Here is a 56,936-nt window from a genome sequence, read left to right on the forward strand (position 1 = left end):
CGCGCATCTTGTCCAGGATGAATTCCATGGACTGGACTTCGTCCATGTCGTGGATGAACTTGCGCAGCACCCAGACCTTCTGCAGCAGGTCCGGAGCGATCAGCAGCTCTTCGCGGCGGGTGCCGGACTTGTTCAGGTTGATCGACGGGTAGACGCGCTTTTCGGCCAGGCGGCGTTCGAGGTGGACTTCGGAGTTGCCGGTGCCCTTGAATTCTTCATAGATGACTTCATCCATGCGGCTGCCGGTTTCGATCAGCGCCGTACCCAGGATGGTCAGCGAACCGCCTTCTTCCAGGTTGCGGGCCGCGCCGAAGAAGCGCTTGGGGCGTTGCAGGGCGTTGGCGTCCACGCCGCCGGTCAGCACCTTGCCGGAGGCCGGCACCACGGTGTTGTAGGCGCGGGCCAGACGGGTGATCGAGTCCAGCAGGATCACGACGTCCTTCTTCATTTCGACCAGGCGCTTGGCCTTTTCGATGACCATTTCCGCGACCTGCACGTGGCGGGTGGCGGGCTCGTCGAAGGTCGAGGCCACCACTTCGCCGCGCACCGTACGCTGCATTTCGGTCACTTCCTCGGGGCGTTCGTCCACCAGCAGGACGATCATGACCGCGTCGGGATAGTTGGTGGTGATGGCGTGCGCGATGTGCTGCATCATCACCGTCTTGCCGGACTTGGGGCTGGCGACGATCAGGCCGCGCTGGCCCATGCCGATGGGGGCGAAGACGTCGAGAATGCGGCCGGTGAGGTTTTCCTCGCTCTTGATGTCGCGTTCCAGGCGGATGTTGCGGTTCGGGTGCAGCGGCGTCAGGTTTTCGAACATGATGCGATGCTTGATCGCTTCCGGCGCCACGCCGTTGACCTTGTCCACCTTCACCAGGGCGAAATAGCGCTCGCCGTCCTTGGGCGTACGCACTTCGCCTTCGATCGAGTCGCCGGTGTGCAGGTTGAAGCGGCGGATCTGCGAGGGCGAGATGTAGATGTCGTCCGTGCTGGCCAGATACGAGGTCTCGGGCGAGCGCAGGAAGCCGAAGCCGTCGGGCAGGACTTCCAGGACGCCGTCGCCGAAGATCTGCTCGCCTTGCTTGGCGCGCCGTTTCATGATGGCGAACATCAGTTCCTGCTTGCGCAGGCGGTTGGCGTTCTCGATTTCCAGGCCGGCGGCCATTTCCAGCAGCTGCGAGACGTGCAGCGCCTTCAGTTCGTTGAGGTGCATCGCGGTGGATTTTTGGGGGAAAGTGAAGGAGAGTTCTGGCGGCGCGCCACGGACGGGCACACGCGGTATTGAATGAGCGCCGCCCCGAGGGCGGCGCCTTCGTTCACGGCACGCGGCTTACAGCGCGCCGTCCAGGAATGCGGTCAGTTGCGACTTCGACAGCGCGCCAACTTTGGTGGCGGCGGCTTGGCCGTCTTTAAAGAGCATAAGGGTGGGAATGCCGCGGATGCCGTACTTGGTGGCGGTGCCCTGGTTTTCGTCGACGTTCAGCTTGGCGATCGTCAGGCGGCCAGCGTACTCCGTGGCGACTTCTTCCAGGATCGGGGCAATCATCTTGCAAGGGCCGCACCAGGCAGCCCAGTAGTCCACCAGCACCGGCTGGCCGGATTTCAACACATCGGCATCGAAGCTGGCGTCACTGACGTTCTTGATTTGGTCGCTCATGATGGTGATTCTCGGTTCGGCAGCAAAAGGCGCGTAAAAAGGGACGCGCCCCGCCGTTGTTCTTGTTTGTGGATGGACTCAAGCATACCACTGTCAATATCAACAGGCATACCACTGTTAATAACAACAGGAGTTGCTGGATTTGTGTAGGATGTTGCGGCGCAGTTATCGCGATCCGGGCCGTATCGACCCGATGCGCTGGCTGTGACTGTCATCATCCTACCGAATTCGGAGCTGCTCAGGTCGTGCTCATCCCACTGGGAGCCGCGCAGAATCTAGACTTATCCGTAAAATGTCGGTTTTTTTCCACAGATGTTGGGGATAACTTGGCCACTCCACGTTACACCGAGGCGTCCATTCGCGTCCTGAAGGGACTGGAGCCCGTGCGGCAGCGCCCGGGCATGTACACCCGAACCGAAAACCCCCTGCACGTCGTGCAGGAGGTCATTGATAACGCCGCAGACGAGGCCTTGGCCGGCTACGGCAAGCAGATCCAGGTCACGCTGCACGTCGACGGCAGCGTTTCCGTCGAGGACGACGGGCGCGGCATTCCCGTCGGCCTGCACCCTGAAGAGAACGCTCCCGTGGTGGAGCTGGTGTTCACGCGCCTGCACGCGGGCGGCAAGTTCGACAAGGCGGGCGGCGGCGCCTACGCCTTTTCCGGCGGCCTGCACGGCGTGGGCGTGTCCGTCACCAATGCCCTGGCCACGCGCCTGGAAGTGGTGGTGTGGCGCGACGGCGCCGTCAACCGCCTGGTTTTCAAGCGCGGCGACGTGGCCGAGCCCCTGGCGCCCTACGACCAGGGCGGCCGCAAGAAGTCCGGCACCCGCGTGCGCGTGTGGCCGGATGCCAAGTATTTCGACAGCCCCAACATTCCGCTGGGCGAGCTGACGCACCTCTTGCGCAGCAAGGCCGTGCTGCTGCCGGGCGTCAAGGTATCCCTGGTCAACGAGAAGACCGGCGACACCAAGACCTGGCAGTACCAGGACGGCCTGCGCGGCTATCTGTCCGAGGCGCTGGCCGGGGCGGAGCTGATGGTGCCGTTCTTCGAGGGCGAACAGTACGCCGGGGCCGACCATGAGAACTTCGCCGAAGGCGAGGGCGCCCAGTGGGTAGTGGCCTGGACCGAGGACGGCAACGCAGTGCGCGAGTCGTACGTGAACCTGATTCCGACGCCGGCCGGCGGCACCCATGAATCGGGCTTGCGCGAAGGCCTGTTCGGCGCGGTCAAGGGTTTCGCCGAACTGCACAGCCTGCTGCCCAAGGGCGTCAAGCTGCTGCCGGAAGACGTGTTCGCCCGCGCCAGCTTCGTGCTGTCGGCCAAGGTGCTGGACCCGCAGTTCCAGGGGCAGATCAAGGAACGCCTGAACAGCCGCGACGCGGTGCGCCTGGTTGGCGGCTTTTCCAAGAGCGCGCTGGACCTGTGGCTGCACAGCAACGTCGAGTACGGCAAGAAGCTGGCCGAACTCGCCATCCGCCAGGCCCAGGCGCGCCAGCGCTCGGCGCAGAAGGTCGAAAAGCGCAAGAGCTCGGGCGTGGCCGTGCTGCCGGGCAAGCTGACCGATTGCGAGTCCAGCGACGCGACCCGCACCGAAGTCTTCCTGGTCGAGGGCGACTCCGCCGGCGGTTCGGCCAAGATGGGCCGCGACAAGGAATTCCAGGCGATCTTGCCGCTGCGCGGCAAGGTGCTCAATTCCTGGGAAGTGGACCGCGACCGGCTCTTTGCCAACAACGAAATCCATGACATTTCCGTCGCCATCGGCGTGGACCCGCACGGCCCCGGCGACACGCCGGACCTGTCGGGCCTGCGCTACGGCCGCATCTGCATCCTGTCCGATGCGGACGTCGACGGCTCGCACATCCAGGTGCTGCTGCTGACGCTGTTCTACAAGCACTTCCCCAAGCTGGTCGAGGCCGGCAACGTGTTCGTGGCCAAGCCGCCGCTGTTCCGCCTGGACGTGCCGGCGCAGGGCAAGCGTCCGGCGCGCAAGATCTACTGCCTGGACGAAGGCGAACTCGAAGCCGCGCAGGACAAGCTGCGCAAGGAAGGCGTGCGTGAAGGCGCCTGGGCCGTCAGCCGCTTCAAGGGCCTGGGCGAAATGAACCCCGAGCAGCTGTGGGAAACCACCATGAATCCGGACACGCGCCGCCTGCTGCCCGTGGGCTACGGCGACCAGACTCCCGAGGACACCACCCGCATGTTCGACATGCTGATGGGCAAGGGCGAGTCCTCGCAGCGCCGCGCCTGGATCGAAGAGAAGGGCAACCTGGCGGAGCTGGACATCTGATGGCCGGGTCCGCGCCCGGCTCGGCCCGCATGGACGTCCAGATGACGGCCGACGACTACGCCGACTTCGCCGCTTACGTGTACAAGCGGCCGGAGCTGCGCCGCCGCCGCTACCGCTCCCATCTGCGTTTCGCGGTCCTGATGATCGTGGCCCTGCTGGCCTACCTGATCTGGCAGACCTGGGACGGCAATACGCCGAACTGGGGGCGGATCCTGCCCGTGTATTTCCAGGGCTTGGCGGTGGGCCTGGGCATACTTGCGCTCCTGGCGCTGGCCTACGAGTACGTCCTGCCCTCGCTGGTCAGGATGAACACGCGCCGCATGCTGAAGCGACAGCCCGACGAGTTGTTCCTGGGCCGCCATCAGCTGGATTTCGGCCCCGACGGCATCACGGATACCACTGCCACCGCCTCCGGACGCATGGACTGGTCCGATGTGCGGCGGGTCGAGGAAACTCCGCAACATCTCTATGTCATTCTCGGCACCTTGCAAGGCGTGATCATCCCCAAACGCGGGCAGGATGCCGCCACGTTGGATGCGGTGCGGACCCAGTTGCGCGCGCATGTCGCCGATACGCAGCTGATGTCGTCCGCGCAGGCGCTTTGACGCCGTTTCGATGAAATTGTCTACCTGAATACATCATGACCGACAGCAATCAACCCGGCTTGTTCGATTCCAACCCGCCCGGCGGCGATGGCGGCGGCGATGGCGATGCCGCCATCACCCTGGCGCGCTACGCCGAGCAAGCCTATCTGGACTACGCGGTGTCCGTGGTGCGGGGCCGCGCCCTGCCGGACGTGGGCGACGGGCAGAAACCCGTGCAGCGGCGCATCCTGTTCGCCATGCAGGCGATGGGGCTGGCGGCTGGCGCCAAGCCCGTCAAATCCGCGCGCGTCGTGGGCGACGTGCTGGGCAAGTATCACCCGCATGGCGACCAGGCCGCCTATGACGCCATGGTGCGCATGGCGCAGGATTTCTCGCTGCGCTATCCGTTGATCGACGGCCAGGGCAACTTCGGTTCGCGCGACGGCGACAACGCCGCCGCCATGCGCTACACGGAAGCCCGCCTTACCCCCATCGCCAAGCTGCTGCTGGACGAGCTGGACGAAGGCACCGTGGACTTCGTGCCCAACTATGACGGCAGCCAGCAAGAGCCGCAGATGCTGCCGGCGCGCCTGCCCGTGATGCTGCTCAACGGCGCCTCGGGTATCGCGGTCGGCATGGCGACCGAGATCCCGCCGCACAACCTGCGCGAAGTGGCGCAGGCTTGCGTGGCGCTGCTGAAGCATCCGCAGATGCCGGACGCCGAGCTGCACGCCCTGATCCCGGGGCCGGACTTCGCGGGCGGCGGGCAGATCATCACGCCGGCCGAGGACATCGCCCAGATCTACGCGGGCGGCCGCGGTTCGCTCAAGGTGCGTGCGCGCTGGCAGTTCGAGGAAATGGCGCGCGGCCAATGGCAACTGGTGGTCACCGAGCTGCCGCCGGGCACCTCGGGCCAGAAGGTGCTGGAAGAGATCGAGGAAATCACCAACCCCAAGGTCAAGACCGGCAAGAAGAGCCTGACGCCCGAGCAAACGCAGGCCAAGGCCGTGATGCTGAACCTGCTGGACGCCGTGCGCGACGAGTCGGGCAAGGATGCCGCCGTGCGCCTGGTCTTCGAACCCAAGACCTCGCGCGTGGACCGCGACGAATTCGTCAACACGCTGCTGGCGCAGACCAGCATGGAAAGCAGCTCGTCCATCAACTTGGTGTGCATCGGCACCGACGGCCGGCCGCGCCAGAAGGGGCTGCGCGACATCCTGGTCGAATGGCTGGCGTTCCGCACCAATACCGTGGTGCGCCGCACGCGCTTCCGCCTGGACAAGGTCATCGACCGCATCCACGTGCTGGAAGGCCGCATGGTCGTCTACCTGAACGTGGACGAAGTCATCCAGACCATCCGCGAATCCGATGAGCCGCGCGCCGCGCTGATGGAACGCTTCAAGCTGTCCGAACGCCAGGCCGAGGACATCCTGGAAATGCGCCTGCGCCAGCTGGCGCGCCTGGAAGGCTTCAAGATCGAACAGGAACTGGCCGACAAGCGCGACGAGCAGGTGCGCCTGCAGGAACTGCTGGACAACCCTGCCTCGCTCAAGCGCCTGCTGATCAAGGAAATCGAAGCCGACGCCAAGCAATACGGCGACGACCGCCGTACGCTGATCGAGACCGCCGAACGCGCCGTGCTCGAAACCAAGGTGCTGGACGAACCCGTCACCGTGATCGTGTCGCAAAAGGGCTGGCTGCGCGCCCGCCAGGGCCACGGCCATGATGCGTCGCAATTCGGCTTCAAGCAGGGCGACGATCTGTACGGCGCCTTCGAGTGCCGGACCACCGACACGCTGATCGCCGTGGGCGACAACGGCCGCGTCTATTCGGTGCCGGTCGCCGGGCTGCCTTCGGCGCGCGGCGACGGCCAGCCGGTCACCACCATGATCGACCTGGGCAGCGGCACGCGCATCGTCCACACCATCGCTGCCGCGCCCGACAGCCGCTGGCTGCTGGCCACGCGCGGCGGCTACGGCTTTGCCGCCAAGCTGTCCGACATGGTCAGCCGCCAGCGCGCCGGCAAGCAGTTCATCACCCTGGAAGAGGGCGACGAACTGCTGCGTCCGGTGCCGCTGTTCGACGGCGCCAAGCAATTGGCGCTGCTGTCGCACAAGGGCAAGTTCCTGGTGTTCGGCCTGGACGAGGTCAAGACGCTGTCCGGCGGCGGCCGCGGCACCATCCTGATGGGGCTGGACGGCAGCGACAAGCTGGACCAGACCGTGCCCATCGGCGCGGGCGGCCTGCGTGCCGCCGGCATCTACCGCAACAAGCACACCGAGGACATCCTGGTGGGCGACGCGCTGGCGCCTTACATCGGCAAGCGCGCCCGCAAGGGCCGGGCGCTGGATGTGCGGCCCAAGCAGCCGGTGCTGTCGCCGGTGCTGGGCTAGGCGTCGGGCAGGCAAGAGAATGGCGGGCTGCGGCCCGCCATTTTTTTCGTCTGTTGACTGGCTGCACGATTCCGGCATTTAATAGATAGATCATTCAGTCTATTAATAAGATGCGCAAGATCGACCCCATCAAACAGCAGGAACGGCGCAACCAGATACTGGCCGCCGCGGCGGATTGCTTTGCCGAGCACGGCTTCCACTCGACCTCGACGGCGCAGATCTGCGCCCGCGCCGGCATGAGTCCCGGCAACCTGTTCCACTACTACGGCAGCAAGGCCGAAATCATCGAAGCGATGATCGCGTCGGATACCGAGTCCGCGCGCGACCGCATGCGGCAAGCGTGCGCCGCGCCCGACGCGAGGCGGGCGCTGGCGGACTGGGTCGCGGCGCAGTTGGCGCAGCATCAAGATCCGGCCTACGTCAGGCTGGGCATGGAGATCCTGGCCGAGGCCGTGCGCAATCCGCGCGTGCACGCCCTGGTGATGGAGAACGAGGCGGCGCGCAAGGCCGGCCTGGTGGCCTTGCTGGAAACGGTTTGGGCGCAACGCATGCCGCCGCAACCCGTAGCCGAGATGGCCGATACGCTATTGCTGCTGCTGGACGGCGTCTATAGCCGGTCGGTGGTGGACCCCGCCTTTGGCGCGGCGGCGGGCAGCCGTCTCCTGGAGCAGGCCCTGTCGCGGTGCCTGCCTGATGGCGCGCAACAAGGCTCAGCCGCAGGGAGGCGGGCATGAACGCGCCGGCAACCCACGCGCGTCTGGCGCAGGTCGATGCGCTGCGCGGTTTCGCGCTCTTCGGCATCCTGGTGGTCAATATCGGCGTGTTCTCTTCGCCGTTCTATGGCGCCGGCGTGGCCGACCCGGCGTACTCGCAGCCCTTGGATATGACCGTGCGCTGGCTGATCGCCTGGCTGTTCGAGACCAAGTTCTATCTGCTGTTCTCTTTCCTGTTCGGCTACAGCTTCACCTTGCAGATGAGCGCCGCCGAACGCGGCCAGGCGGCTTTCGCGCCGCGCTTCCTGCGCCGCTTGGCGGGCCTGGCTTTGCTGGGGCTGGCGCACGCGGTGCTGTTCTATCAGGGCGACATACTCCTGACCTACGCGCTGCTGGGCCTGGCGTTGCTGCTGTGCCGGCGGATGGAGCCGCGGCGGGCGCTGCGCATTTCGCTGTGGCTCATCGTGCTGACGGCATCGTTGTGGGCCATTCTGGGCGCGTTGAGCTACCTGGACCCGGTGGCGCCCGGGTACGAGGCGCAGTATCAAGCGGACGCCCTGGCGGCGATCGATGCATATCGGGGCACCATCGGCACGACCATTGCGCAGCATTGGAATGAGCTGACCGGGGGCGTGTGGTTCACGGTGCTGTTCGTGCAGGGGCCGTTCGCGTTCGCCATGTTCCTGGCGGGCTATGCGCTGGGCCGCCGCCACGCGCTGGCCGATCCCTGGCGTCAGCCGCGGGCGCTGTGGCTGCTGTGCGCGCTGGGACTGGCGCCAGGCCTGGCCGGTTCCGCGGCCTATGCCTTCAGCACGCTGCCGTCGGCGGGGGCAGCCTGGGAATTGCCGGGCCTGGCGGTGGACCTGCTGACCGCGCCGCTGCTCAGCATGTCGTACGCGGCGGCCTTGCTGCTGGCCATGCGCACGCAGCCGGGGGCGCGGCTGGCGGGCTGGCTGGCGCCCGCCGGGCGGATGGCATTGAGCAATTACCTGATGCAATCCGTGGTCTGCGCTTTTCTCTTCACCGCCTGGGGCCTGCGCCTGTTCGGCTCGGTGTCGCCGCTGGCGACGTTCTGCATTGCCGTGGCGATATTCGCGGCGCAGTTGCCGCTGTCCGCCTGGTGGCTGCGGCGCCACGCCTACGGCCCGGTCGAGTGGTTCCTGCGCGCGCTCACCATCGGCGCCTGGCCGGCCTGGCGGCGCGCGCGGACAGACTGATCAGACCGGCTTGGCGCGCAGCCGGCCGACGGGGGCGCCGCCGTCGCGCCGGCCCTGGCGTGCCCACATTCCCGCCAGCAGCAGCAATGCGGGCACATAGACCCAGAAGTCGGACCAGCGCTGCGGGTTGGGCGCTTTGACTTCCAGCACGTCCCAGCCTTGTTCCCAGCCGGCGCGCTGGGCGCGGCTGCCGAAGCGCACGCCGCCGATCTGCGTCTGGTCGCCCAGGCTCATCAGCGTTAGTCCGGCTTCGGCCAGGCGCTTGCGGCCCGCGTCCTGCCCGGCAGCGTCGCCGGTCAATTCGGGCAGGGCAACGGCCACGGTCTTGGTCAGTTCATCGCCTTCCAGGTTGATGCCGCGCAGCACCACCGTCAGCCGTCCGTTGTCGGGCAGCGCGCCCGCGATGGCTTGCATCTCGGACGCCGGACGGCTTTCATGGCGCGGCGCGAAATGGTCCATGAACCAGTCCGGACGGAACAGCATGAACGTGATCAGCAGCAGTACCCCGACCTCGGCCAGCGTGCAGCGCACGCGGAACCAGCGCATGGTGGCGGCGGCGAAGGTCAGCGAGGCGATCGTCGCGCCCGTCACGACCAGCGCCAGTTCCCAACCGTAGGTGACGTCGATCAGCAGCAGCATGGGGTTGAACACGAACATGAACGGCAGGATGGCCGTGCGCGCCGCGTAGGTCACGCCCTGGATACCGGTCTTGATCGGGTCCTCGCCCGAGATGGCGGCGGCCGCGAAGGTCGCCAGGCCGACGGGCGGCGTGATGTCGGCCATGATGCCGTAATAGAAGACGAACATGTGCACCGCGATCAGCGGAATCACCAGGCCGCTCTGCGCGCCCAGCTCCACCACCACGGGCGCCATCAGCGTCGCCATCAGGATGTAGTTGGCCGTGGTCGGCATGCCCAGGCCCAGAATCAGGCACACCACCGCCGTGAAGATCAGCATCAGCAGCACGTTGCCCATCGACACCAGCTCGACGAAGGCCGTCATGCGCAGGCCCAGGCCGGTCAGTGTGATGGCGCCGACGATCAGTCCGGCGGTGCCGCAGGCGATGGCGATGCCTATCATGTTGCGGGCGCCGTCCTCAAGGCCGCCGATGGCGTCGCGCCAGCCATGGCGCCAGGCCGCGGACACCGGCTGCTTGCGGAACCAGGCGATCAGCGGACGCTGCGTCACCATCTGGAACAGCATCGCCATCGCCGCCCAGAACGCCGACAGTCCGGCCGACAGCTCTTCCACGCTCAGGCACCAGACCAGGATGCCGATGGGAATCAGGAAGTAGAGTCCGGCGCGCACCGTGGGCCAGGGCTGCGGGCGCACGGGGTGGTTGATGTCGATGTCCTGCGGCAGATCGGGGTGGCGCGCCGCCACGCGCAGCAGCCACAGATAGAGCACGGCCAGGATGGCCAGCAGCACCCAGATGGCCGCGGCGCCCGCTACGGCCTGCACGCCCGTGCCTATCCAGTAGACCGCGCCCATCACCAGCAAGGTGCCGCTGATGCCCATGCCCCATCCGGCCAGCTTCTGCAGCGGCGTGCGGGCCGGACCCGAGGCCATCATGGGCTGGATGCCCAGTTTCAGGGCTTCCAGGTGGACGATGTAGAACAGCGCGATGTAGGAGATCGCGGCCGGCAGGATCGCGTGGCGGATGATGTCGGTATAGGGGATGCCTACGTACTCGATCATCAGGAAGGCGGCCGCGCCCATCACGGGCGGCATGATCTGGCCGTTGACGGACGAGGCGGTCTCGATGGCCCCGGCGCGCACGCCGCCGTATCCGGCCTTCTTCATGAGCGGAATCGTGAAGATGCCGCCGGTCACCACATTGGCCACCGACGACGCCGACACCAGGCCGTTGACGGCGGAGGACACCACCGCCACCTTGGCCGGTCCGCCGCGCAGGTGCCCCAGCAGCGCGAACGACACCTGCATCATGTAGTTGCCGGCGCCGCACTTGTCCAGCATCGAGCCCAGCAGCACGAAGATGAAGATGTACGACACCGATACGCCCAGCGCCACGCCATAGACGCCTTCCGTCGTCAGCCACATGTGCGACATCAGGCGCTCCAGTGACGCGCCGCGGTGCGCCAGCACGTCGGGCAGCCAGGGCCCGGCCAAGGCATAGGCCACGAACACCAGGCCCAGCACCGTCATGGGCAGGCCGAGCGCGCGGCGCGTCACCTCCAGCAGCAGGGCCAGGCCGATCGCGGCCGTGGCCACGTCCATGGTCGTGGGTTGGCCGGGGCGGCCCGCCAGCTCGTTGTAGAACAGGTACAGATAGCTGCCGCAGAAGCCCGCCATCAGCGCCAGCGCCCAGTCGTACCAGGGCATGCGGTCGCGCGCCGAGCGCTTGCTGGCCGGGTAGGCCAGATAGCCCAGGAACATGGCAATGCCCAGGTGCAGGGCGCGCGCCTCGGTGTCGTTGAAGATGCCCCAATTCAGGGAGAACGGCAACGGCGACGCGTACCAGAGCTGGAAGAGGGACCAGATCAGCGCGCCCGCCGCCAACGTGGCGCCCGCCAGGCCGCGCACATTGCGGCCTCCGCGGTCGGCGTCGGCGACCAGCTGTTCCAGGTCCGGGGCCGGCGTATGCGGCTCTTTATTCATGAAATTCCCCTACGTGTCATGGCGCGCGCCGGCGGCGCGGCGCGCGTTGAGTCCCCGCGCTTGCTGTGCGTCAGGGACGGCAGCCTGCGTGGCCGGGCTGGACCCGGCTCCGCTGGCGTGCCGTTTCAGCGGCCCTTGGGCCCGGGCCTCAGAGCAGGCCCTTTTCCTTGAAGTACTTCTCGGCGCCCGGATGCAGCGGTGCCGACAGCCCGTTCTTCACCATGTCCGCCGCCTTCAGGTTGGCGAACGCGGGATGCAGCTTCTTGAAATCGTCGAAGTTGTCGAACACCGCCTTGACCACGGTGTAGACGGTGGCTTCGGGCACGTCGGCCGAGGTGACGAAGGTGGCCGTCACGCCGTAGGTCTTGGTTTCCGTCGGGTTGTTCGGATACAGCCCGGCCGGAATCGAGGCGTGGGCGTAGTACGGGTACTTCTCGACCAGCTTGTCCACGGCCGGGCCGGTCAGCGACACGAGCTTGGCGCCGCAGCTGGTGGTGGGGTCCTGGATGTTGGCCGAGGGGTGGCCCACGCCATAGAAGAAGCCGTCGATCTTGCCGTCGCACAGCGCCGAGCCGTGCTCGTCGGGACGCAGTTCGGACGCCAGCGAGAAGTCCTTCAGGGTCCAGCCCATGGTGCTCAGCAACTCCTCCATCGAGGCGCGCGTGCCCGAGCCAGGGTTGCCGACGTTGAAGCGCTTGCCCTTGAGGTCTTCGAAGCTCTTGACGTTCGCTTCCTTGCGCGTCACGACGGTGAAGGGCTCGGGGTGGATGGAGAACACCGAGCGCAGCTTGGTGTACGGCCCGGCCTGCTTGAACTGGCCTTCGCCCTTGTAGGCGTTGAAGCCCACGTCGGATTGCACCACGCCCAGGTCCAGTTCGCCGGCCTTGATGGTGTTGGCGTTGAAGACCGAGCCGCCGGTCGATTCGACCGAGCAGCGGATGCCGTGGCTGGAGCGGTCTTTATTGACCAGGCGGCAGATGGCGCCGCCGGCGGCATAGTAGACGCCGGTGACGCCGCCCGTGCCGATGCTGACGAACTTCTGTTGAGCGGCGGCGGGCGCCGGCGCCGTGGACAGCAAGGCCGTGGCGAGGCCCGCGGCTGCGAGCGTCCAGGCGTTGCGATGGCCCAAGGGGTGTTTGACGGACGTGGTCATGCAAACTCCTTTTGGGGTTTTTCCCCGTGATATTGCCGGTCTTGGCCGGCGGTTGGTGCGCCCCGCGAGCCGCGGAGCACCCTGTGCGTATCATCACGAGCCCGCGCCAGGCGGGCGGCGCGGCGCAATCCCTTGCGCCGCGCTTGCAGCAGGCGGCTAGGCGCGCGCCTGCGCGATAGCGGCGTCGATGGCGCCGCTCAGACGTTCGGTCAACTGGTCCAGCTCATCGTCGGAGATGATGAAGGGCGGGGCGAGCAACACGTGGTCGCCGTGGCGGCCGTCGATGGTGCCGCCCATCGGGTAGACCATCAGGCCGCGCGCCATGGCCTCGCGCTTGATGCGGGCGTGCAGCGACAGCGCGGGGTCGAAGGTCTGCTTGCTGGCGCGGTCCTGCACCAGCTCGATGCCCATGAAGAGGCCGCGGCCGCGGATGTCGCCGACGTGCGGATGCGCGCCCAGCGCGCTGTCCAGCCGCTGGCGCAAGCCCGCGCCCTGCGCTTGCACGCGCGCCAGCAGGCCGTCGCGCCGGATCACTTCCTGCACGGCGAGCGACGCGGCGCAGGCGATCGCATGGCCCAGGTAGGTATGGCCATGCTGGAAGAAGCCGCTGCCTTGCTGCATGGCCTCCACGATGCGCTGCTGCACCATCACCGCGCCGATCGGCTGATAGCCGCCGCCCAGGCCCTTGGCGATGGTGATCAGGTCAGGCGTGACGCCTTCCTGTTCCACCGCGTACAGCGTGCCGGTGCGGCCCATGCCGCACATGACCTCGTCGGCGATCAGCAGCACGCCGTGACGGTCGCAGACTTCGCGGATACGGCTGAAATAGCCCGGCACCGCCGTGACGGCGCCGGCGGTGGCGCCGACCACGGGCTCGGCCACGAAAGCCATCACCGTGCCCGGACCCAGGCGCTCAAAGGTCTGTTCCAGTTCCTGCGCCAGGCGCTCGCCGTATTGCTCGGGGCTTTCGTCCTCGCGCTGGTCGCGGTAGGCGTAGCAGGGCGACACGTGCTCGACCTCGATCAACAGCGGCGCGAACTGCGCGCGGCGCCAGGCATTGCCGCCCACCGCCAGCGCGCCCAGCGTGTTGCCGTGATAGCTCTGGCGCCGCGCGACGATGTGGCGGCGTTCCGGCTGGCCGATTTCCACGAAATACTGCCGCGCCATTTTCAGCGCGGCTTCGACGGCTTCCGAGCCGCCCGAGACGAAGTAGGCGTGGGAAATGCCCGGCGGCGCATCGGCTACCAGGCGCTCGGCCAGTTGTTCCGCGACCTCGGTCGTGAAAAAGCTGGTGTGGGCATAGGCCAGCGCGTCGATCTGCGCGTGCATGGCGGCCTGGATGTCGGGGTGGTTGTGTCCCAGGCAGGAGACCGCCGCGCCGCCCGAACCGTCGAGGTAGGAGCGGCCGGAGCTGTCATAGACCCACACGCCCTGGCCGCGGACTGCGACGGGAGGCGTCTGGCGCAATGAACGATGCATGACATGGGTGTGGCTCATGGGGCGATTCCGCAATGCAGGAGGTTGAAGGCGAATCCGGACGGGATGTCAGGCGGGGCGGCGCGGCGGCGCGCTGCTCCAGTAAACGTTGTCGTTGAGCAGGCGCTGCTCCACTTCGGTCAGGCGGTTCAGCACTTCCTCGCCGCCGCGCGCGGTCAGGCGGGCGATCAGGTGCTCGGCCAGGCCGAGCAGGCCGGCGGTGGTGTGGAAGAACGACCCGGGGCCCTGGCGCGCCGGGCGCGCCCGCACGCCTTCGCGATCCGGGGGCGCGAAGCGCAATGTGTGGCGGGCGTCGACCGCCAGCGGCGACAAGGGGTCATCGGTCAGCGCGATCAGCGCCACGCCGCGCTGCACGGCCTGGCGGGCCAGCTGCACGGTGGCGGTGGGATAGGGCGCCTGCGAGATCACGATGAGCGCATCGCCGGTTCCCAGGTTGTCGGCCTGTTCGGCGGGGGCGCCGCCCAGACCGTCGATGAGCACGCTGTTGCGCCGCACCAGCTGGTACGCATAGCGCATCTGGAATGCGATGCCGAAAGCCGAGCGGGTACCCAGGAAGCCGACCTGCCTGGCTTCCAGCAGGGTCTGCACCGCAGCGTCGAAGGCGGAGGGCGGGTTCAGCGCGCAGACTGAGCTCATGGCCTGGACCTGATAGTCGGTGAGCACGTCGTGCCCGGCCGCCGCGGGTTCGCCCGCCGCCGCCTGCAGCGCGGCGGCGCGGTCACGCAGTCCTGGCGTGGCTTGTCCGGCCAGGGCCTGCTGGAAGGGTTGGCGGAAATCCTCGTAGCTGGAAAAGCCGACGGCCCGCGCCAGCCGCAGCATGGTTGCCGGCGCCACGCCCAGGGTCTGGGCCTGGCGCCGCATGGACCACAGGCCGACCTCGGCGGGGTGTGCCACGACCCAGTGCGCCGCCCGCTGCAGTTCCGGCGGCAGTTGTTCCAGTTTTTCCTGGAGGGTCAGAAGGAGGTCGGACGGCAAGGACATGTACGGCGGCTGGAGTGCGTAAAAAACAGATGATAAATCCGTGTTCGATAAAAAAACATATGTTTTTATAAGGATTTCCACCTAGAACGCTTATCAGCGAAGGCAAGGCTATTCTCAGGTAAGTCCTTGAAATTCGCTGCCAATTCCAGCAAATAGGCGCTTATTTACTTACATCATGCAACGGGATTTTTGTTTGACGGGAATGAATCGTGCGCATATCATTTGTGTAGAAATGAATTTGACCGAACACGCTTTTTCCCATGACTGACGCCGCGAAATCCGATCCCTCACAGCAATACGATTTGCGCATCTTGCGGGCGCTGCGCCGCATCACGCGTTCCATCGCCTTGCATTCGCGCCAGCTATCCGCGGTCAGCCACATTACGGCGCCGCAGCTGATGTGCCTGCGCACCGTGATCGCCAACGGCCCGATGACGGCCACCGCGATCAGCCGCGAAATGCACGTCAGTCCCAGCACCGTGGTCGGGATCCTGGATCGCCTGGAAGACAAGGGCTTGATCCGCCGCGAACGCGGCCGCGAAGACCGCCGCATCGTATTCGTTACGGGCACCGACGCGGGCCGCGAGTTGGCGCAAGGCGCGCCGTCGCCGCTGCAAAAGCATCTGGCCGACGCGCTCAATGCCTTGCCCGAACTGGAACAGGCCACCATCACGCTGTCCCTGGAGCGCATCGTGGCGCTCATGGAACAGGACGGCCAGGCCGCCGCCGACACGCATGGCGACGTGTCGTCGCCCATCCTTGAAGTGCCCACGGGCGGGGCACCCCCTGAATCGGGAATCGTTGCATGAAGAAAACCGAACTGGATACCCCAACCCTCTCAAGTGCCGTGGCGCCGGCGGTCAGCGCGCAGACCCATACCATGCGTCTGCCCGACCGCAAAGACGGCGCCGCCATCCACCGCCTCATTTCCGAGTGCCCGCCGCTCGACCTGAATTCCCTCTACGCGTACCTGCTCCTCGCTGAGCATTTTCGCGACACCTGCGTCCTGGCCGAAAGCGCCGGCGGACGCATCGACGGTTTTATCTCCGCATATGTGATCCCGGACCGGCCCGACACCTTGTTTGTCTGGCAGGTCGCGGTGCACACCCGCGCACGCGGCCATCGACTGGGCCGCGCCATGCTTCGCGAGCTCTTGCGCCGCAAGGGTCTCGAGCATGTCCGCTATCTCGAAACCACGGTGGGGCCTGACAACCAGGCTTCGCGCCGCAGCTTTGCCGGCCTGGCCGGCGAACTTGGCGCCCACGTCTCCGAGCAGCCGTTCTTCGACCGGCAACTGTTCGGCGGCGCGGACCACGACGACGAGATGTTGTTGAGGATAGGTCCGTTCGCCTTGCCGGCCCCCTAGGGGCGGCGCAAGCCCAGCGGTCTTATCGAATACCGGGATGGTTGGCAGATCCGGATGCGCAAGCGCACCCGGAGGGGTTCTGGCCGTCCGTCCACTTATGAGATGAAAAGGGAGGATTAATCATGGACTTGAAGATCTTTGACCGGATGGAGTCGGAGGTACGGGGCTACATCCGGTCGTTCCCCGTGATATTCAGCCAGGCCAGGGGCTCGACCCTGATCGATGAAGACGGCACCGAATACATCGATTTCTTCAGCGGCGCCGGCACGCTGAACTATGGCCACAACAATCCTGTTCTCAAGGAAAAGCTGCTGGAGTACGTCCAGTCGGACGGCGTGGTGCACGGCCTGGACATGGCCACCAGCGCGAAGAAGCGTTTCCTGGAGACGGTGGACCGCGTGCTGCTCAAGCCGCGCAACTGGCAGTACACCTTGCAGTTCACCGGTCCCACCGGCACCAACGCGGTGGAAGCCGCGCTGAAGATCGCGCGCCAGGTCAAGGGGCGTCCCAACGTCATCTCGTTCACTCACGGGTTTCATGGCGTGAGCGGCGGTTCGCTGGCCGTGACGGCCAACATGAAGTTCCGCGACGCGTCCGGCTATGCGCTGGGCAACACCACCTTCATGCCCTATGACGGATACTTCGGTCCGGACGTGGACACCATGGCCTATCTGGAGCGCATGCTGGAGGACCCCAGCAGCGGCATGGACAAGCCGGCGGCCGTAATCGTGGAAACGGTGCAGGGCGAAGGCGGCGTCAACGTGGCAACGCTGCGCTGGCTGAAGGAACTGGAAAAGCTGTGCAAGCGCCACGACATGTTGCTGATCGTGGACGACATCCAGGTCGGCTGCGGCCGCACCGGCACCTTCTTCAGCTTCGAGGCCGCCGGCATCCGCCCCGACATCATCACCCTGTCGAAATCGCTGTCCGGCTTCGGCCTGCCGATGTCGCTGGTGCTGATGAAGCCCGAGCTGGACATCTGGAAACCCGGCGCCCACAGCGGTACCTTCCGCGGCAACAACCTGGCTTTCGTCACGGCGGCCCAGGCCTTGGAAACCTATTGGGCCAACACGGCCTTCACCGCCGAGATCCAGCGCAAGGAGCGCCAGGTGCGCGACTGGCTGGAGAACCTGGTGCATAGCTATCCCAATGCTGGCCTGTCGGTGCGCGGCCGCGGCCTGATCCAGGGGCTGGTCTGCAACGCCACGCCGGCGCTGGCCAACCGCATCGCGCAAAGCGCCTTCAAGAAGGGCGTGGTGATCGAGACGTCCGGCGCGCACGATGAGGTGCTGAAGCTATTGCCCGCCCTGACCATCGAGGAAGAACTGCTGGGCAAGGGCCTGGACGTGATCGAAGCCAGCGTCGCGGAAGCGCTCGCCGAAGAAGGGCAGTCCGCCCGCATCCTGAAATTTGGAGGAAAACGTCAATGATCGTACGCAATGTCAAAGATGTGATCGGCACCGCCGACGAAGTCCGCACGGATACCTGGGTCAGCCGCCGCGTGCTGCTGAAGAAGGACGGCATGGGCTTCTCCTTTCACGAGACCACCATCTTTCCGGGCGGCCGCACCCACATCCACTACAAGAACCATCTTGAAGCGGTGTGGTGCATCGAAGGCGACGGTTCCATCGAGACCATCGCCGACGGCAAGAAGTACGAACTGGGACCCGGCGTGGTCTACGCCCTGAACGAACACGATGAGCACTGGCTGTGCGGCGGCAAGGAGCCGCTGCGCGTCATCTGCGTCTTCAACCCGCCGCTGACCGGCCAGGAAGTGCACGATAAAGAAGGCGTCTACGCCTTGCCTGAAGCCGAAGCCCAAGCGGCCTGAAATACAAGGAGGTTCGCATGATCTCACCTGCACAGGATCCGTACGCCTCCCGTACGGATCGAAGTTCCGCCATCATCGCCCGCCAGGATCCGGTGGTCTATGAAAACGGCCAGTACGCCAGCGCGTTGAACGCCGGCCAGGTCGAGCAATACGAGCGCGACGGCTTCATCCTGCTGGAGAACCTGTTTTCCGACGATGAAATCCGCGCGCTGTCCACCGAGGTCGAGCGCATGACGCGCGACCCCTCGATCGTGCGCCGCGAAGAGTCCATCACCGAGCCAGGCAGCAATGCGGTGCGCTCGATCTTCATGGTGCACGTGCTCAACCCCATCCTGTCGCGCCTGGTGCGCGATCCGCGCCTGGTCAACGTGGCGCGGCAGATCCTGGGGTCAGAGGTGTACATCCACCAGTCGCGCGCCAACATGAAGCCCGGTTTCAAGGGCAAGGAGTTCTACTGGCACTCCGACTTCGAAACCTGGCACGTCGAAGACGGCATGCCGGCGATGCGTGCGCTGAGCTGCTCGGTGCTGCTGACCGACAACAACGAATGCAACGGCCCCCTGATGCTGGTGCCCGGATCGCATCGTCAGTTCATATCGTGCGTGGGCGAAACGCCCAACGAACACTACAAGCAGTCGCTGAAGAAACAGGAGTACGGCGTGCCGGACCCCGTCAGCCTGCAACTGCTGGTGGAGCAGGGCGGCATCCGCTCCATGACGGCCAAGGCCGGTTCGGTGGTGTTCTTCGACTGCAACACGATGCACGGCTCCAACAGCAACATCTCGCCGTGGCCGCGCGCCAACGTCTTCATGGTCTACAACAGCATGGAGAACACCTTGAATCCGCCCAAGTATGGGCTCACGCCGCGTCCCGAGCACATCGCGACGCGCAAGGGATTCAAGGCGGTCACCCCGCTGGATACCTTGAAGCTGGTGGGAGGCTGAGGCCCCTGTGAAAATGCCCAGGCGCTGCCTGGGTATTTTTTCTTCCGGGCGTCTGCTATTCTCTGCGCACTTCGCCTCATCGAGACTCCGCACGCCATGTCCGCCCGCATCCTCAGCCTGCACATCTACCCGGTCAAGTCCTGCGCAGGCATCGCCTTGAACGAATCGCCCATCGACCGCGCGGGCCTGGCCCATGACCGCCGCTGGATGCTGATCGGCGCCGACGGCCAGTTCATGACGCAACGGCAATGGCCCGCGATGGCGCTGATCCGCACGGCACTCACGGCCGATACGCTGCGTTTGTCCGCGCCGGGCATGCCTGATCTGGACGTAGCCCTGGACGGCTCGGGACTGGAACAAGAGGCGCAGTCCGTGGCCGTGTGGAGCGATACCACTTCCGGCCGGCGCGAAAGCGCGGCGGCGGGGCAGTGGTTTTCCGATTTTCTCAAGACGCCGTGCCGCCTGTACAAGGTGGACGCGGCCGCGCAACGCAACGCCAAGCCGGACTGGGTGTCGCGCTGGCTGGATGCTCATCCCGACCTGGCCGAACCGTTCGCGGGCCAGCACTGTTTCGGCTTTGCCGACGGCTTCCCGCTGCTGGTGGCCAACCAGGCCTCGCTGGACGACCTGAACGCCCGCCTGCAGGCCAAGGGCGTGGCGCCGGTGCCGATGGACCGCTTCCGGCCCAACATCGTGGTCCAGGGCGAATGGGAGGCCTTCGAGGAAGACCACACCGCCATGATCGAGGCCGCGGGCGTGAAGATGGCTTTCGTCAAGCCTTGCACCCGTTGCTCGATTCCCGATATCGACCAGAACACCGCCCAACAGTATGAAGAGCCTGGCCGTACTCTGGCCGGCTACCGCAATCTGGAAATCGGCGTGGTGTTCGGCCAGAACGCGATCCTGGACGCGCCCGCAGGCGCGCGCCTGAAAGTCGGCGACGCGGTCGGGATCGAATTGGATTTCTGAATCCGCGGGCCCCGCCGCCGGGGCCTTAGGCCGAGGACAGCTTCAGGCCCACCAGGCCCAGCACGATGAGGGCCACGCTGGCGATGCGCATCCAGCTGGTGGATTCGCCGAACAGCACGATGCCGGCCACGAAGGCGCCGATCGTGCCGATGCCCACCCATACCGCATAGGCCGTGCCCAGGGGCAGGGATTTCATGGCTACCGCCAGCAGCCAGACGCTGATGGCCATGCCTCCCGCGGTGATGGCCGAGGGCCAGAAACGGGTGAATCCGTGGGTGTATTTCAGGCCTACGGCCCAGACGATTTCAAACAGGCCTGCGAGTACCAGGATGATCCAGGTCATTACGACTCCTACCTTGTGCTGCCGGCGTGCCGCCGGCGCGAGGGGCCGTCCCCAGAATCAAACGCACCAGCCTTGTGGCCGCGCGCGGCAGCGGGCCGTCCCGCTGCGGCAAAAATTATAGAATACCGGGTTAATACGGCAAAACCGGGTGCCGGGCATCACTCTTGCAACACTTCGCGGTTCCGGGCCGCGAAACCAGGATATTTATCATGCAACGCATCATGCTGCGGGCAAAGCTGCACCGCGTCACGGTCACCGAAGCCGACCTCCACTACGAGGGGTCTTGCGGCATCGACGAAGACTTGCTGGACGCTGCCGGCATGCGCGAGTTCGAACGTATCGAGCTCTACAACGTCACCAACGGCGAACGTTTCGACACCTACATCATCAAGGCGGCCCGCGGCAGCGGCGCCATCTCCCTGAACGGCGCCGCCGCGCGCCGCGCCCAGGTCGGCGATCTGATGATCATCTGCACCTACGGCCCGATGTCCGAGGCCGATTCGGCCACGCACAAGCCGCTGGTGGTGCTGGTCGACGACGCCAACCGCGTCAAGGAAATCCGCAAGTTCCCGGCCTGAGGCCGGGCCGGGCGGAGCGCTTCGCGAGCGAGGCGCTCCGCTAAAACCCTGAACCGTTTCATCATGAGCTTCCAGGTCATCATCCAACCCAGCCAGCACCAATTCCCGGTCGAACCCGGCCAGACCGTGCTCGATGCCGCGCTGGCCGCCGGCATCGTCCTGCCGTACAGCTGTCGCAACGGCGCCTGCTCCACCTGCAAGGGCCGCGTGGTGTCCGGGGAGTTCGACGCGGGACAGTATCCCGCACAGATTCTTTCACCCGAGGAACTGGCTGGCGGCTACACGCTGTTCTGCCAGGCCCGGCCTGAATCCGACATGGTGGTCGAATCCACCGAAGTCCGCCTGGCCAGCGACATCCAGATCCGCAAGCTGCCTTCGCGCGTGCAGGCGCTGGAACGCGTGGCCCCGGACGTCACCGTGATCAAGCTGCAACTGCCCGCCTCCGAGCAGTTCCGCTACTACGCCGGCCAGTACATCGAAGTCATCCTGAAGGACGGCCGCCGGCGCAGCTATTCGATGGCCGGCGCGCCCCACACCGGCAGCCCCCTCGAACTGCACATCCGGCACATGCCCGGCGGCGTGTTCACCGACCACGTGTTCGGCGCCGGCGACACGCAGATGAAAGAGCGCGAGATCCTGCGCCTGGAAGGGCCGTTCGGCTCGTTCTTCCTGCGTGAAGACAGCGACAAGCCCGTCGTGCTCCTGGCCAGCGGCACGGGCTTCGCCCCGGTCAAGGCCATCGTCGAGCACATGATCCACAACAACATCAAGCGCCCCGTGGCGCTGTATTGGGGCGGACGCCGTCCGCGCGACCTCTACATGGACGCGCTGGCGCAATCGTGGACCGGCATGCTGCCCGATTTCCGCTATGTGCCGGTCGTCTCCAATGCCTTGCAGGAAGACGGTTGGACCGGACGCACCGGCTTCGTCCACGAAGCCGTCATGCAGGACATCGCCGACCTCTCGGGCCATCAGGTCTACGCCTGCGGCACGCCGCTGATGGTGGACGCCGCAAGGCGCGAATTCAGCGCCCAGAATGGCTTGCCGCCCGAGGAGTTCTACGCCGACGCCTTCACGTCCGAAGCGGACCTGGCCCGGGCTGCAACCCAGTCTTGAGTAACAGGGCATGAGCGAATCGGGGTGGAACGAGCGGGCCTGGAAAGGTTTGTGACTTCCGCCCCTTTTTATTCCATAGGCGCGGGCAAAGCGCCGGGGTAAACTGCCGTGGCAGCAGCTTGCCATGGGGCGCGGACATAGGGTCGGCGAACCGAGCTGGCACGCAAGGAGCAATGCGGGCATGAAAGTAGCGGTATTGGGTGGCGGCATCATCGGAATCTCCAGCGCCTGGTGGCTGAACCAGGCCGGCCATGACGTCGTCGTCATAGATCGCTGCACCGGTCCCGCCCAGGAAACCAGTCTGGCCAATGGCGCCCAGATCTCGGTCTCCTACGCCGAACCCTGGGCCAATCCGCAGGCCCCGCTCAAGCTGCTCAAATGGATGTTCCAGGACGACGCCCCGCTGCTGTTCCGTCCGCAGCTGGACTGGCGGCAATGGATGTGGGGGCTGGCGTTCCTGCGCGAGTGCCTGCCCAGCCGCCTCGCTCCCAATATCCGCGCCATGGTCCGCATGGCGGAATACAGCCGCGCGACGCTGCGCAGCATGCGCGCTGAACTGGGCATCCAGTACGACCACCTGGAACGCGGCATCCTCAATTTCTACCGCGATCCGCACGAATTCGAAAACTCGCAGCGCGCGGCGGGCCTGATGCGCGACTTCGGCGTGGAACGCCGCGTGGTCTCGACCGACGAGGTCATCGCCATCGAGCCCGCGCTGGCGCCGCACCGCCAGACCATCGTCGGCGGCGATTACACGCCCGAGGACGAGAGCGGCGACGTGCACCTGTTCACCGTGGCCCTGGCCGAGCGTTGCGCCCGGGCCGGCGTCGAATTCCGCTACAGCACGCGCGCCACGCGCCTGCTGACCAACGGCGGCACGGTGCAAAGCGTCGAGATCATCGAACCCGACGGCCGTTACGGCGTCTTGTCGGCCGATGCCTACGTCGTGGCGATGGGCAGTTTCAGCCCCTACCTGCTGCGGCCGCTGGGCGTGCCCTGCAATGTCTATCCGGCCAAGGGCTATTCCGCGACCTTCCCGGTGATCAAGCCGGACGCCACGCCCACGGTCAGCCTGACGGACAGCAGCCACAAGGTGGTTTTCTCGCGTCTGGGCGACCGCCTGCGCATGGCCGGAACCGCCGAGCTGTCGGGCTATTCCCGCAGCCTGAACACCGGACGCTGCGAAGCCATGACCCGCCTGGCGCGCGAACTTTTTCCCGACGCGCTCGATTTCGAGCGCGTCAGTTATTGGTCGGGCTTGCGCCCGTCCACTCCCTCGAACGTGCCCATCATCGGCCGCAGCCGTATCCCCAACCTGTACGTCAACACAGGACACGGTACGCTCGGTTGGACCATGGGCGTTGGCTCGGGCCGGGCCTTGGCCGATCTGCTTAGCGGAAGGCGGCCGGAACCGGAGTTTCCTTTTCTTGGTCTGTGAACCTATGAAGAATCTGCAATTGGCGGGCGTTGCCCGCGCGATGTTCGCCAGCCGGCGCGCATGGTTGTTCGGCGCCGCCATGGCGATGGCCGGGGCGGCGAATGCCGCCGCGGTCGAGATCCAGGTCTGGCACACGCTGACCGACGCAAACAAGGCCGAGTTCGAAAAGCTCGCCAAGCAATACAACAAGGAGCAGGACCAGGTCCGCGTGACGCTGCGCGGCTTCGCCTCGCCCAGCGCGCTGGAACAGGAAGCCGTCACGGCGGTCAAGGCCAAGAAGGGCCCGAACCTGCTGCAGCTGACCGACAACCATTCGCCTGAAGTCGTCGCCCAGCACAAGGCCGTGCTGCCGCTGTACGAACTGCTGGCCAAGTACCCGATCAAGGACCTGAACTGGTTCGTGCCGGCCACCAGCAGCTTCACGCGCGACAGCAAGGGCCGCCTGCTGGCCTTCCCCTGGATGGCCGAAGTGCCGGTGATGTTCTACAACACCGCCGCCTACAAGAAGGCGGGCCTGGATCCCAACAAACCCGCGCGCACCTGGGCCGGCCTGCAAGGCGAATTGCTGAAGCTGCGCGACGTGGCCGACATCGACTGCCCTTACGCCTCCAGCGACCAGGTCACGGTCCACCTGGAGAACCTGGCGCCGATCAACAACCAGCAGTTCACCAGCAACAACAACGGCCTCGACGCTGTCACCAAGAAGTCGGCGGCGCCGGCCATGCAGTTCGACACGCTGTACATGCGCCACATCTCGCTCATGGTGAGCTGGAAGCGTTCGCTGCTGTTCACGGCGCATTCCGCCGACAACGCCAGCGACAAGCTGTTCGCCAAGGGCGAATGCGCCGTGCTGACCGCCAACACCGGCGCGTTCGGCCAGTTCATCAACACCAAGTCGCTGTCCTTCGGCGTGGCGCCCCTGCCTTACTACGACCAGGTCACCAAGGACGGCGGCAAGCCGTTCGTGAGCGGTTCGGCGCTGTGGGCGCTGGAAGGCCATCCCCAGGCCGAGGAAAAGGCCACCGCGCAGTTCCTGGCCTGGCTGTCCAAGCCCGTCGTCGCCGCGGAATGGCACCAGCGCACCGGCTTCCTGCCGCTGACGGAAGCCGCTTTCCGCGCTTCGGACGTGTCGTTCTATGACCGCATTCCGGGCGCTCAGGCGCTGATCGCGTCCATGCGCACCCCGCCCACGGCCAACAGCCGCGGTTTCCGCATGGCCAACTACACGCGCATCGAACCGGTGCTGAACCAGCAGCTGGATGACGCCTTCGAAGGCAAGGTGCCGCCGGTCGCGGCGCTGAACAACGCCGCCACGCAGGCGCGCAGCATCGCAGCGCAACGCTGATTCAGGCGGGCGGCGCAAACGCCGCCACGCCCTGACGCAAACCCGGTCCCTGGACCGGGTTTTTTTTCGTCCGTCCGCCGCGCGACCAAACCATCCATGCGTACATGCCAGTCTGGCGACGCGGAGGGCGCTCATCCACCATGCCTCTCATGCGTATCGATTCCGGTGCGCCTTTTGCTCGCGGTGAGGCATGGTTCGTTTCTTCTTCCTGGCGGCAGGGCTGTCCTGCCTGGGGGCCTGCGCAGGGTCCGGCAAGAGTCCGGCCGCAACTTCATGGGAAGCCTCGCGGCAGGCTGCTCAAGGCTTCCGCTTCGACTGGCAATTGTCCGGCGATCCCTCGGTCGCGCCCATGCAGGTATTCGACGACGGCAAGGAAACCTGGCTGCAGTTCGCGCCGGGCCAGCCGCTGCCGGCGATTTTCGGCGTAGGCAGCGACGGCGAGCGCGCCTTGCCCTATTTGCGGCGCGACCCCTATGTCGTGCTGGCGGGAGGGTGGAGCGGGCTGCTGTTTCGCGGCGGGCGTCTGAGCGCCCGCGCGCAGCGCCTGCAGGCGGTCGCCGACGCCCGGGCGGGGGGCAGGCCGCAGGATGAACCCGCAGCCCAGGCGCCGGCGGTCCTGGCTGAGCGCATCGGGGCGGCGCGGCCTGCCGAAACGGCGGCGTCCGCCATCGGCGCGTTGCAAGCCGCCGGGCCTTTGGCGGGCGCGGCTTCCGCCGCGGGCGTTGCGCTGGCCCCGGCTGCTGGCGTCGCGTCGGCACCGGTCTCGGCGCCGCAGCCCGTCTACCGCGCGGCGCCGCCGGACGCCACGCTGCGAGCCGTGCTGGCGCGCTGGGCGGACCTGGCGGGCTGGACCTTCCAGCCGCAGCACTGGGCCGTGGACGTGGACATCCCCTTGTCGGCGACGGCCGAATTCTCCGGCGACTTCAAGTCGGCCGTGCGCGAACTGCTGGGCGCCACAGAACTCGCCGAAAGGCCTCTGCAGCCATGCTTCTACGGCAACCGGGTGCTGCGCGTTGTGCCATTGGCGCAGTCCTGCACGCGCATGGCCACGCCAGGAGGGGCCGCGGCATGATGCGCATATTGTTTTTGAGTGTGGCGGCGTGCGGCGTTCTGGGCGGTTGCGCGGTGTCGCAACAGGTCGCGGATCAGCGCCGCGCGGCAAACGCGCGTCAGGCTCAGGTGGCCGCCAGTCATAGGGCTTTCACCGAAGGGTTGTCGGACCGGGCCGCGCGCGTCGCGGCCCAGGATGTCGCCATGCCCTGGCTTGCCGGCAAGCCCCAGCCGTTGGCGCGGGAAGTGGCGCTGCCGCCCGCATTGCGCGAGAACGTGCGGACCACCGTGATACTGGCCGACGACGCCGATCTGCCGACCCTGGCCCAGCGCCTGAGCGCCATCACCGGCATCGCGGTGCGAGTGCGTCCGGACGCCTTGCTGCCGCTGGAACTGTTCCTGCCCCGGCTGGCCGTCAATGGCGCCTTGTCCGTGCCGGCGCCGGCCAGCCTGGAGATCCGCGCGGGCGCGCAGCCGCTGGCCGACTTGCTCGACACGCTGGCGGCGCGCTTCTCGGTGCATTGGCGCTACGAGCACAACGCGCTCGAGTTCTACCGCACCGAGACCCGCGTGTTCGATTTGCGCGCACTGTCGCTGAGCAGCAAGGTGGACGTGCGCCTGGGCCGCGAAGGCAGCCCGGAGGGCGAAGGCTTTGAAAGCACCTCCAACACTTCCCTGTCGGCGGGGCAGCACGACGCGTTGGCCATCCTGCGCGCCAACGTCATGCCGTTCCTGACGCGTTCCGGCGTGGTCGCCGAAGCGGTGGAGGGCTCCACCTCGATCGTCGTCACGGATACGCCCGAGGCGCTGGAGCGTGTCGCCCGTTACCTCGAACGTGAAAACAAGGCCCTGACCCGTCGGGTGCGGCTGGTGTTCGAGGAAATCACGGTCGTTGCCAACGACGCCGTTTCGGGGGGCATCGACTGGAACATCGTCTACGCCGCGGCGGGAGCGGCGGCGCGGCTGGCGCTGCCCGGGGCCGGATCGGGCGGGGGCAGCCTGGATGCTTCCACGGCCAGGGGGCCATTCGAAGGCTCGCAGGCCATCATCTCCGCGCTCAGCACGATGGGCGCTGTCGTGCGGCACAACAAGGTTCCCATCCTGACCTTGAACCGTCGCCCGGTTACCCATGCGGTCAGAACGACGTTCAGCTACATCGACCGGGTGCAGAGCACTGCGGTCCCAGGCACCACGGCAGGAGGCGCCAACGGTTCGCTGCCCGCGGTGTCCATCAGCCAGAAGGAAGAAACGGTAGGTTCCTTCCTGACGCTGTTGCCGGACATCCAGGAGGACGGCCAGATCCTGTTGTCGCTGGCCTATGACAACGCGGTCGCCCAACCCCTGAAGACCATCACGTTCGGCGAGCGCGGCAACCAGGTGCAGGTCCAGCAGGTCACGATCGACGGCAACGGCACGGTGCAGCAGGTCGAGCTGCGCCCCGGCCAGCCCATCATCGTCTCCGGCTTCGATCGCGGCCAGGAACAGCATGACCGCCAACGGCTTGCGCCGGGGCTGCCGCTCATCGCCGGCGGCCTGGATAGTGCCGCCTCGGAACGCACGACGACCCTGGTGCTGGTAACCGCCCAGGTCGAGGAAGGGTACTAGGCATGGAACGCGTCCCTCCCACCTTGTTGTTCGACGTTCCAGGCACCGGCCGTACGCTGGCATTCGGCTTGCGCTGGTTCGCCCTGATCGGTTCCAACATTCCCGCGCTGGCCCGTTCGCGCGGACGCCGCTTGCGGGCCAGCCATTATGTCGTGGGCGGGGCGCCGGCCATGGTGGCCGGCTATGGCCGCATGCGCTCGCCGTGGCGCGGCGGTGCGCGGGCGGGGCGGCGCAGGCAGGGACACATCCAGGCTGCCGCGCAGTTGTACGCGTTGTTGTATCCGGACGGGGGCCATAGCCTGATCAGCCTGCCCAGCGGCGGGCATTGGCTGGTGGCGGCGCAGCGCGGCACCGTGTTGTCGCAGGCGGACCGGGTATACGCCACGCTCGACGAAGCCTTGCGTGAACAGGCGCTGTTGCGCGCCCGGCGCCCCGCCTTGCCGGCGCGGGAAGCCGACGAGGCCTGGGCCTTGCTGATGCAGGCGGCGGACCCGGCCGCGCAGCTGCTCGCCTTGTCCTCGCGTTGGGCCGAGCTGCCGCTCGCGTTCCGCCTGTTCCTGGGCTGCGTGGCGCTTGCCGCCATTGCGCCGCCAATGTGGGACGGTTTGCTCGGATTGCGGCCGGACCGCGCATCGCCCGATCAGCCCGCTGCGCAGGATATCCCGCCGCAACGGGATCCGTATCTGACCCTGCTGCAAAACACCGTGGCTCATGCTCCCGCCGAGGTCACCCGCTTGCTGGACGGCTTCGGCAGGCTCCCCATGCAGGTGCGCGGCTGGGCATTGAGCCGCGCACGCTGTCTGGCCGGGGATCAGTCGTGGAACTGCTCCGCGGTCTATGTCAGGGCGCATCCGCAGGCTGCCAACGATGTGTTGCATGCGCTGCGGCCCGCGGGCTGGCAAGTGACATTCCAGCCGCTGGAGGAAGCCACGCTGTCATGGCGCATGGCGTCCTCGCCGGTGGAGCTGGCGGACCTGGTCCTGCCCACGTCGCTGCAGGTCGATACCGGGTTGATCGCGGCGTTGCAACGCATGCGGGCGGCGTTTACTTCCGTGATCCTTGCGGCCGCATTGCCGCTGCCTTTGCCGGTGCAGTCCCAACCCGCTGGTCAACGCGTCGCCGGCCTACCCGATGCAGGTCAACCCGGCGCAGGTCAACCCGGCGTCGCCATCCCGCTGCAGCCTGCCATCCGCAGCCGCGCCATCACCTTGCGGGGACCTCTGCGTTCCTTCGCGCTGCTCGACGGCGCTGTCGCGGCGGCCCGATGGTCCCGCCTGTCGCTGGACATCCAGGCGCAACCCAGGCCCACCTTGGTTTCCAGCACGCTGGTGGCCGAATTACAGGGAGAACTTTATGAACAGGAATAGGGGCGCCGTCACGCGCTCGAATCCCGTGGCAGGATTCATCGGGCGTCTGCTCTTGTCGGCCGCCTTGGTGCCGGCCGCTCACGGCCAACCGTCACCGCAAGGCGCCGACGAACCGCGGCCATGGCCAGAGACGGAAACCGTGCGCGCCTTGCTGCGCGCGGATGCTGCGGCCGCATTGGCGGACTGCCGGGTCCCCGGCCTGTGCCGTCCTGGACCCGAGTCCGTGGGGCAGGCGCCGCCGCCCGCCAGGGCATCCGACGATATCCGGGTGATGGCGATTTTCGGCCTTGCGCGACGCTTGAGCGCCGACGTCGCGGTCAATGGCGCCGTGCTCCGCTACCAGACCGGCAGGGGCGAACCCGTCGCGGGAGCCGTCGACGGCCGCGCCTACCAGCTGCTGGCGATCGACGACAGCTGCGTGAGACTGCGCCGCGGCGATACGGAACGCACTGCCTGCGTCGATGCGGGCAGGGGGCGGCCATGACTGTGCATGCCTTGCAGCCCGTCGCGGCGCATCCGGCTGTGGTGCTCCCCATGGCGGCGGCTTGGGAGCCGCCCCAGCTGCAAACGGCCGAAGACATCGCCCGCTTGCAGCCCGCATTCGCGCGTGCGCTCGGACGCGATTTCGATCTTGCGGCGCTCGCCGGCAGGCTGTGTCCCGTGTTGCTCGAGAGCGGCGAGGCCGCCGTGTTCGCCGTAAAGGACTACACGGTGGGTGACCAGATCGACGAGGTCGAGCGCATGGTGCAGGCACGCGGTTACCGGTTGGCGCAAGTGTCCCGTTATCAGTTGCCCGCGCCGCTGCTGCTGATGATCGCGCGCGGTCAATTGGCCGCGCCAGCGCTGGCCGGGCGCGGCAGGGAGCGGCGGGAAGAGCGCGCCTCGGCCTTGGCCGCCCTGTTCCAGGACATCGTGCGTTGGGGCGTGGCGCAGGGAGCGAGCGACGTGCACATCAACGTGAACCGGCGACGCGCTGCCTGCGATATCCGCTACACCATCGGCGGGGAATACGTTGGCACGGAACGCTTTGCGGGCCTGTCCAATGCGACGCTGCTGGAGGTTCTGGCGGTGGCCTGGATGGATGTCAGGGGGGGGAATGGCGCGGTGTTCGACCCCGCGCTGGAGCAGCAGGGGCGCATCGGGCTGGACATCGATGGCGTACCTATCGTGCTGCGCTGGGCCTCGCTGGCCGCCGATGCGGGGCCGTCGGTGTGCTTGCGCATATTGCGGCTGGACGCAACCGCCAATGCCGATCTGCTCGCGCTGGGCTATCTGCCCGCGCAGGTCGAAACGCTGGCGCGGGCGCGCGAGCGCGAAGGCGGGGCCATCGTGCTGGCGGGCGTGGTCGGTTCCGGCAAATCCACCACCATCGCGACGCTGATGCGCGGCATCGCGCCCACGCGCAAGGCCATCACGCTGGAAGATCCGGTCGAGTACATCATTGAGAACGCCTTGCAGAACACCCTGGGAGGCGCTCTGGCCGAATCCGCCTGGCCGGCGTTCGATGCCAAGCTCAAGACCATCAAACGCTCGGCGATGAACGATCTGCTGATCGGCGAGATCCGGGACGTCGACACCGGCCGCGCGTTCATGGATCTCGCCGGTTCGGGCGTCAGCCTGTACACCACCACCCACGCCGCTGGCGCCGTGCTGATACCCGAACGCCTGGCGTCGGATTCGATCGGCGTGTCGCGCGATTTTCTGGCGACGCCAGGCATCCTCAAGTTGTTGGTCTACCAGACCTTGCTGCCGCGTTTGTGCAGCCGCTGCTCACTGCCCGTGGACAGTCTGTGGTCCAGATCCGCCGGGGGCGGCAAGCGTCTCGAATGGCAGGCATGGTTGAAGCGGATGCGGCATGAGTTCCTGCTGGAGCCTGACACGCTCAGGGTCAGGAATGCCGCAGGCTGCAGTGCTTGCAGGCGTGCGCAATTGCCTGAGTTGAACGGCATCGCAGGCCGCAGCGTGGCGGCGGAAATGCTTGAGCCCGAGCGCGTCGAAGGCTTTCTTGAAAGGGTGCGCACGCGCGACAACGTGGGGCTCAAGCGTCAGGCCGAGGCTGCCGGGCCCGCCGCCTGGCGCAACGAGGCCGCGCGCGGCGCGTTGGCGCGGGACTGCGCCCTGTACAAGGTCAGCCGCGGAGAAGTCGATCCCCGCGCGCTGCTGCGCCGCTTCGACTTTCCTGCGGTCTTGCCTGCGCAGGGCCCAGGATCTGGCGGGGGCGGCCATGGCTGAACCGCTGTCGCCGCGTTCTTTCCTCAGCCTGTCCTCCGGCCGCACCCTGTCGCTGCGCCTGGACGCGCTGCGCTTTCGTGCCGGGCGAGCGGACTATTACGAATATCTGGCCGACCTGGTCGAAGGAACACAGGGCCGCAAGAACCTGCGCGATGTCTTCGAGGATGACGCACGCCGTCATGGCGAGGATACCGTGCGGGGCCGGCTGTCGAGGCATTGGGCGGGCATGTATCTGGAGGCCGGCGGCGATCTGGGCGCCGCCTGGACGGACACGCTGCCGTCCAGCGAATGCGTGCTGCTCAGCTGCGTGCAGGAAGAGGGCGGAGATCTGTCCGCCGCGTTGCGGGACGTGGCGCGGGCCGTACGGCTGGCGTCGGATGCGTGGCTGGCGCTGGTCTCGGCCGCGGCGGCCGGCTTCGCGGCGGCAGCCGTCGCATTCGCCTTGCTGTGCGCCATTCCCTTCTTCAGCGTGCCGCGCTTGCAGCAGGTGTTCCAGGCCGTGCCGGCGGAGGAGTACGGTCGCCTGACCCGCGCGCTGTTCGCGCTGTCGCAAGGCCTGAGGCAATGGTTGGCCCTGTGGCTGGTGCTGTTGCTGGGCCTGGTCTTGCTGTGCCTGTGGTCGTTGCCGCGTTACACCGGCGCCGCGCGGCCGCGGCTGGATCGCTGGCTGTTGTGGCGGCTCTACCGGGATTTCCACGCCATCCGCTTTCTTGCGTTGCTGGGCGTGCTGGTCAGGCAGCACGGCGCGGCCGACACTCGCCTCAGACGAGCCCTGGCCGTGCAGGCCCGGGATACGGCTCCCTGGATGCATGCGCATCTGCTGGACATGCTGGGGCGGATAGACGGTGGTCAGACGGGGCCGGAGATCTTCGGCACTGGGCTGCTGGACGCGGATACCTGGTGGTACATGGCCGACATGATGGACTGTCTGGGCATGGAGGCTGGGCTTGCGCAAGTACGGCTGCGCGTCGAGTCGCGCCTGCTGGCGCGGGTGCGCCGGCAGGCATCGGTGTTGCGCTGGACGTTGCTGCTCTCGTCCGTGGCCGCCGTGCTGGGTATCACGCTCTGGCATTACGCGGTGATCGACGAACTGCGCCAGGCGCTGACCAATTTCTACGCCAGCCAATAGGGGCTGCATCAGGCATGCGGCGCTTGTCCGCCTGCATGCTTTTTTTCACAAGGAGAGCAAGCATGCATCATGTCCACGCAGTCCTGCTACGCGCCAACCGGCAGCGGGGCTTTTCCCTGATGGAGGTGTCCATCGTCACCGCCATCGTCCTGCTGATCGCGATCGTCGGCATTCCGGCCATTGGCGCCTATGTCGTCGAGAACAAGGTGCCCAAGGTGGGCGAGGAACTGCAGCGCTTCATCGCCAGCATGAAGACCAATGCGCAAGGCGGCGGGGTCACGCCCTATGCCGGTCTCGACACAGGCGCCATGGCCAATGCGCTGCGGGAATCCAGCGTTTTGGCCGTCGACGGGACAGGGGGCGCGGCGCGCATCGCCCATGGCCTGGGCGGCAGCGGCGTTGGCGGCAATGGGGTGGTCGAGGTCGCCGCCGCCTCGTTCGGCAGCGCGGGGCAGGGTTCGGCGTTCTCCATCAAGCTGACCAATGTCAGCCAGGCCGCATGTCCGTCGCTGGCCTCGGTGCTGCAACGGATGTCCGAGACCATCTCGATAGGCGGCGGGGGAGGCGGCCTCAGAGTCGTGAAGGATGCGTTCGCAACGCCCAGCGTGCCCTACCGCGCGGCTTTGGCTCAGGCCCAATGCAGTCCGGGCGATGTCAACACCTTCTTGTTCGTCGCAAAATGAACCGGTGCGCGAGCTTCTTGATGGCCCGATCGCATGCTGCGGCGATGTGGCCGAGGCAGCGTGGATTCTCGCTGGCGGGCCTGGTGCTGGTGTTGGCCTTGAGCGCCATGGCGGCTATCTGGGCGTCCGGCCAGGTGGTGCAGCGGATCGAAGACGCCGCGGCCCGTGCCGCTGGCGTCTGGTTGACGCAGATCCGCCTGGCGGTGACGGAGATGCTGGCACGGCACTCCGCCACCCTTGCCAAGGGAGGCGTGCCGCGCAGCGAACAGGGGAACCCGCTGTTCGCGGATCCGCTGGCGCCCACTCTGGGCGAATTACGCGGACTGGGGCTGTTGCCCGCCGATTTTCCCGACCGTTCCGCCCTGGGCTTCTCCGCGCAGATCAGGATCGCCAGGTCGCAGGCATGCCCGGGCGAACGCTGCCGCATGGACGGACTGGTCTACAGCGCCACGCCTTTGATGAAAACGGGGACGCAAACGCCGGACCTGACCGGCATCGCCGCCGTGATCGATGCCGCCGGCGGCTACGGCGGGGCGGTGTGGCCGGCGGCGCCGGGACTGGTGCGCGGCGCGGCATTCAGTTTCGCCAATCCCCTGGCGCCCGGGGCGTCGGCGTACGCGCCCGGCACGCTCGCCCTGTGGGCGGGAGTCGGAACGGGCGCGCCGGATCTGGAGCGCTATGTCCGGATACGGGACACGCGCGATCCGCAGCTGCAGGGGGAATTGAGCGTCGCGGCCTCGGCGCAGGTCGGCTCGTATCTGAAGGTCGGCGCGCGCGCCAGCGCGGGGCAGCCATGCAGCGTCACGAACGGCACCGTGGCCACCTCGGAACAGGGGGAACTGCTGACATGCCAGTCCCGAGTCTGGGCGCCGGCCAGCGGCGGCTTTGGCGGCGCATTCAGCATTAATAGCCGGTATGGTTGTTACGATACCCGCGGCACATGGAGACCGAATCCCCGCTCCGGCGCTTGCTCCTGCCCTGCTGGCTATACGCCCATGGTCGTTTCCGAGCGGGGCGATTCGTTTGAATCCGGTGGCGTTACCACCGGCTACGTCTGCGTGCGCTAAGACTGCCGCGCCGCCTCTTTTCCTGGGATGCCCGCCAACCCTCTATAATCAAAAATTCGCCTAAATTCTGCTTCGCCCACGATGAAATCCTCCGAGATTCGCCAGCAGTTTCTGCAATTCTTCAAGTCCAAGGGACACACCATTGTTCCCTCGTCGTCGCTCGTCCCCGGCAACGACCCGACCCTGCTCTTCACCAATTCGGGCATGGTCCAGTTCAAGGACGTCTTCACGGGCAAGGAATCGCGGTCCTATACGCGTGCCACCTCGTCGCAGCGCAGCGTGCGCGCCGGCGGCAAGCACAATGACCTGGAGAACGTGGGCTATACCGCCCGTCACCATACGTTCTTCGAAATGCTGGGCAATTTCAGCTTCGGCGACTACTTCAAGCGCGACGCCATCCAGTACGCCTGGGAGCTGCTGACGCAGGTCTACAAGCTGCCCGCCGAGAAGCTCTGGGTCACGGTCTACCAGGAAGACGACGAGGCCTACGACATCTGGGCCAAGGAAGTCGGCGTGCCGGCCGAGCGCATCATCCGCATCGGCGACAACAAGGGCGCGCGCTACGCCTCGGACAACTTCTGGCAGATGGCGGACACCGGTCCTTGCGGCCCGTGCTCGGAAATCTTCTATGACCACGGTCCCGAAATCTGGGGCGGCCCCCCGGGATCGCCCGAGGAAGACGGCGACCGCTACATCGAGATCTGGAACCTGGTGTTCATGCAGTTCGAGCGCGACGCCGCCGGCAACATGCCGCGCCTGCCGCGTCCCTGTGTCGATACCGGCATGGGCCTGGAGCGCATCGCCGCCGTGTTGCAAGGCGTGCATTCCAACTACGAAATCGACCTGTTCCAGCACCTGATCGCCGCCGCCGCGCGCGAGACCGGCATCAAGAACCTGGAAGACAACTCGCTCAAGGTCATCGCCGACCACATCCGCGCCTGCTCGTTCCTGATCGTCGACGGCGTGATCCCCAGCAACGAAGGCCGCGGCTACGTGCTGCGCCGCATCGTCCGCCGCGCGCTGCGCCACGGCTACAAGCTGGGCCAGACCAAGCCGTTCTTCCATCGTCTGGTGCCGGACCTGGTCGCCGAAATGGGCGAGGCCTATCCGGAACTGGCCGCCACGGCCGACCGCGTCGCCCAGGTGCTCAAGCAGGAAGAAGAACGCTTCGGCGAAACGCTGGAACACGGCATGCGCATTCTGGATTCCGCCCTGGCCAACGTGCCCAAGGGCGGCCAACTGGACGGCACGACCCTGTTCACGCTGTACGACACCTACGGCTTCCCGGTGGACCTGACGGCCGACATCTGCCGCGAACGCGAAGTGGACGTGGACATGGCCGGCTTCGAAACCGCCATGGAGCGCCAGCGCGACCAGGCGCGCGCCGCCGGCAAGTTCAAGATGGCCGAAGGCCTGAGCTACGAAGGCGCGGACACGCGCTTCGAAGGCTACGAAAAGCTGGAACTGGATGGCGTCAAGGTCACGGCCCTGTACGTCGACGGCACGCAGGTGCAGCAGGTCAAGGCGGGCCAGAGCGCGGTCGTCGTGCTGGACGCCACGCCGTTCTACGCGGAGTCGGGCGGCCAGGTTGGCGATACCGGCCTGCTGGAAGCCGACGGCGTGCGTTTCGCCGTGGCCGACACCCTGAAGATCCAGGCTGGCGTCTTCGGCCACCACGGCGAGCTGGAGTCCGGCACGCTGTCGGTGGGCGATACGCTGCTTGCGCGCGTGGACGCGGTCCGCCGCGCCCGCACGGTGCGCAACCACTCGGCCACCCACCTGATGCACAAGGCGCTGCGCCAGGTGCTGGGCGCGCACGTGCAGCAGCGCGGCTCGCTGGTGGATCCCGACAAGACCCGCTTCGACTTCGCCCAGGACGCCCCGTTGACGGCCGAGCAGATCGCGCGCGTCGAAGCCATCGTCAACGCCGAGATCCTGGCCAACCAGCCCACCGTGGCGCAGGTCATGGGCTATGACGATGCCGTCAAGGGCGGCGCCATGGCGCTGTTCGGCGAAAAATACGGCGACACCGTCCGCGTGCTCGATATCGGCTTCTCGCGCGAACTCTGCGGCGGCACGCACGTCAGCCGCACGGGCGACATCGGCCTGTTCAAGATCGTGTCCGAAGGCGGCGTGGCCGCGGGCGTGCGCCGCGTCGAAGCCATCACTGGCGACAACGCGCTGGCCTGGGTGCAAAACCAGAATGCCTTGCTGACCCAGGTTGCCGGCATGTTACGCAGCACGCCGGCGGATCTGCCGGCGCGCATCGCGCAGGTGCAGGAGCAGGTCAAGAGCCTCGAAAAGGATCTGGAACAGTCGCGCAACAAGCTTGCTGCTAGCGCCGGCAACGACCTGGCAACCAGCGCCGCGGTCGAGGTCAAGGGCATCAAGGTCCTGGCCGCCAGCATCGGCGACGTGGATCCCAAGGCCTTGCGCGGTATGGTCGACAATCTCAAGGACCGCCTGAAGCCCGCAGTCGTGCTGCTGGCCACCGGTTCGGCCGACGGCAAGATCAGCGTGGTGGGCGGCGTCACCGCCGACCTGACCGGCCGCGTCAAGGCGGGCGATCTGGTTGGCTTCGTTGCGGCCCAGGTGGGCGGCAAGGGCGGCGGCCGTCCCGACATGGCCATGGGCGGCGGCACCGACCTGGCTGCCTTGCCCGCGGCGATCGCCAGCGTGCAGAAATGGGTGGATGAGCGTCTGTGATGAGCGGGGCGGATACCAGTCTTGATGGCGGCGCGCAGGCGCCGTCCTTCGAGCAGGAAGTCGATGCCAGCGGCTTGACCTGCCCGCTGCCCATCCTGCGTGCCAAGAAGGCCTTGGCGCAGATGGCCAGCGGCGAAGTGCTGCGCGTCATCACCACGGATCGCAACGCGGTCCGCGACTTCCAGGCTTTCGCCCGTCAGACTGGCAATGCGCTGGTCGCGCAGCAGGAGATCGACGGCCGCGGGGTGCATTTCCTGCGGCGGCGCTGATCCGCTTGCCGGCTGTATTCGCCAAGTAAGAGGGCCCGCCGCAAGGCGGGCCCTCTTACTTGGGGCGAGCCCGAGGTTACTTGCGGATGGCGGCGGCCACTGCCCGGGTGATCGTGAAGTCAACCAGATCGCCTTCCTTCAATTGCTGCAGGCGCGCCTGCAGGGCGGGATCCTGGACCTGGATGGTGCGCATGCCGCCTTGCGGCCCCTTCAGTGTCACCAGATTGGCGCTCTTGTTGATGTGCCAGATCTCGGCGGTGATGGTGGTCTGGCTTCCGGCCGCGCCGCCAGGCATGGCTCCCTTGGCGCTGCGGGTTGCCGCAGTTTCGGTTTTCACTTCCGGAATGCCGGAGCCGGCCGGGCGTACGTCGACCGCCACTGACTCGTAGTAGTCGAGCGTCAGCGTGTCGCCAGGCTTGATCTGCTGGAAGTTGCGGACATTGGGACCCGCCTGGATGTCCACGCTATTGCCGTTTTCGCCTTGCAGCGTGATGGTCCGGGTGGCCGGATCCACTGCAGTGACCTTGCCGGAGGCGGTCGTCAGGGCAGCGCCCACGACTCGGGCCGAGGCGGCCAGCGGCATGGCCAACGTACCCGCCAGCAAGCCCGCCAAGGCCAGGCGCGCAACAGGGGTGAAGACTGATTTCTGGTTCTTCATGGTGGTGCACCCTCCGGTTAGAGGAAGTTGGGGAAAAAACGCCGAAAAAGTGGGGGCAGGCGGCCGAAGGGCCGCTCTCACGGAGATGGCTTGAAGCGGGTGCGGTGGCGGCGCCGTGGACAGGCGGCAGGGAGGATCGAAGCGCGGGGTCTTGCGTAGGTCGACATAAAACCGATCTCCTCAATCGGGTTATTTCTTCACACGCACTGAGTTCTGACGCACTAAGACAAGCACGAGAGGGGCGGGGCGGCTACACTTCGGATTGCGGCGCGGGCCCCGGCCCGTGTTTGTAGAATACCCGGATGTGGTGTTTTAGGATACAAATCGCGCCGCTACGCACAATTCAGCACTGCCATTTGCCAGCAGGCGTGTTTAAGTGCTAGAATTTCCCGTTTTTCACAACTAATTCAAGGGATTACCTATGGTGGTGATTCGCCTGGCCCGCGGTGGGTCCAAGAAGCGTCCGTTTTACAACCTGGTGGCCACCGATTCGCGTAACCGTCGCGACGGCCGTTTCATCGAGCGCGTGGGTTTCTACAACCCCGTAGCCAGCGAAGGCACGGAAGCCCTGCGCATTGCGCTGGATCGCGTGCAGCACTGGACCAGCAACGGCGCCCAACTGTCGCCCGCTGTCGAGCGTCTGGTCAAAGAGTACTCGGCCAAGGTTTCCGCCGCGGCTTAATTGCCCGCGTCGCAGACCAAGCCCTGAGCTTTACCGCGCTTTAAAAGCTGCCATTCATAGCTGCTTCATAGTTACCAAGAGCACGATACATGCCTGATGCCGCAACCTCCAACGCGGCGCCGACGGATTTGATCGAGCTGGGCCGCATCAGTGCAGCCTACGGTGTGAAAGGCTGGGTCAAGGTGCAGCCACATTCGGCCAATGCCGAAGTGCTGCTCTCAGCATCTCAATGGTGGTTGACTCGCCCTGTGCCTGAATTGGCGCGGGGCGTTGTCGCGTCTGCGCCTGTCGCATACAAGGTCGTGCAAGTCCGTTCGCAAGGGGCCACCGTGGTGGCTCAATTGGCGGGCATTGCGGATCGCGACCAGGCCGAAGCCCTGCGCGGTTGTTCCGTGCAGGCGCCGCGGGGATCTTTCCCTGCGCCCGAGGAAGACGAATACTACTGGGTCGATCTCATCGGTTGCGCGCTGTATACCAGCGCCGACGGTGAGCCTGCGCTTTTGGGCGTGGTCGACGAGGTTCTCGACAACGGCGCTCATGCCGTGCTGAGGGTCTTGCGCCAGAAGGCAGGGGCCGCTGGCCCCGAGCCCGTCCTGAACGCCAAGGGTCGGCCCGCCGAAATGCTTGTTCCGTTCGTGCGCGCGCACATACACGCCGTCGATCTGTCAGCTCGCCGCATAGACAGCGACTGGCCGGCGGATACTTGATGCGTATAGACGTCGTTACGCTCTTTCCCGAAATGTTCGGGGTAGTGCGGGACCTGGGTGTCACCGGCCGGGCGCATGCCCAGGGCCGGTGGTCCCTGCATGCCTGGAATCCCCGTGATTTCACGCATGACGTGCACCGTACCGTGGACGACCGCCCGTACGGCGGCGGCCCCGGAATGGTGATGATGGCGGGGCCTCTGGAAGCCGCCGTCAACGCCGCCCAGGACGCGCGCGCTGCGCTTGGCCTGGGCCGCGCCCCTGTTGCGCTGCTGGCTCCGGTCGGCCGGCGCTACGATCAGGCGGGCGCCGAATCCCTGGCTGCAAGCGAAGGTCTCATCCTCATTTGCGGCCGCTACGAAGGCGTGGACCAGCGTTTCATTGCGCGCTGCGTCACGCAGGAAATCTCGCTGGGCGATTTTGTGCTGTCCGGCGGAGAGATCGCGGCGCTCGCCGTGATCGACGCCGCCGTGCGGTTGTTGCCCGGCGTACTCAACGATGGCGAATCCGCGCTGCAGGATTCATTCAACGACGCCTTGTCCGGCCTGCTGGATAGTCCACACTACACGCGCCCCGAGGTCTACGAAGGCGAGCCGGTGCCCGCGCCCTTGCTTAGCGGGCATCACGCGAACATCGCCCGCTGGCGGCGTGAGCGTTCGCTGGAGCTGACTGCTGCCCGGCGCCCGGAATTGATCGAGGCTGCTCGCGCAAAAGGGGCGTTGACCCCGGTCGACGAACGCTATCTGGCCGAATTGGCGGGCACTCCGCTGCCGGAGCCTGCCAGGCGGCGCCGGACCTCCCGTCCCAAGCCGCCCAAGACTTCCTGAGAGATCTATCAGCCGCTGCCGGCTATGCCTGTGTCGGGCGCATCTTGCCGCGGCGGGCAAATAAAAAACTCCGGAACCAGGTTCCGGGGTTTTTGTTTTCAGCGCGAGGGCTTAGTTGCCCAGCTTGGCGCGCTGTTCGCGCACCTTGTCCAGGGTCTCGCCGAATTGCGCCATGCGCGCCTTTTCCTGCTCGACCACGGCGGCAGGCGCGCGCTCGACGAAGCTGGCGTTCGACAGCTTGCCGTTGGCCTTGGCGATTTCGCCTTCCAGGCGCGCGATTTCCTTGTCCAGGCGCACGCGTTCCGCTGCCACGTCGATTTCGACGTGCAGCATCAGGCGGCTGCCGCCCACGACCTGGACCGGCGCGCCGGCGTCGGGCAGGGCGTCGAGCACCTCGACCTGGCTCAGCTTGGCCAGGGCGGCCAGGTATGGCGCGTTGCGGGTGAGGGTGGGCGCATCGCCCTGGGCGCACAGCGGCACCTTCTGGGCAGGCGACAGGTTCATTTCGCCGCGCAGCGCGCGCACGGCTTCGACCTGTGCCTTCAGTTCGGCGACGTCGGCTTCGGCAGCGGTGTCGACCGCGTCGGGGTTGGCTTGCGGATAGGGCTGGACACTGACGCTGTCAGCGACGCCTTCCTTGCGCTTGCCAGCCACCAGCGACACCTTTTGCCAGAGTTCTTCCGTGATGAACGGAATGATCGGGTGCGCCAGGCGCAGCACGCCTTCCAGCACGCGGATCAGCGTGCGGCGCGTGCCCAGTTGCTGGGCCGGCGTGCCGGTCTGAATCTGGACCTTGGCCAGTTCCAGGTACCAGTCGCAGTACTCGTCCCACACATAGCGGTAGAGCGAGTTGGCGATGTTGTCGAAGCGGTAGTCGGCAAAGCCGCGCGCCACGTCGGCTTCCAGCGCCTGCAGCTGGCTGACGATCCAGCGGTCCACAAAGGATGTTTCGCCGGTTTCCGGGCCGGTCAGGTCGTGGCCTTCGGTGTTCATCAGCACAAAGCGCGTGGCGTTCCACAGCTTGTTGCAGAAGTTGCGGTAGCCCTCGCAGCGCTTCAGGTCGAAGTTGATGTTGCGGCCCAGCGTGGCGTAGGCCGCCATGGTGAAACGCAACGCGTCGGTGCCGAAGGCCGGGATGCCGTCCGGGTACTGGCGGCGCGTGGCTTTCTCGATGGCGCCGGCCTGCTTCGGATTCATCAGGCCGTAGGTGCGCTTGACCACCAGGCCGTCCAGGTCGATGCCGTCGATCAGGTCGACTGGATCCAGCGTGTTGCCCTTGGATTTGCTCATCTTCTGGCCGTCCGCGTCGCGGATCAGGCCGTGCACGTAGACGTGCTTGAACGGGATGTGGCCGGTCAGGTGGGTGGTCAGCATGACCATGCGCGCCACCCAGAAGAAGATGATGTCAAAGCCCGTGACCAGCACGCTGGACGGCAGGTAGCGTTGCAGGTCCGGGGTGTTTTCCGGCCAGCCCAGCGTGGTGAAGGGGACCAGGCCGGAGGAGAACCAGGTGTCCAGCACGTCGGGGTCGCGCTTGAGCTCGCCGGTCACGCCGGCCGCGCGGGCCTGCGCCGTGGCTTCGGCTTCGTCGTGCGCGACGAAGATCTGGCCGTCTTCCGAGTACCAGGCCGGGATCTGGTGGCCCCACCAGAGCTGGCGCGAAATGCACCAGTCCTGGATGTTGTTCAGCCACTGGTTGTAGATGGTGGTCCAGTTGTCCGGATAGAACTGGATGCGGCCGTCGGCCACGACTTCCAGCGCGACTTCGGTGATGCTCTTGCCCGGATTCAGCGTGCCTTCGGGGGCGGGCTTGCTCATCGCCACGAACCATTGGTCGGTCAGCATCGGCTCCAGCACGACGCCGGTGCGGTCGCCCTTGGGCTGCATCATCTTGTGCGCCTCGACCTTGACCAGATAGCCTTCGGCTTCCAGTTGCGCGACCACGGCCTTGCGGGCCTCGTAGCGTTCCATGCCCTGGAACTGCGCGGGACCGTTCTCGTTGATGTGGGCGTCCAGCGTGAAGATCACGATCATGGGCAGATCGTGGCGCAGCGCGCAGGCGTAATCGTTGAAATCGTGGGCGCCGGTGATCTTGACGCAGCCCGTGCCGAATTCAGGATCGACGAAATCGTCGGCGATGATGGGAATGTTGCGGTCGCACAGGGGCAGTTCGACCAGCTTGCCGACCAGGTGCTTGTAGCGCGGATCGTCGGGATGCACGCAGAGCGCGCCGTCGGCCAGCATGGTCTCGGGGCGCGTGGTGGCAATGGTCAGGCCGCGCAGCGTGACGCTCTGGCCGTCTTTATCGGTGATGGTCTGGGGGCCATCGACGAAGGGGTAGAGGATGTGCCACATGTGGCCGTCGGTTTCCTCGGAAACGACTTCCAGGTCGGACACGGCGGTCAGCAGCTTCGGATCCCAGTTGACCAGGCGCTTGCCACGGTAGATCAGTCCCTGTTTATGCAGGCGCACGAAGGTTTCCACCACGCCGCGCGACATGCGGTCGTCCATGGTGAAGTACTCGCGCGGCCAGTCGGCCGAGGCGCCCAGGCGGCGCACCTGACCGGTAATGGCGTTGCCCGACTTTTCCTTCCATTCCCACACTTTTTCGACGAATTTCTCGCGGCCGAGGTCATGGCGGGAAACCTTATCGGCGTCCAGCTGTCTTTCAACCACGATCTGCGTGGCGATGCCGGCGTGGTCGGTGCCGGGGATGAATACGGTGTCATCGCCCAGCATCCGGTGGTAGCGCACCAGGCCGTCCATGATGGTCTGGTTGAAGGCGTGACCCATGTGCAGGGTGCCCGTCACGTTGGGCGGCGGGAACTGGATGACGTAGGGCTGGCTTTCAGTCCCCGTTTTTACATGCTGACCCGCCTGGAAGTACCCGCGCTTGTCCCACTCGGCGTACCAGCGGGATTCCAGCGCGGAGGGTTCGAAGCTCTTGGAGAGTTCCTGGGAGTCGCTCGCGGCGTTCGCGGCGTTCGGGGGAGCAGCTTGAGTCATTGCAGGGTTCCGGCAAACAGGGGCGCCCGGGCTAGGGACGCGGACGGCAAACCGCACATTTTAAGATGTAATGCGGTCTTCTCAGCGTGTTAGAATACCGGGTTACTGTAAACCTTTTAGAAGTCCCTGAATTCATTGAGGATTCCGGGTGAGTCCAACAGGTAGGCAGTGTCGAATCCCTGCCTTGGACCAGTGGTTCGGGCCGGCCCGAAACATGCATTCGTTTCGGACCGCCCGTGCGCCAACAGCGCGATGACGCTTCAAGGGTGACACCGACAAGCGCAGATCCACGCCAGGCAATTCATCAGAAACCAAGTCAGAAATCAGTTTTCGGAGTTCTTATGTCCATTCAACGCACCCTCTCGATCATCAAGCCCGACGCCGTCGCCAAGAACGTCATCGGCCAGATCGTCGGCCGTTTCGAACAAGCCGGCCTGAAGGTCATCGCCGCCCGCCTGGCCCAGCTGTCGCGCGCCGACGCCGAGCGTTTCTACGCCGTGCACAAGGAACGCCCCTTCTTCAAAGACCTGGTCGACTTCATGATCTCCGGCCCGGTGTTCGTGCAAGTGCTGGAAGGTGAAGACGCCATCCTGAAGAACCGCGACCTGATGGGCGCCACGGACCCCAAGAAGGCGGCTCCTGGCACCATCCGCGCCGACTTCGCCGACAGCATCGACGCCAACGCCGTGCACGGCTCCGACGCTCCGGAAACGGCCGCTGTCGAAGTCGCTTTCTTCTTCCCCGAAATCAACATCCACAGCCGTTGATTTTTGCGGAACATCTGTTCTAGCTTTTGAGTTTTACCCAGGTCATGGAATCCGTCGAACGAATCAATCTGCTGGGGCTTGACGGCTCCGCCCTGTCCGAACTCGTCGGAAAGTGGGGCGGCAAGCCGTTTCGGGCTCGCCAGTTGCAGCGCTGGATGCACCAGCGCGGCGCCGATTCGTTCGACGCCATGACCGACCTGGCCCGCGAGTTCCGCGGCCAGCTTGCGCAGCATTGCCGCATCGAGGCTTTGCCCGTCAACATCGAGCAGCGCTCGACCGACGGCACCCGCAAGTGGCTGTTCGACGTGGGGCAGGGCAATGCCATCGAGACCGTCTTCATTCCCGAAGACGACCGCGGCACGCTATGCATTTCCAGCCAGGCCGGATGCGTGGTGAACTGCCGCTTCTGCTCGACCGGGCACCAAGGTTTCAACCGCAACCTGAAGACCAGCGAGATCATCGGCCAGCTGTGGTGGGCCAAGCGCGTGCTGGAGGCCGACATCGGCACCGCCCGCCTGGAAAGCGCCCGCGCCACCGAAGACACTCGCGTCATCAGCAACGTGGTCATGATGGGCATGGGCGAACCCCTGCTCAACTACGACCAGGTCCTGCCCGCCTTGCGCCTGATGCTGGACGACAACGCCTACGGCCTGTCGCGCCGCCGCGTCACGGTGTCCACCTCCGGTGTGGTCCCCATGATGGACCGCCTGTCGCAGGACTGTCCCGTGGCCCTGGCCGTGTCCTTGCATGCGCCGAACGACGCATTGCGCGACGAGCTGGTGCCGCTGAACAAGAAGTACCCGTTGAAGGAATTGCTGGCGGCCTGCGAACGTTATCTGGCGTTTGCCCCGCGCGACTTCATCACTTTTGAATACTGCATGCTGGACGGCATCAACGATACCGACCAGCACGCCAAGGAACTGATCCAAATTGCACGCCAGCTGCGCTGCAAGCTCAATCTGATCCCGTTCAACCCCTTTCCCGAGTCCGGCCTGAAACGTTCGAACTCGGCGCGGGTGAAGGTGTTTGCCCAGCGTCTGATGGACGCCGGCATCATCACCACCGTCCGCAAGACCCGGGGCGACGATATCGATGCGGCCTGTGGCCAACTGGCCGGAGAAGTGCGCGACCGTACCCGTATCACCGAACGGAACGCCGCACAGCGCCAGACCATACCAATTAAACAGGTGCACGCATGACGCAGGATTTCGCTTCTGCAGTTTCAGAAACGCCCGCCGGCGCTGTGGGTGGCATCGGCTCGGCATTGCGCGCGCTGCGCCAGTCCAAGGGCTGGTCGCTCGACGAAGTGTCCAGCCGCATCAAGTTTTCCACGAAGCAGATCGAAGCCCTGGAAAACGAGCAGTGGGCCAACCTGCCCACCGGCGTTTCGCTGCGCGGCCTGGTTCGCAACTATGCGCGCCTGCTGGGCGCGGACTCGCAGGCCATCGTCGATTCGCTCGACCCCAAGGCGCGCGTCACCGGTCCGGTGAAGCTCAGCCCCGGCGCCCTGCATTCGGCGCATTCCATTCCCCAGTCCAGCGCCGACGACGACCGTTCGTCCTCGACCTCGTGGGGCTGGCTCATCGCCATCGTGCTGGTGCTGGCCGCCGGCGTGGCGTATGCCTTCTGGCAAGGCTGGCTGCCGCAGCACTGGCTGCCGTCCGACTGGCTGCCGAAGTCGGCCAAGTAACAACCCGGTTCCACCGATGCAAGAATCTTCTCTGCCTTGCCAGGATGCCCCGCCTCCCTCCGTGGGAGCGGCTGAGCGCCGCGCCACGCGTTCGGTGGCGGTGAAGTGGGGCGATCGTGTCGTGAAAATAGGCGGCGATGCCCCGGTCGTGGTTCAGTCCATGACCAACACCGACACGGCGGACGCGATCGCCACCGCGATCCAGGTCAAGGAGCTGGCCCAGGCCGGCTCCGAGCTCGTCCGGATCACCGTGAATACGCCCGAAGCCGCGCGTGAAGTCATCGCCATCCGCGAACAGCTCGACCGCATGGGCGTGAATGTGCCGCTGGTGGGCGACTTCCACTACAACGGCCATAAGCTGCTGACGCAGTTCCCGGACTGCGCGCAAGCGCTGTCCAAGTACCGCATCAACCCTGGCAATATGGGCGGGGGCAAGCGGCGCGACGACAACTTCGCGCAGATGATCGAGGTTGCCTGCCGCTACGACAAGCCGGTGCGCATCGGCGTGAACTGGGGCAGCCTGGATCACGAGCTGATGGCGCGCAAGATGGACGAGAACAACCAGCGCGCCCAACCCTGGGAAGCGCAGGCCGTGATGCGCGACGCCCTGGTGGTGTCCGCGATCAGCAACGCGCAGCGCGCCGAAGAGCTCGGCCTGCGGCGCGACGCGATCATCCTGTCCTGCAAGGTCAGCCACGTGCAGGACCTGATCGCGGTCTATCGCGACCTGTCCGCGCGTTGCGACTATCCGCTGCATCTGGGCCTGACCGAGGCCGGCATGGGCAGCAAGGGCATCGTGGCGTCCACCGCCGCGCTGGCCGTGCTGCTGCAGCAGGGCATCGGCGACACCATTCGCATTTCGCTTACGCCCGAACCCGGCGGCGACCGCAGCCGCGAGGCCGTCGTGGCGCAGGAAATCCTGCAGACCATGGGCTTGCGCGCGTTCACGCCCATGGTCGTTGCCTGCCCTGGGTGCGGCCGCACCAGCAGCACGTTCTTCCAGGAACTGGCCGACAGCATCCAGACCTTCCTGCGCCGGCAGATGCCTGTGTGGCGCGCCCAGTACCCCGGCGTCGAAAGCATGAACGTCGCGGTCATGGGCTGTGTGGTCAACGGGCCGGGCGAAAGCCGCCATGCCGATATCGGCATCAGCCTGCCCGGCACCGGCGAAGTGCCGGCGGCGCCGGTATTCGTCGACGGCGAACGCACGGTCACGCTCAAGGGCGACCATATTGCCGAAGAGTTCCAGGCCATTGTCGAAGACTACGTCGCGCGCCGCTATGGCGCGCCCGCCTCTCATTAAAGTAAGGGTGTGGCCGCTAGCGCGCTTGCCGGCGCGCGATGCGGCATGATCAAGATGACTCAAGCTTTCCAGAAAGTCGCCGCCATCCGCGGCATGAATGATCTGTTGCCAGGGGCCAGCGCCCGTTGGGAACAATTCGAGGAAATCGTGCGCGGCTGGCTGCGCGGCTACGGCTATCGCAATGTGCGTACGCCCGTGCTTGAGCATACGCGCCTGTTCGCGCGCGGCATCGGCGAAGTGACCGACATCGTCGAAAAAGAGATGTACACCTTCACCGATGCGCTCAACGGCGAATCGCTGACCATGCGTCCGGAAATGACGGCCGGCATCGTGCGCGCGTCCATCGAGCACAACCTGCTCTATGACCGTCCGCAGCGTGTCTATTCCATCGGTCCCGTGTTCCGCCACGAGCGCCCGCAACGCGGCCGCTACCGCCAGTTCCACCAGATCGACGTCGAGGCCCTGGGCTTCGCCGGTCCCGACGTGGACGCCGAACTCATCGTCATGCTGGCGCGCCTGTGGAAGCTGTTGGGCCTGACCGACGTGCGACTGGAGCTGAATTCGCTGGGCCAGCCGGCCGAACGCGCGGCTCACCGCGCCGCCCTGATCGAGCACCTGGAAAAGCACCGCGACATCCTGGACGAAGACGGCCAGCGCCGCATGTACAGCAATCCGCTGCGCGTGCTGGATACCAAGAATCCCGCCATGCAGGAAATGGCCGACAGCGCGCCGCGCCTGTTCGACTTCCTGGGGGAAGAGTCACGTGCACACTTCGACGGCGTGTGCCAGCTCCTGGCCGACGCCGGCATCGAGTACCGCCTGAATCCGCGCCTGGTGCGCGGTCTGGACTACTACAACCTCACGGTGTTCGAGTGGGTTACCGACCGCCTCGGTTCCCAGGGCACCGTGTGCGGCGGCGGCCGCTACGACGGTCTGATCGAACTGCTGGGCGGCAAGCCCGCGCCCGCAGTGGGTTTTGCGATCGGCATGGAGCGCCTGCTGGACCTCTGGGAGCAGAGCGTGCAGGTCGAACAGCCGGCCGAGTGCGACGTCTACGTCGTCCATCAGGGCGAAGAGGCGCAGCGCCTGGCTGCGCGGGTCGGTGAAGACCTGCGCGATGCCGGCCTGTCGGTCATCGTGCATGCGGGTTCCGCAAGCTTCAAGTCGCAATTCAAGCGCGCCGATGCCAGCGGCGCCCGCGTTGCGGTTATTCTTGGCGCCGACGAAGTGGCTGCGCAGACGGCCAGCGTCAAGTTCCTGCGCGCCGAGGCGCAGGGCGAAGCGGCCCAACAGCAAGTCCCGTTGGCGGGATTGGCCGACGTATTGAATAACAAGGGTTAATGCATGGCATACGATCTCGAAGAACAGGAAAAACTCGACGCCATCAAGGCGTGGTGGGCGCGCTACGGCACCCTGGTGGTTACGCTGGTGGCGGCGGTCGCGCTGGCCTGGGGCGGCTGGTGGGGCTGGAAGGCCTACCAATCGCACCGCGCCAACCAGGCCATGGGTTACTTCGAAGCGCTGGAAGACGCGGCCCGCCTGGGCGGCGCCGATTCCTCGGTGCGTATCAAGACGGCCGCGGCCACGCTGCGCGAGCAATATCCGTCTACCGGCTACGCCGCGCGCGGTGCGCTGGTGGCGGCTCAGGCGCTGCAGGCCCAGAAGGATGACGCTGGCGCCCGCGAGCAGCTGGAATGGCTGGCCGGCCAGAGCAAGAACCCGTCCATGCAGTCGGTGGCGCGTCTGCGCCTGGCCGGCATGATGCTGGACCAGAAGCAATACGATGCCGCGTTGGCACAGCTGAACAATCCGCCGGCAGCCTTCGCCGCCTTGTACGCGGATCGCCGCGGCGATATCCTCGCCGCGCAAGGCAAGCGCGAGGAAGCGCGCGCCGCCTGGCAAAGCGCCATCGATGGCCTGGGCACGGCAAATCCCCTGACCCAGGTTGTGCAACTGAAACTGGATGCCCTGAGCGGAGCGTGACTGTAATGCGTAAATTTGCACCTGGTCGTATGTGGCGTGGCGCCGTTTGCCTGGCGGGCTTGCTGGCCCTGGGCGGATGCGGCATGTTCTCCCATGATGACGGCCGCTACGATCCCGCGCCCCTGACCGAATACAAGGCCGGCATGTCCGTGCGCCAAGTCTGGAGCGTCTCGGTCGGCAGCGGCTCGGGACTGGGCTTTGCGCCCACGGTGCTGGGCGACGCCGTCTACGCCGCCACGCCCGATGGTTCGGTGGGCAAGTTCGACCTGCAGAGCGGCCGCGCCATCTGGAAAGCCAAGGTCGACGGCAAGCTGTCAGCCGGCGCCGGCAGCGATGGCACCACTACCGCCGTGGCCGCGCCGAACGGCGACGTCGTCGCCTTTGATGACACCGGCAAGGTGAAGTGGAAAGTCCGTGCCACCAGCGACGTGACCATTCCGCCCGTCGTGGGCTATGGCATCGTCGTGGTCCGCAGCGGCGACTACCGCATCCAGGCCTTCGACGCCAACAGCGGCGAACGCGTCTGGAACGTGCAGCGCCCGGGCCCCTCGCTGGCCCTGCGCAGCGTGTCGCAGATGGTCCTGGCCGAAGGCCTGGTCATTACCGGCCTGCCGGGCGGCAAACTGATGGCCATCGCGTCCAACAGTGGTAACGTGCAATGGGAAGGCACCGTGGCGACGCCGCGTGGCGCCAGCGACCTGGAGCGCTTGACCGACGTGGTCGGCGCGCCTCGCATCGCGGGCAACCTGCTTTGCGGCGTGGCTTATCAGGGACGCATCGTCTGCTTCGACGTCACCGCCGGCGGCCGCCCGTTGTGGGCCAAGGACTTCTCCAGCGTCAGCGGCCTGTCCCTGGACGAACGCTTCGCCTATGCGGCGGACCAGAACAGTGTGGTCAACGCATTTGCGCTGGATAATGGCGGCAACGTTTGGAAGCAGGCGGCATTGAAGAACCGCCAGGTCACCGCGCCCGCCATGCTGGGCGGTGCGCTGGCAGTGGGCGACCTGGAAGGCTATGTGCATTTCCTGTCGCGTAGCGACGGCAGCCTGATGGCGCGCCTGTCGGTAGGCGGCGGTCCCGTGGTGTCGCCGCCGCAGACCACCCCCCAGGGAGTGCTGATCCAGACGGGCAATGGCAACCTCGTCCTGATCGGCGCCAACTAAAACCTATAGAACAAAGCCTTACACCGTGTCTTTCAAGCCTGTCGTCGCCCTGGTCGGCCGCCCCAATGTGGGGAAGTCGACCCTATTCAACCGCCTGACGCGATCGCGCGCCGCGCTGGTGGCCGATTACTCCGGCCTGACCCGCGATCGCCATTACGGCGAGGGCAGGGTAGGCGAGATCCCCTTCATCGTCATCGATACCGGTGGTTTCGAACCCGTCGCCAAGGACGGCATCCTGCTGGAGATGGCGCGCCAGACCCGGCAGGCCATCGCCGAGGCCGATGTCGTGGTGTTCCTGGTTGATGCCCGCGCGGGCATCAACGCCCATGACCACGAAATCGCCCAGCTGCTGCGCAAATCCGGCCAGCAGCGCGTGCTGCTGGCGGTGAACAAGGCGGAAGGCATGGGCGCCAGCGGCGCCATTTCCGAGTTCCATGAACTCGGGCTGGGCCAGCCTTATCCGATTTCCGCAGCGCACGGCGACGGCATCGTCGACCTGATCGAGCTGGCGCTTCGAGATCTGGCCGAGCCGCCCGCCGAAGAAGACGCGTTCGAAGAGGCTGAGCACGATCACCGCATCAAGCTGGCCATCGTCGGCCGCCCCAACGTGGGCAAGTCCACGCTCATCAACACCTTGATGGGCGAAGAGCGCGTGATCGCGTTCGACATGCCGGGCACGACCCGCGACGCCATCGAGATCGACTTCGAGCGCGACGGCCGCCGCTACACGCTGATCGACACCGCCGGCCTGCGCAAGCGCGGCAAGGTGTTCGAGGCGGTCGAGAAGTTCTCCGTCATCAAGACGCTGCAGGCCATCGAGGCCAGCAACGTCGTGCTGCTGATGCTGGATGCGCAGACCGAAATCTCCGAGCAGGATGCGCACATTGCCGGCTTCGTGCTGGAAACGGGGCGCGCCGTGGTCGTGGCCATCAACAAATGGGACGGCCTGGACAGCGAAGCCAAGGAACGCATCGAACGCGAATTCCAGCGCAAGCTGCGCTTCCTGTCGTTCGCGCGCATGCACACCATTTCGGCGCTGCGCGGGCAGGGCGTGAAGCCTTTGCTCAAGTCGATCAACGCGGCGCACGCCGCGGCGTTCGCCAAGCTGTCCACGCCCAAGCTGACGCGCGAGCTGCAGATCGCTGTCGAGCAACAACAGCCGCCCCGCAAGGGCATCTTCCGTCCCAAGATGCGCTACGCGCACCAGGGCGGACAGAACCCGCCGCTGGTCATCATCCACGGCAACGCGCTGGACGCCATTCCGGACTCCTATCGCCGTTACCTGGAAACGCGTTTCCGTAACGCGTTCGATCTGGCCGGTACGCCGCTGCGCATCGAATTCAAGTCTTCGCACAACCCCTACACGCAGGAAAGCTGATCCATGAGCCGCTTCTGGAGTCCCGTGGTCGGGACGCTCAGTCCGTATGTTCCGGGCGAGCAGCCCAAGCTTCAGAACCTGGTCAAGTTGAACACCAACGAGCATCCGTATGGGCCGTCGCCCAAGGTGCTCGACGCGATCCGCTCTGCCTGCGACGACACGCTGAAGCTCTACCCGGACCCCTCGTCCGACCGCCTGCGGCAGACCATTGCCGGCACGGTCGGCGTGCAGCCGGGCCAGGTCTTCGTGGGCAACGGTTCCGACGAAGTGCTGGCGCATGTGTTCCTGGCGCTGCTCAAGCATGAGCGCCCGCTGCGCTTTCCGGACATCACTTACAGCTTCTATCCGGTCTATTGCGGTCTGTACGGCATCCAGTACGAAACGGTGCCGCTGACGGCGGATTTCAGGATCGCCGTCGAAGACTATCTGCCCGGCGGCAAGGGGCAGGCGGGCGCCATCATCTTCCCGAATCCCAATGCGCCCACCGGCCGCGCGCTCAGCGCGGCGGAAGTCGAGCGCATCGTGGCTGGCAATCCCGACGCGGTCGTCGTGGTGGATGAGGCCTACGTGGATTTTGGCGGAGAGTCCGTCATTCCTTTGGTGGACCGCTACGACAACCTGCTGGTCGTGCAGACGCTGTCCAAGTCGCGTTCGCTGGCGGGCTTGCGCGTCGGTTTTGCCGTAGGCAGCGCCGAGCTCATCGACGGGCTGGAGCGTGTAAAGAACAGTTTCAACTCCTACCCCATCGACCGCCTTGCCTCCGCGGGTGCGGTGGCGGCCCTGGAAGACGTGGAGTACTTTGAACGTACTCGCCAGGCCGTGATCGAAACCCGCTCGCGGATGACGGCGGGCCTGCAATCCCTGGGCTTCGAAGTGCTGCCTTCGGCCGCGAACTTCGTGTTTGCGCGGCACCCCTCAAAGGATGCCGCCGGCCTGGCCGCCGCCTTGCGCGAGCGCAGCATCATCGTGCGCCACTTCCGCCATGAACGCATCGATCAGTTTTTGCGAATTACCGTGGGCACCGATGAGCAGTGCGAACTGCTGTTGAAGGCGCTTGCGGAGGTCCTGCAGGCTTGAGCGGCAGCAGCTTTCCAGTCGGAAAACTCTGGTGTCACTTTTGCTTCCTGCCCAAGTAGCACGGGCCGGGAAAACCCTGTAGAGTACAAGTTTCGGCGTACCCCACCAGTACAGAAGTACGCCACCACTCAATAACAAACAAATGGAGCCTGGCCAATGAGCAATAAAGGGCAAACTCTGCAAGATCCGTTCCTGAACACGCTGCGCAAGGACCATGTGCCCGTGTCGATCTACTTGGTGAACGGCATCAAGCTTCAAGGGCAAATCGAATCCTTCGACCAGTACGTGGTGCTGCTGCGCAATACGGTCACGCAAATGGTCTACAAGCACGCCATTTCGACCGTCGTTCCCGCGCGTGCCGTGAATTTCCAGGTGGAAGTCCCTGCTGAGTAATCTCGCTCCAGCTTTACCTTTTATTGCCCGCCGGACGGTCCTCGTCGGCGGGCATTTTCGCTTTGGCTCCAATATGGTGCATGTATGCGCGCTCTGATTATCAGCGTCGATCTGGGAGATCCGGACTTCGCGGCCCATGCCGAGGAATTCGCCATGCTGGCCAAGGGCGCTGGCGCGGAAATCGTCGGCACCTTGACGGCGCGGCGGGACAGACCCGACGCCAAGTTCTTCATCGGTTCAGGCAAGGCCGATGAGGGTGTGGCGATGGCCCAGGCCTTGCTGGCCGACATCGTCCTTTTCGACCAGCCGCTGTCCCCCGCGCAGCAACGCAACCTGGAACGCGCCTTCAACCTGCGCGTGGTGGATCGCGTTGCGCTCATTCTCGACATCTTCGCGCTGCGCGCGAAGAGCCATGAAGGCAAGCTGCAGGTCGAATTGGCCCAGCTGCAGCATCTGGCCACGCGCCTGACCCGCATGTGGAGCCACCTGGAACGGCAGCGTGGCGGTATCGGCATGCGCGGGCCGGGTGAATCCCAGCTCGAAATGGACCGCCGCATGATCGGCGCCAAGGTCAAGGTACTGCGCGAACGTCTGGACAAGGTCGAACGCCAACGCGTGACCCAGCGCCGGGCGCGCGCGCGCGGCGGTGCGCTGTCGGTATCGCTGGTCGGCTATACCAACGCCGGCAAGTCCACCTTGTTCAATGCCCTGACGCGCGCAGACAGCTACGCCGCCGATCAGTTGTTCGCGACGCTGGATACGACCACGCGCCGCATCTGGATCGAAGGGGCGGGCTCGGTGGTGGTGTCCGACACGGTCGGGTTCATCCGCGATCTGCCCCACGGCCTGATTGCGGCGTTCCGCGCCACCCTGGAAGAAACCGTGCATGCCGACCTGCTGCTGCACGTGGTCGATGCCGCCAGCCCGCAGCGCGACGAACAGATCTTCGAGGTCAACAAGGTTCTGGCCGAAATCGGCGCGGCCGCGATTCCCACCATTCTGGTCTACAACAAGATCGATCTTGCCGGATTGGAGCCGCGGGTGGAACGCGATGCACATGGTACGATTGCGCGAGTATTTGTAAGCGCCACCGAGCGCGCCGGTTTGGATGCGTTGCGCGGGGCAATTGCGGAAACCGGACAGATTGTGGGAAACAATGCCGCGAATTATCAAACTCTTCAATCTGAATGACCCCGGCTGGGGTCGTGGGAACAACAATGGCTCCGAGCCGCCGCCCAAGCGGCCCCAAGGCAACGGAGACGGCCCTCCCGACCTGGACGAGGTCTGGCGCGATTTCAACAATCGCATCGGATCGTTGTTCGGGCGCAAGGGCGGGGGCGGCAATAACCGCCCCGGAAACCGCGGCGGCATGACACCGCCGTCGCCGCGCGGTGCGCGCATCGGCCTGGGGGTGATCGCCCTGGTCGCGGCCGGCATCTGGCTGGCCAGCGGTTTCTACATCGTTCAGGAAGGCCAGGTCGCGGTTGTGACACAGTTCGGCAAGTACAAGTCGACGTCGCAAGCCGGTTTCCAATGGCGCCTGCCGTATCCCATTCAAAGCCACGAAATGGTCAACGTGTCGCAACTGCGCACGTTCGAAGTCGGTTTCCGTGGCGGCGCGCGCAACAAGGTCCTGCCTGAAGCGTTGATGCTCACGACGGACGAGAACATCGTCGATATGCAGTTCGTCGTGCAGTACCGCCTGCGTGCCGACGGCGCGCCCGATTACCTGTTCATGACGCGCGACCCGGACGAATCCGTCCGCCAGGCCTCAGAAACGGCCATGCGCGAAGTCGTGGGCAAGCAGTCCATGGACTTCGTGCTCTACGAAGGCCGCACCACGGTGGCCACGCAAGTGCAAACCCTGATGCAGCAGATCCTGGACCGCTACCAGACCGGCGTGCAGGTCAGCACCGTGGCGATCCAGAACGTGCAGCCGCCTGAACAGGTGCAGGCCGCGTTCGATGACGCCGTCAAGGCAGGTCAGGACCGCGAGCGCCAGATCAACGAAGGCCAGGCCTACGCCAACCAGGTCGTGCCGCTGGCCAGCGGCCAGGCCTCCCGCATGACGGAGCAGGCCGAGGGTTACAAGGCCAAGGTTGTCGGCGACGCCCAGGGTAATACCTCGCGCTTCACCAGCATCCTCGGCGAATACGAGAAGTCGCCGCAGGTCATGCGCCAGCGCATGTATCTGGAAAGCATGCAGGAGATCTTCACGCGCGCCAGCAAGGTCATGGTCGACACCAAGAGCAACAACAACATGCTGTACCTGCCCTTGGACAAGATCATGCATCTGGCCGCTCAGGACGCCAGCAAGTCCGGTGTCGCCGGTTCCGGTTCGACCACGCTGGCTCCGCCCGCGCAGTCGCCGGCGCGCGGCAGCGCCGCGCCGGTGCCTCAGTCTTCCGGCAGCAGCAATAGCAACACGCTGCCTCGCGACCGTACGTCGCGCTAACCCCCGGAGGAGTCCTGATCATGCAACGTCTCATGCCTATCCTGGTCGGCCTGCTCATCGTGCTGGCCGCCCTTTCTTCCTGCGTCTTCGTCGTGCGCGAGCGCGACTATGCCCTGGTGTTCTCGCTGGGTGAAGTACGCAAGACCATCAGCGAACCCGGCCTCTACTTCAAGGCGCCGCCTCCGTTCCAGAATGTCGTGACGCTCGACAAGCGCATTCTGACCATCGAAACCAACGAAGCCGAACGCATCCAGACTTCCGAAAAGAAGAACCTGCTGATCGATTCGTACGTCAAGTGGCGCATTCTGGATCCGCGTCAGTACTACGTGTCCACCGGCGGCAATGAGCGTGTGGCGCAGGAGCGCCTGCAGGCGCTGATCCGCGACGCGCTGAACGCCTCGGTCAACGTGCGCACGGTGCGCGACGTGGTCTCGACCGAACGCGACAAGATCATGGCCGAAATCCTGACCAACGTCGCCAAGCGCGCCGAGCCGTTGGGCGTCCAGATCGTCGACGTGCGCCTGCGCCGCATCGAGTTCGCGCCGGAAATTTCGGAATCGGTGTACCGCCGCATGGAAGCGGAGCGTACGCGCGTCGCCAACGAGCTGCGCTCCATCGGCGCCGCCGAAGGCGAAAAGATCCGCGCCGAAGCCGACCGCCAGCGTGAAGTCATCGTGGCCCAGGCCTACGCCAAGGCCCAGGGCATCATGGGTGAGGGCGATGCCGCGGCCGCCGCGATCTATTCGCAGGCCTACGGCAAGAACCCGCAGTTCTACACGTACTACAAGAGCCTGGAAGCCTACCGCGCTTCGTTCTCGAAGCCGGGCGACGTGCTGGTTGTCGACCCCAGCTCCAGCTTCTTCCAGTTCATGAAGGACCCCACCGGCGACGCCCTGGCGCCGGTCACCGTGCCGGCCAAGTGACGCGGCGACGGTAATGCGGAAAAAAGCCCCTTGGACTTCCAAGGGGCTTTTTGCTTGCGGGCTGGGTGTCATCCTGAGGTCCCCGCAATACGGGACGGTTGTGCTGTCCCGGCTGGCGTTGGTCGCCGAACCATGTACAATACCCCGTAAGCTAGAAAACATTCCGCAGCGGCTGAGCGGGCTTACGCCCCCTCAGCCGCTTTTTCGTTTGGGCGACGCCCACGCATCACTTGGCGTTCTTCAGGTAAACATTCATGGGTAACTGGTTGCTGCCCGAGAGCCTTGCCGACGTACTTCCGGCAGAGGCCCGGCGCATCGAGGAATTGCGCCGCGAACTTCTCGATCTGTATCGCACTTACGGTTTCGAGCTGGTCGCGCCGCCCCTGGTCGAATACATCGATTCATTGCTGTCCGGCACGGGCAGCGATCTGGATCTGCGCACTTGCAAGCTGGTCGACCAATTGTCCGGACGCACGCTGGGCGTGCGCGCGGACATGACGCCCCAGGTTACGCGCATTGACGCGCACTTGTTGAACCGGGCTGGCGTTACCCGCCTGTGCTATTGCGGCAATGTGCTGCATGCCCGCCCAGCGGACCTGCTGGCCAGTCGCGAGCTGCTGCAGATCGGCGCTGAAATCTACGGCCATGCCGGTTTCGAGGCCGACCTGGAGATCATCCAGCTGGTGCTGGAAACGGTGGCAATTGCCGGCGTGCGTAACCCGAGGCTCGATCTGTGTCATCCGGGCGTGCTGCGCGCGCTCCTGGAGTCCGATCCGGCGGCAACGGC

51 protein-coding genes (1 of these 51 running past the window's edge) are annotated in these 56,936 nt (G+C 65.9%); 42 read left to right on the forward strand and 9 right to left on the reverse strand.

The window, feature by feature from the left end; all coding sequences use genetic code 11:
* Positions 1-1,213: transcription termination factor Rho (gene rho / locus N5C88_RS21240; RefSeq protein ID WP_280016174.1), on the reverse strand; the 1,213-nt coding region annotated here is incomplete at its 3' end.
* A gap of 117 nt (positions 1,214-1,330) precedes the next feature.
* Positions 1,331-1,657: a thioredoxin TrxA gene (gene trxA / locus N5C88_RS21245; RefSeq protein ID WP_006218534.1), complete on the reverse strand. Its 327-nt coding sequence runs from the start codon at positions 1,655-1,657 to the stop codon at positions 1,331-1,333.
* A 326-nt stretch (positions 1,658-1,983) separates the two neighbouring features.
* On the opposite strand from trxA, the gene N5C88_RS21250 reads away from it, so the two are divergent.
* The 5 genes from N5C88_RS21250 to N5C88_RS21270 all read left to right on the forward strand — a co-directional run bounded on the left by N5C88_RS21250 (position 1,984) and on the right by N5C88_RS21270 (position 8,852).
* Complete coding sequence (locus tag N5C88_RS21250; RefSeq protein ID WP_280016175.1) at positions 1,984-3,945, forward strand: DNA topoisomerase IV subunit B; 1,962 nt, start codon at positions 1,984-1,986, stop codon at positions 3,943-3,945.
* On the forward strand, positions 3,945-4,550 hold the full coding sequence (locus N5C88_RS21255) for a YcxB family protein (protein ID WP_054458717.1): 606 nt from the start codon (positions 3,945-3,947) through the stop codon (positions 4,548-4,550). The genes N5C88_RS21250 and N5C88_RS21255 overlap by 1 nt, the downstream gene beginning before the upstream one ends.
* 35 nt (positions 4,551-4,585) lie before the next feature.
* Entirely contained in the window at positions 4,586-6,922 is a 2,337-nt protein-coding gene (parC, locus tag N5C88_RS21260; protein WP_280016176.1) for a DNA topoisomerase IV subunit A, read from the forward strand.
* A 110-nt stretch (positions 6,923-7,032) separates the two neighbouring features.
* Entirely contained in the window at positions 7,033-7,656 is a 624-nt protein-coding gene (locus N5C88_RS21265; protein WP_280016177.1) for a TetR/AcrR family transcriptional regulator, read from the forward strand.
* Positions 7,653-8,852: a DUF418 domain-containing protein gene (locus N5C88_RS21270; RefSeq protein ID WP_280016178.1), complete on the forward strand. Its 1,200-nt coding sequence runs from the start codon at positions 7,653-7,655 to the stop codon at positions 8,850-8,852. The genes N5C88_RS21265 and N5C88_RS21270 overlap by 4 nt, the downstream gene beginning before the upstream one ends.
* On the opposite strand, the gene N5C88_RS21275 is transcribed toward N5C88_RS21270, so the two are convergent.
* The 4 genes from N5C88_RS21275 to N5C88_RS21290 form a co-directional block, all read right to left on the reverse strand.
* Positions 8,853-11,471 (reverse strand): TRAP transporter fused permease subunit, encoded by a 2,619-nt coding sequence (locus N5C88_RS21275; RefSeq protein WP_059378913.1) that lies wholly within the window; start codon positions 11,469-11,471, stop codon positions 8,853-8,855.
* 148 nt (positions 11,472-11,619) lie between these two features.
* A complete protein-coding gene (locus tag N5C88_RS21280) occupies positions 11,620-12,624 on the reverse strand; it encodes a TAXI family TRAP transporter solute-binding subunit (RefSeq protein WP_059378914.1) in 1,005 nt (334 codons plus the stop codon).
* 156 nt (positions 12,625-12,780) lie between these two features.
* Entirely contained in the window at positions 12,781-14,121 is a 1,341-nt protein-coding gene (locus N5C88_RS21285) for an aspartate aminotransferase family protein (RefSeq protein WP_280016179.1), read from the reverse strand.
* Between the two features lie 48 nt (positions 14,122-14,169).
* On the reverse strand, positions 14,170-15,102 hold the full coding sequence (locus N5C88_RS21290) for a MurR/RpiR family transcriptional regulator (protein WP_059378917.1): 933 nt from the start codon (positions 15,100-15,102) through the stop codon (positions 14,170-14,172).
* 260 nt (positions 15,103-15,362) lie between these two features.
* On the opposite strand from N5C88_RS21290, the gene N5C88_RS21295 reads away from it, so the two are divergent.
* The 6 genes from N5C88_RS21295 (at position 15,363) to N5C88_RS21320 (ending at position 20,212) form a co-directional block, all read left to right on the forward strand.
* Entirely contained in the window at positions 15,363-15,911 is a 549-nt protein-coding gene (locus N5C88_RS21295; RefSeq protein WP_280016180.1) for a MarR family transcriptional regulator, read from the forward strand.
* Positions 15,908-16,468: a diaminobutyrate acetyltransferase gene (ectA, locus tag N5C88_RS21300; RefSeq protein WP_059378922.1), complete on the forward strand. Its 561-nt coding sequence runs from the start codon at positions 15,908-15,910 to the stop codon at positions 16,466-16,468. Before N5C88_RS21295 ends, ectA begins: the two co-directional genes overlap by 4 nt.
* A 122-nt stretch (positions 16,469-16,590) precedes the next feature.
* Positions 16,591-17,898, forward strand: a complete 1,308-nt coding sequence (gene ectB, locus N5C88_RS21305; protein WP_118933598.1) for a diaminobutyrate--2-oxoglutarate transaminase — start codon at positions 16,591-16,593, stop codon at positions 17,896-17,898.
* Positions 17,895-18,299 carry an ectoine synthase gene (locus N5C88_RS21310; RefSeq protein ID WP_006387829.1) on the forward strand — a complete coding sequence of 135 codons (405 nt, stop codon included), beginning with the start codon at positions 17,895-17,897 and terminating at the stop codon, positions 18,297-18,299. The genes ectB and N5C88_RS21310 overlap by 4 nt, the downstream gene beginning before the upstream one ends.
* 17 nt (positions 18,300-18,316) lie before the next feature.
* Positions 18,317-19,243, forward strand: coding sequence for an ectoine hydroxylase (gene thpD / locus N5C88_RS21315; protein WP_059378925.1), 927 nt, complete (start codon positions 18,317-18,319; stop codon positions 19,241-19,243).
* Between the two features lie 96 nt (positions 19,244-19,339).
* A complete protein-coding gene (locus tag N5C88_RS21320; RefSeq protein ID WP_280016181.1) occupies positions 19,340-20,212 on the forward strand; it encodes an MOSC N-terminal beta barrel domain-containing protein in 873 nt (290 codons plus the stop codon).
* Positions 20,213-20,237: 25 nt separating this feature from the next.
* Here N5C88_RS21320 and sugE read toward each other — a convergent pair whose 3' ends face one another.
* On the reverse strand, positions 20,238-20,555 hold the full coding sequence (gene sugE, locus N5C88_RS21325; RefSeq protein ID WP_013392803.1) for a quaternary ammonium compound efflux SMR transporter SugE: 318 nt from the start codon (positions 20,553-20,555) through the stop codon (positions 20,238-20,240).
* A gap of 209 nt (positions 20,556-20,764) precedes the next feature.
* On the opposite strand from sugE, the gene panD reads away from it, so the two are divergent.
* The 14 genes from panD to N5C88_RS21395 all read left to right on the forward strand — a co-directional run bounded on the left by panD (position 20,765) and on the right by N5C88_RS21395 (position 37,140).
* Entirely contained in the window at positions 20,765-21,133 is a 369-nt protein-coding gene (panD, locus tag N5C88_RS21330) for an aspartate 1-decarboxylase (RefSeq protein ID WP_013392804.1), read from the forward strand.
* 63 nt (positions 21,134-21,196) lie between these two features.
* Positions 21,197-22,249 (forward strand): CDP-6-deoxy-delta-3,4-glucoseen reductase, encoded by a 1,053-nt coding sequence (locus N5C88_RS21335; protein ID WP_059378928.1) that lies wholly within the window; start codon positions 21,197-21,199, stop codon positions 22,247-22,249.
* 181 nt (positions 22,250-22,430) lie between these two features.
* Positions 22,431-23,687, forward strand: coding sequence for a D-amino acid dehydrogenase (locus tag N5C88_RS21340; RefSeq protein ID WP_059378930.1), 1,257 nt, complete (start codon positions 22,431-22,433; stop codon positions 23,685-23,687).
* A 4-nt stretch (positions 23,688-23,691) separates the two neighbouring features.
* Entirely contained in the window at positions 23,692-25,032 is a 1,341-nt protein-coding gene (locus N5C88_RS21345; protein ID WP_059378931.1) for an extracellular solute-binding protein, read from the forward strand.
* Positions 25,033-25,222: 190 nt separating this feature from the next.
* Positions 25,223-26,104: a TcpQ domain-containing protein gene (locus tag N5C88_RS21350; RefSeq protein WP_187774059.1), complete on the forward strand. Its 882-nt coding sequence runs from the start codon at positions 25,223-25,225 to the stop codon at positions 26,102-26,104.
* A complete protein-coding gene (locus N5C88_RS21355) occupies positions 26,101-27,687 on the forward strand; it encodes a hypothetical protein (protein ID WP_280016182.1) in 1,587 nt (528 codons plus the stop codon). Before N5C88_RS21350 ends, N5C88_RS21355 begins: the two co-directional genes overlap by 4 nt.
* 2 nt (positions 27,688-27,689) lie before the next feature.
* Positions 27,690-29,054 (forward strand): hypothetical protein, encoded by a 1,365-nt coding sequence (locus N5C88_RS21360; protein ID WP_280016183.1) that lies wholly within the window; start codon positions 27,690-27,692, stop codon positions 29,052-29,054.
* Positions 29,041-29,538 carry a hypothetical protein gene (locus tag N5C88_RS21365; RefSeq protein WP_059378935.1) on the forward strand — a complete coding sequence of 166 codons (498 nt, stop codon included), beginning with the start codon at positions 29,041-29,043 and terminating at the stop codon, positions 29,536-29,538. The genes N5C88_RS21360 and N5C88_RS21365 overlap by 14 nt, the downstream gene beginning before the upstream one ends.
* Before the next feature lie 50 nt (positions 29,539-29,588).
* Positions 29,589-31,286: an ATPase, T2SS/T4P/T4SS family gene (locus N5C88_RS21370; protein WP_118933174.1), complete on the forward strand. Its 1,698-nt coding sequence runs from the start codon at positions 29,589-29,591 to the stop codon at positions 31,284-31,286.
* A complete protein-coding gene (locus N5C88_RS21375; protein ID WP_280016184.1) occupies positions 31,279-32,415 on the forward strand; it encodes a general secretion pathway protein in 1,137 nt (378 codons plus the stop codon). The genes N5C88_RS21370 and N5C88_RS21375 overlap by 8 nt, the downstream gene beginning before the upstream one ends.
* A gap of 62 nt (positions 32,416-32,477) precedes the next feature.
* A complete protein-coding gene (locus N5C88_RS21380) occupies positions 32,478-33,098 on the forward strand; it encodes a type 4 pilus major pilin (RefSeq protein WP_059378940.1) in 621 nt (206 codons plus the stop codon).
* Positions 33,099-33,118: 20 nt separating this feature from the next.
* Positions 33,119-34,165 (forward strand): prepilin, encoded by a 1,047-nt coding sequence (locus N5C88_RS21385; RefSeq protein ID WP_280016185.1) that lies wholly within the window; start codon positions 33,119-33,121, stop codon positions 34,163-34,165.
* Positions 34,166-34,246: 81 nt separating this feature from the next.
* On the forward strand, positions 34,247-36,871 hold the full coding sequence (gene alaS / locus N5C88_RS21390; protein WP_059378942.1) for an alanine--tRNA ligase: 2,625 nt from the start codon (positions 34,247-34,249) through the stop codon (positions 36,869-36,871).
* Positions 36,871-37,140, forward strand: a complete 270-nt coding sequence (locus N5C88_RS21395) for a sulfurtransferase TusA family protein (RefSeq protein WP_059378944.1) — start codon at positions 36,871-36,873, stop codon at positions 37,138-37,140. The genes alaS and N5C88_RS21395 overlap by 1 nt, the downstream gene beginning before the upstream one ends.
* Positions 37,141-37,216: 76 nt before the next feature.
* Here N5C88_RS21395 and N5C88_RS21400 read toward each other — a convergent pair whose 3' ends face one another.
* A complete protein-coding gene (locus N5C88_RS21400; RefSeq protein WP_059378945.1) occupies positions 37,217-37,798 on the reverse strand; it encodes a hypothetical protein in 582 nt (193 codons plus the stop codon).
* Between the two features lie 421 nt (positions 37,799-38,219).
* On the opposite strand from N5C88_RS21400, the gene rpsP reads away from it, so the two are divergent.
* The 3 genes from rpsP to trmD all read left to right on the forward strand — a co-directional run bounded on the left by rpsP (position 38,220) and on the right by trmD (position 40,011).
* Positions 38,220-38,480 carry a 30S ribosomal protein S16 gene (gene rpsP / locus N5C88_RS21405; protein ID WP_054458672.1) on the forward strand — a complete coding sequence of 87 codons (261 nt, stop codon included), beginning with the start codon at positions 38,220-38,222 and terminating at the stop codon, positions 38,478-38,480.
* An 89-nt stretch (positions 38,481-38,569) separates the two neighbouring features.
* Positions 38,570-39,187 carry a ribosome maturation factor RimM gene (gene rimM, locus N5C88_RS21410; protein ID WP_280016186.1) on the forward strand — a complete coding sequence of 206 codons (618 nt, stop codon included), beginning with the start codon at positions 38,570-38,572 and terminating at the stop codon, positions 39,185-39,187.
* On the forward strand, positions 39,187-40,011 hold the full coding sequence (gene trmD, locus N5C88_RS21415; protein ID WP_118933167.1) for a tRNA (guanosine(37)-N1)-methyltransferase TrmD: 825 nt from the start codon (positions 39,187-39,189) through the stop codon (positions 40,009-40,011). Before rimM ends, trmD begins: the two co-directional genes overlap by 1 nt.
* Positions 40,012-40,122: 111 nt before the next feature.
* Here trmD and N5C88_RS21420 read toward each other — a convergent pair whose 3' ends face one another.
* Positions 40,123-43,017 carry a valine--tRNA ligase gene (locus tag N5C88_RS21420; RefSeq protein ID WP_280016187.1) on the reverse strand — a complete coding sequence of 965 codons (2,895 nt, stop codon included), beginning with the start codon at positions 43,015-43,017 and terminating at the stop codon, positions 40,123-40,125.
* 341 nt (positions 43,018-43,358) lie between these two features.
* Here N5C88_RS21420 and ndk point away from each other — a divergent pair, with 341 nt between their 5' ends.
* The 14 genes from ndk to N5C88_RS21490 form a co-directional block, all read left to right on the forward strand.
* Positions 43,359-43,784, forward strand: coding sequence for a nucleoside-diphosphate kinase (gene ndk, locus N5C88_RS21425; RefSeq protein ID WP_006393972.1), 426 nt, complete (start codon positions 43,359-43,361; stop codon positions 43,782-43,784).
* 44 nt (positions 43,785-43,828) lie between these two features.
* Positions 43,829-44,983: a 23S rRNA (adenine(2503)-C(2))-methyltransferase RlmN gene (gene rlmN, locus N5C88_RS21430; RefSeq protein WP_054458665.1), complete on the forward strand. Its 1,155-nt coding sequence runs from the start codon at positions 43,829-43,831 to the stop codon at positions 44,981-44,983.
* A complete protein-coding gene (locus tag N5C88_RS21435; protein WP_059378951.1) occupies positions 44,980-45,474 on the forward strand; it encodes a helix-turn-helix domain-containing protein in 495 nt (164 codons plus the stop codon). Before rlmN ends, N5C88_RS21435 begins: the two co-directional genes overlap by 4 nt.
* Positions 45,475-45,490: 16 nt before the next feature.
* The gene (gene ispG, locus N5C88_RS21440) at positions 45,491-46,777 is read left to right on the forward strand and encodes a flavodoxin-dependent (E)-4-hydroxy-3-methylbut-2-enyl-diphosphate synthase (RefSeq protein ID WP_059378952.1); all 1,287 of its coding nucleotides are present in this window, start codon (positions 45,491-45,493) and stop codon (positions 46,775-46,777) included.
* 54 nt (positions 46,778-46,831) lie between these two features.
* Positions 46,832-48,118: a histidine--tRNA ligase gene (gene hisS, locus N5C88_RS21445; protein WP_118933172.1), complete on the forward strand. Its 1,287-nt coding sequence runs from the start codon at positions 46,832-46,834 to the stop codon at positions 48,116-48,118.
* Positions 48,119-48,121: 3 nt separating this feature from the next.
* Positions 48,122-48,760 (forward strand): tetratricopeptide repeat protein, encoded by a 639-nt coding sequence (locus tag N5C88_RS21450; protein WP_118933165.1) that lies wholly within the window; start codon positions 48,122-48,124, stop codon positions 48,758-48,760.
* Between the two features lie 5 nt (positions 48,761-48,765).
* Positions 48,766-49,923, forward strand: coding sequence for an outer membrane protein assembly factor BamB (gene bamB / locus N5C88_RS21455; RefSeq protein WP_059378957.1), 1,158 nt, complete (start codon positions 48,766-48,768; stop codon positions 49,921-49,923).
* Positions 49,924-49,948: 25 nt separating this feature from the next.
* Positions 49,949-51,301: a ribosome biogenesis GTPase Der gene (gene der, locus N5C88_RS21460; RefSeq protein WP_059378959.1), complete on the forward strand. Its 1,353-nt coding sequence runs from the start codon at positions 49,949-49,951 to the stop codon at positions 51,299-51,301.
* Positions 51,302-51,304: 3 nt separating this feature from the next.
* Entirely contained in the window at positions 51,305-52,378 is a 1,074-nt protein-coding gene (gene hisC, locus N5C88_RS21465; protein WP_059378960.1) for a histidinol-phosphate transaminase, read from the forward strand.
* Between the two features lie 156 nt (positions 52,379-52,534).
* The gene (gene hfq / locus N5C88_RS21470; protein ID WP_006218585.1) at positions 52,535-52,771 is read left to right on the forward strand and encodes an RNA chaperone Hfq; all 237 of its coding nucleotides are present in this window, start codon (positions 52,535-52,537) and stop codon (positions 52,769-52,771) included.
* Positions 52,772-52,855: 84 nt separating this feature from the next.
* Complete coding sequence (hflX, locus tag N5C88_RS21475; RefSeq protein ID WP_059378961.1) at positions 52,856-53,962, forward strand: GTPase HflX; 1,107 nt, start codon at positions 52,856-52,858, stop codon at positions 53,960-53,962.
* Entirely contained in the window at positions 53,928-55,226 is a 1,299-nt protein-coding gene (hflK, locus tag N5C88_RS21480; RefSeq protein WP_054458647.1) for an FtsH protease activity modulator HflK, read from the forward strand. The genes hflX and hflK overlap by 35 nt, the downstream gene beginning before the upstream one ends.
* Before the next feature lie 20 nt (positions 55,227-55,246).
* The gene (gene hflC, locus N5C88_RS21485; RefSeq protein WP_059378965.1) at positions 55,247-56,149 is read left to right on the forward strand and encodes a protease modulator HflC; all 903 of its coding nucleotides are present in this window, start codon (positions 55,247-55,249) and stop codon (positions 56,147-56,149) included.
* Between the two features lie 254 nt (positions 56,150-56,403).
* On the forward strand, positions 56,404-56,936 hold the 5' portion of the coding sequence (locus N5C88_RS21490; RefSeq protein WP_118933164.1) for an ATP phosphoribosyltransferase regulatory subunit. The gene runs 625 nt beyond the window's last position; only the first 533 of its 1,158 coding nucleotides appear in the window; the start codon lies at positions 56,404-56,406; the stop codon falls past the right edge of the window.

The sequence above is a fragment of the Achromobacter sp. GD03932 genome (assembly GCF_029839485.1).
GTDB classification, from domain to species: domain Bacteria; phylum Pseudomonadota; class Gammaproteobacteria; order Burkholderiales; family Burkholderiaceae_B; genus Achromobacter; species Achromobacter bronchisepticus_A.

Bases quoted from the DNA above. Each gene is read 5' to 3' on its own strand.
- N5C88_RS21375 (WP_280016184.1), top strand. From the start codon at position 31,279: ATGGCTGAACCGCTGTCGCCGCGTTCTTTCCTCAGCCTGTCCTCCGGC.
- hisS (WP_118933172.1), top strand. From the start codon at position 46,832: ATGACTCAAGCTTTCCAGAAAGTCGCCGCCATCCGCGGCATGAATGAT.
- N5C88_RS21280 (WP_059378914.1), bottom strand. From the start codon at position 12,624: ATGACCACGTCCGTCAAACACCCCTTGGGCCATCGCAACGCCTGGACG.
- bamB (WP_059378957.1), top strand. From the start codon at position 48,766: ATGCGTAAATTTGCACCTGGTCGTATGTGGCGTGGCGCCGTTTGCCTG.
- hisC (WP_059378960.1), top strand. From the start codon at position 51,305: ATGAGCCGCTTCTGGAGTCCCGTGGTCGGGACGCTCAGTCCGTATGTT.
- N5C88_RS21370 (WP_118933174.1), top strand. From the start codon at position 29,589: ATGGCGGCGGCTTGGGAGCCGCCCCAGCTGCAAACGGCCGAAGACATC.
- N5C88_RS21365 (WP_059378935.1), top strand. From the start codon at position 29,041: ATGAACAGGAATAGGGGCGCCGTCACGCGCTCGAATCCCGTGGCAGGA.
- N5C88_RS21400 (WP_059378945.1), bottom strand. From the start codon at position 37,798: ATGAAGAACCAGAAATCAGTCTTCACCCCTGTTGCGCGCCTGGCCTTG.
- N5C88_RS21290 (WP_059378917.1), bottom strand. From the start codon at position 15,102: ATGTCCTTGCCGTCCGACCTCCTTCTGACCCTCCAGGAAAAACTGGAA.
- N5C88_RS21275 (WP_059378913.1), bottom strand. From the start codon at position 11,471: ATGAATAAAGAGCCGCATACGCCGGCCCCGGACCTGGAACAGCTGGTC.
- N5C88_RS21360 (WP_280016183.1), top strand. From the start codon at position 27,690: ATGGAACGCGTCCCTCCCACCTTGTTGTTCGACGTTCCAGGCACCGGC.
- panD (WP_013392804.1), top strand. From the start codon at position 20,765: ATGCAACGCATCATGCTGCGGGCAAAGCTGCACCGCGTCACGGTCACC.
- N5C88_RS21320 (WP_280016181.1), top strand. From the start codon at position 19,340: ATGTCCGCCCGCATCCTCAGCCTGCACATCTACCCGGTCAAGTCCTGC.
- rlmN (WP_054458665.1), top strand. From the start codon at position 43,829: ATGGAATCCGTCGAACGAATCAATCTGCTGGGGCTTGACGGCTCCGCC.
- N5C88_RS21350 (WP_187774059.1), top strand. From the start codon at position 25,223: ATGGTTCGTTTCTTCTTCCTGGCGGCAGGGCTGTCCTGCCTGGGGGCC.
- N5C88_RS21295 (WP_280016180.1), top strand. From the start codon at position 15,363: ATGACTGACGCCGCGAAATCCGATCCCTCACAGCAATACGATTTGCGC.
- ectB (WP_118933598.1), top strand. From the start codon at position 16,591: ATGGACTTGAAGATCTTTGACCGGATGGAGTCGGAGGTACGGGGCTAC.
- parC (WP_280016176.1), top strand. From the start codon at position 4,586: ATGACCGACAGCAATCAACCCGGCTTGTTCGATTCCAACCCGCCCGGC.
- N5C88_RS21255 (WP_054458717.1), top strand. From the start codon at position 3,945: ATGGCCGGGTCCGCGCCCGGCTCGGCCCGCATGGACGTCCAGATGACG.
- N5C88_RS21340 (WP_059378930.1), top strand. From the start codon at position 22,431: ATGAAAGTAGCGGTATTGGGTGGCGGCATCATCGGAATCTCCAGCGCC.
- N5C88_RS21265 (WP_280016177.1), top strand. From the start codon at position 7,033: ATGCGCAAGATCGACCCCATCAAACAGCAGGAACGGCGCAACCAGATA.
- N5C88_RS21335 (WP_059378928.1), top strand. From the start codon at position 21,197: ATGAGCTTCCAGGTCATCATCCAACCCAGCCAGCACCAATTCCCGGTC.
- sugE (WP_013392803.1), bottom strand. From the start codon at position 20,555: ATGACCTGGATCATCCTGGTACTCGCAGGCCTGTTTGAAATCGTCTGG.
- alaS (WP_059378942.1), top strand. From the start codon at position 34,247: ATGAAATCCTCCGAGATTCGCCAGCAGTTTCTGCAATTCTTCAAGTCC.
- N5C88_RS21435 (WP_059378951.1), top strand. From the start codon at position 44,980: ATGACGCAGGATTTCGCTTCTGCAGTTTCAGAAACGCCCGCCGGCGCT.
- N5C88_RS21285 (WP_280016179.1), bottom strand. From the start codon at position 14,121: ATGAGCCACACCCATGTCATGCATCGTTCATTGCGCCAGACGCCTCCC.
- N5C88_RS21450 (WP_118933165.1), top strand. From the start codon at position 48,122: ATGGCATACGATCTCGAAGAACAGGAAAAACTCGACGCCATCAAGGCG.
- rpsP (WP_054458672.1), top strand. From the start codon at position 38,220: ATGGTGGTGATTCGCCTGGCCCGCGGTGGGTCCAAGAAGCGTCCGTTT.
- trmD (WP_118933167.1), top strand. From the start codon at position 39,187: ATGCGTATAGACGTCGTTACGCTCTTTCCCGAAATGTTCGGGGTAGTG.
- ectA (WP_059378922.1), top strand. From the start codon at position 15,908: ATGAAGAAAACCGAACTGGATACCCCAACCCTCTCAAGTGCCGTGGCG.
- hfq (WP_006218585.1), top strand. From the start codon at position 52,535: ATGAGCAATAAAGGGCAAACTCTGCAAGATCCGTTCCTGAACACGCTG.
- ispG (WP_059378952.1), top strand. From the start codon at position 45,491: ATGCAAGAATCTTCTCTGCCTTGCCAGGATGCCCCGCCTCCCTCCGTG.
- N5C88_RS21270 (WP_280016178.1), top strand. From the start codon at position 7,653: ATGAACGCGCCGGCAACCCACGCGCGTCTGGCGCAGGTCGATGCGCTG.
- hflX (WP_059378961.1), top strand. From the start codon at position 52,856: ATGCGCGCTCTGATTATCAGCGTCGATCTGGGAGATCCGGACTTCGCG.
- N5C88_RS21345 (WP_059378931.1), top strand. From the start codon at position 23,692: ATGAAGAATCTGCAATTGGCGGGCGTTGCCCGCGCGATGTTCGCCAGC.
- N5C88_RS21380 (WP_059378940.1), top strand. From the start codon at position 32,478: ATGCATCATGTCCACGCAGTCCTGCTACGCGCCAACCGGCAGCGGGGC.
- N5C88_RS21385 (WP_280016185.1), top strand. From the start codon at position 33,119: ATGGCCCGATCGCATGCTGCGGCGATGTGGCCGAGGCAGCGTGGATTC.
- N5C88_RS21310 (WP_006387829.1), top strand. From the start codon at position 17,895: ATGATCGTACGCAATGTCAAAGATGTGATCGGCACCGCCGACGAAGTC.
- hflC (WP_059378965.1), top strand. From the start codon at position 55,247: ATGCAACGTCTCATGCCTATCCTGGTCGGCCTGCTCATCGTGCTGGCC.
- N5C88_RS21420 (WP_280016187.1), bottom strand. From the start codon at position 43,017: ATGACTCAAGCTGCTCCCCCGAACGCCGCGAACGCCGCGAGCGACTCC.
- N5C88_RS21355 (WP_280016182.1), top strand. From the start codon at position 26,101: ATGATGCGCATATTGTTTTTGAGTGTGGCGGCGTGCGGCGTTCTGGGC.
- thpD (WP_059378925.1), top strand. From the start codon at position 18,317: ATGATCTCACCTGCACAGGATCCGTACGCCTCCCGTACGGATCGAAGT.
- hflK (WP_054458647.1), top strand. From the start codon at position 53,928: ATGCCGCGAATTATCAAACTCTTCAATCTGAATGACCCCGGCTGGGGT.
- trxA (WP_006218534.1), bottom strand. From the start codon at position 1,657: ATGAGCGACCAAATCAAGAACGTCAGTGACGCCAGCTTCGATGCCGAT.
- N5C88_RS21395 (WP_059378944.1), top strand. From the start codon at position 36,871: ATGAGCGGGGCGGATACCAGTCTTGATGGCGGCGCGCAGGCGCCGTCC.
- ndk (WP_006393972.1), top strand. From the start codon at position 43,359: ATGTCCATTCAACGCACCCTCTCGATCATCAAGCCCGACGCCGTCGCC.
- rimM (WP_280016186.1), top strand. From the start codon at position 38,570: ATGCCTGATGCCGCAACCTCCAACGCGGCGCCGACGGATTTGATCGAG.